The 41,089-nt window shown below is 47.7% G+C and carries 32 protein-coding genes and 1 pseudogene; 16 read left to right on the forward strand and 17 right to left on the reverse strand.

Going from position 1 to position 41,089, the window contains the following annotated elements:
• A partial coding sequence (locus tag NG833_RS24825; RefSeq protein ID WP_254567956.1) for a DUF4351 domain-containing protein occupies positions 1-299 on the forward strand: 299 nt, incomplete at its 5' end.
• Positions 300-391: 92 nt separating this feature from the next.
• Here the strand turns inward: NG833_RS24825 and NG833_RS24830 are convergent.
• The 3 genes from NG833_RS24830 to NG833_RS24840 form a co-directional block, all read right to left on the reverse strand.
• Positions 392-2,110, reverse strand: a complete 1,719-nt coding sequence (locus NG833_RS24830) for a serine/threonine-protein kinase (protein WP_254567957.1) — start codon at positions 2,108-2,110, stop codon at positions 392-394.
• Positions 2,111-2,463: 353 nt separating this feature from the next.
• Positions 2,464-3,063 carry a pseudouridine synthase gene (locus tag NG833_RS24835; RefSeq protein WP_254567958.1) on the reverse strand — a complete coding sequence of 200 codons (600 nt, stop codon included), beginning with the start codon at positions 3,061-3,063 and terminating at the stop codon, positions 2,464-2,466.
• Between the two features lie 124 nt (positions 3,064-3,187).
• A complete protein-coding gene (locus NG833_RS24840; RefSeq protein WP_254567959.1) occupies positions 3,188-4,093 on the reverse strand; it encodes an alpha/beta fold hydrolase in 906 nt (301 codons plus the stop codon).
• A 246-nt stretch (positions 4,094-4,339) separates the two neighbouring features.
• Here NG833_RS24840 and NG833_RS24845 point away from each other — a divergent pair, with 246 nt between their 5' ends.
• From NG833_RS24845 to NG833_RS24860, 4 genes are all read left to right on the forward strand, one after another.
• Positions 4,340-4,609, forward strand: a complete 270-nt coding sequence (locus tag NG833_RS24845) for a type II toxin-antitoxin system ParD family antitoxin (RefSeq protein ID WP_254567960.1) — start codon at positions 4,340-4,342, stop codon at positions 4,607-4,609.
• On the forward strand, positions 4,606-4,914 hold the full coding sequence (locus tag NG833_RS24850) for a type II toxin-antitoxin system RelE/ParE family toxin (RefSeq protein ID WP_254567961.1): 309 nt from the start codon (positions 4,606-4,608) through the stop codon (positions 4,912-4,914). Before NG833_RS24845 ends, NG833_RS24850 begins: the two co-directional genes overlap by 4 nt.
• A 62-nt stretch (positions 4,915-4,976) precedes the next feature.
• On the forward strand, positions 4,977-5,957 hold the full coding sequence (locus tag NG833_RS24855) for a putative 2-dehydropantoate 2-reductase (protein WP_254567962.1): 981 nt from the start codon (positions 4,977-4,979) through the stop codon (positions 5,955-5,957).
• 157 nt (positions 5,958-6,114) lie between these two features.
• The gene (locus NG833_RS24860; protein ID WP_254567963.1) at positions 6,115-6,888 is read left to right on the forward strand and encodes a class II aldolase/adducin family protein; all 774 of its coding nucleotides are present in this window, start codon (positions 6,115-6,117) and stop codon (positions 6,886-6,888) included.
• 26 nt (positions 6,889-6,914) lie between these two features.
• Here the strand turns inward: NG833_RS24860 and NG833_RS24865 are convergent, their stop codons facing one another.
• Entirely contained in the window at positions 6,915-8,390 is a 1,476-nt protein-coding gene (locus NG833_RS24865) for a Dyp-type peroxidase (protein ID WP_254567964.1), read from the reverse strand.
• Positions 8,391-8,754: 364 nt separating this feature from the next.
• Between NG833_RS24865 and NG833_RS24870 the strand changes: the two genes are divergently transcribed.
• The 6 genes and pseudogenes from NG833_RS24870 to NG833_RS24895 all read left to right on the forward strand — a co-directional run bounded on the left by NG833_RS24870 (position 8,755) and on the right by NG833_RS24895 (position 18,728).
• A complete protein-coding gene (locus tag NG833_RS24870; protein WP_254567965.1) occupies positions 8,755-9,078 on the forward strand; it encodes a hypothetical protein in 324 nt (107 codons plus the stop codon).
• 89 nt (positions 9,079-9,167) lie between these two features.
• Positions 9,168-9,500: a hypothetical protein gene (locus NG833_RS24875; protein WP_254567966.1), complete on the forward strand. Its 333-nt coding sequence runs from the start codon at positions 9,168-9,170 to the stop codon at positions 9,498-9,500.
• 205 nt (positions 9,501-9,705) lie between these two features.
• Positions 9,706-10,917 (forward strand): TOMM precursor leader peptide-binding protein, encoded by a 1,212-nt coding sequence (locus NG833_RS24880; RefSeq protein ID WP_254567967.1) that lies wholly within the window; start codon positions 9,706-9,708, stop codon positions 10,915-10,917.
• Positions 10,918-10,929: 12 nt separating this feature from the next.
• Positions 10,930-11,970 (forward strand): annotated as a pseudogene (locus tag NG833_RS24885) (YcaO-like family protein); the annotation flags it as partial.
• Between the two features lie 150 nt (positions 11,971-12,120).
• Positions 12,121-13,203 (forward strand): amidohydrolase family protein, encoded by a 1,083-nt coding sequence (locus NG833_RS24890; protein ID WP_254567968.1) that lies wholly within the window; start codon positions 12,121-12,123, stop codon positions 13,201-13,203.
• Between the two features lie 197 nt (positions 13,204-13,400).
• Positions 13,401-18,728 (forward strand): AAA family ATPase, encoded by a 5,328-nt coding sequence (locus NG833_RS24895; protein WP_254567969.1) that lies wholly within the window; start codon positions 13,401-13,403, stop codon positions 18,726-18,728.
• A gap of 314 nt (positions 18,729-19,042) precedes the next feature.
• Here the strand turns inward: NG833_RS24895 and NG833_RS24900 are convergent, their stop codons facing one another.
• On the reverse strand, positions 19,043-19,825 hold the full coding sequence (locus NG833_RS24900; protein ID WP_254567970.1) for an ABC transporter permease: 783 nt from the start codon (positions 19,823-19,825) through the stop codon (positions 19,043-19,045).
• 197 nt (positions 19,826-20,022) lie between these two features.
• On the opposite strand from NG833_RS24900, the gene NG833_RS24905 reads away from it, so the two are divergent.
• On the forward strand, positions 20,023-21,219 hold the full coding sequence (locus NG833_RS24905) for a sensor histidine kinase (RefSeq protein ID WP_254567971.1): 1,197 nt from the start codon (positions 20,023-20,025) through the stop codon (positions 21,217-21,219).
• Between the two features lie 466 nt (positions 21,220-21,685).
• The gene (locus NG833_RS24910; RefSeq protein WP_254567972.1) at positions 21,686-23,563 is read left to right on the forward strand and encodes a methyl-accepting chemotaxis protein; all 1,878 of its coding nucleotides are present in this window, start codon (positions 21,686-21,688) and stop codon (positions 23,561-23,563) included.
• 7 nt (positions 23,564-23,570) lie between these two features.
• Here NG833_RS24910 and NG833_RS24915 read toward each other — a convergent pair whose 3' ends face one another.
• The 6 genes from NG833_RS24915 to NG833_RS24940 form a co-directional block, all read right to left on the reverse strand.
• Positions 23,571-24,359 carry an ABC-2 family transporter protein gene (locus tag NG833_RS24915; RefSeq protein ID WP_254567973.1) on the reverse strand — a complete coding sequence of 263 codons (789 nt, stop codon included), beginning with the start codon at positions 24,357-24,359 and terminating at the stop codon, positions 23,571-23,573.
• Positions 24,360-24,491: 132 nt separating this feature from the next.
• Entirely contained in the window at positions 24,492-25,490 is a 999-nt protein-coding gene (locus tag NG833_RS24920) for an ATP-binding cassette domain-containing protein (RefSeq protein WP_254567974.1), read from the reverse strand.
• A 111-nt stretch (positions 25,491-25,601) separates the two neighbouring features.
• A complete protein-coding gene (locus NG833_RS24925) occupies positions 25,602-26,519 on the reverse strand; it encodes an alpha/beta hydrolase (protein ID WP_254567975.1) in 918 nt (305 codons plus the stop codon).
• Positions 26,520-26,737: 218 nt separating this feature from the next.
• Positions 26,738-27,892 (reverse strand): DNA replication/repair protein RecF, encoded by a 1,155-nt coding sequence (gene recF, locus NG833_RS24930; RefSeq protein ID WP_254567976.1) that lies wholly within the window; start codon positions 27,890-27,892, stop codon positions 26,738-26,740.
• Between the two features lie 233 nt (positions 27,893-28,125).
• On the reverse strand, positions 28,126-30,939 hold the full coding sequence (locus NG833_RS24935; protein ID WP_254567977.1) for a cation-translocating P-type ATPase: 2,814 nt from the start codon (positions 30,937-30,939) through the stop codon (positions 28,126-28,128).
• Between the two features lie 296 nt (positions 30,940-31,235).
• On the reverse strand, positions 31,236-31,409 hold the full coding sequence (locus tag NG833_RS24940; protein WP_254567978.1) for a hypothetical protein: 174 nt from the start codon (positions 31,407-31,409) through the stop codon (positions 31,236-31,238).
• Positions 31,410-31,840: 431 nt separating this feature from the next.
• Here NG833_RS24940 and NG833_RS24945 point away from each other — a divergent pair, with 431 nt between their 5' ends.
• Together NG833_RS24945 and NG833_RS24950 are read left to right on the forward strand one after the other, a co-directional pair.
• Positions 31,841-32,062, forward strand: a complete 222-nt coding sequence (locus NG833_RS24945; protein WP_254567979.1) for a hypothetical protein — start codon at positions 31,841-31,843, stop codon at positions 32,060-32,062.
• Between the two features lie 520 nt (positions 32,063-32,582).
• Positions 32,583-34,283 carry an ABC-ATPase domain-containing protein gene (locus NG833_RS24950; protein WP_254567980.1) on the forward strand — a complete coding sequence of 567 codons (1,701 nt, stop codon included), beginning with the start codon at positions 32,583-32,585 and terminating at the stop codon, positions 34,281-34,283.
• Between the two features lie 244 nt (positions 34,284-34,527).
• Here NG833_RS24950 and NG833_RS24955 read toward each other — a convergent pair whose 3' ends face one another.
• The gene (locus tag NG833_RS24955) at positions 34,528-35,271 is read right to left on the reverse strand and encodes a cyclopropane-fatty-acyl-phospholipid synthase family protein (protein WP_254567981.1); all 744 of its coding nucleotides are present in this window, start codon (positions 35,269-35,271) and stop codon (positions 34,528-34,530) included.
• 291 nt (positions 35,272-35,562) lie between these two features.
• On the opposite strand from NG833_RS24955, the gene cobA reads away from it, so the two are divergent.
• The gene (gene cobA / locus NG833_RS24960) at positions 35,563-36,363 is read left to right on the forward strand and encodes a uroporphyrinogen-III C-methyltransferase (RefSeq protein ID WP_254567982.1); all 801 of its coding nucleotides are present in this window, start codon (positions 35,563-35,565) and stop codon (positions 36,361-36,363) included.
• Positions 36,364-36,405: 42 nt separating this feature from the next.
• Here cobA and NG833_RS24965 read toward each other — a convergent pair whose 3' ends face one another.
• From NG833_RS24965 to NG833_RS24985, 5 genes are all read right to left on the reverse strand, one after another.
• Positions 36,406-37,434: a HAMP domain-containing sensor histidine kinase gene (locus tag NG833_RS24965; RefSeq protein ID WP_254567983.1), complete on the reverse strand. Its 1,029-nt coding sequence runs from the start codon at positions 37,432-37,434 to the stop codon at positions 36,406-36,408.
• A gap of 277 nt (positions 37,435-37,711) precedes the next feature.
• On the reverse strand, positions 37,712-38,056 hold the full coding sequence (locus NG833_RS24970; protein ID WP_254567988.1) for an STAS domain-containing protein: 345 nt from the start codon (positions 38,054-38,056) through the stop codon (positions 37,712-37,714).
• Positions 38,057-38,416: 360 nt separating this feature from the next.
• Positions 38,417-38,998, reverse strand: coding sequence for an ATP-binding protein (locus NG833_RS24975; RefSeq protein WP_254567984.1), 582 nt, complete (start codon positions 38,996-38,998; stop codon positions 38,417-38,419).
• 450 nt (positions 38,999-39,448) lie between these two features.
• On the reverse strand, positions 39,449-40,306 hold the full coding sequence (gene aroF / locus NG833_RS24980) for a 3-deoxy-7-phosphoheptulonate synthase (protein WP_254567985.1): 858 nt from the start codon (positions 40,304-40,306) through the stop codon (positions 39,449-39,451).
• 575 nt (positions 40,307-40,881) lie between these two features.
• Positions 40,882-41,089, reverse strand: a 208-nt coding sequence (locus NG833_RS24985; RefSeq protein ID WP_254567986.1) for a hypothetical protein, incomplete at its 5' end; no start/stop codon positions are given.

Genomic DNA, 41,089 nt, shown 5'->3' on the forward strand with positions numbered 1-41,089 from the left:
TTAACAAAGATACGATTACTAACTTTTTCCGGGAGGAAATTATGCAGGAATCCGTGATTTACCAAGATATTCTTCAAAAGGGACTAGCCAAGGGTCTTGAACAGGGACTCAATCAAGGGAAAAAGCAGGAGGCGATCGCCATGATTATGCGTCCGATTACCCGACGGTTCGGTTCCCTGGAACCCGAGATCCGAGACCGTATTGATGCACTGACAACGGCTCAATTGGAAGATTTGAGCGAGGCTTTATTCGATTTTACCGAAGTCACGGATTTAGTGACTTGGTTGCAGTCTCGTTAGCAGGTTTTCAAAAAAAATGCCAGTATGGACAAGGCAGTGCCTTGTCCTTTTTGCTATGATATTTGCCAATTTATAATGTTAATAAATCGGCTTTAAGGAGCGATTAAATGCTGCTCAGAACGGCGATATTGAGCTTTGAGACGCGATCGCTTAATCGGCAGCCAGACCATGACTCCTATCACGGGAACGCCGGTGATTGCTGCTGCTGCAATCAGTAACGGGGTCCAGAATCCTAATTGTACAGCAATGCCGCAACTGATGCCAGAGGCGGCAGTTAGCAGAGAAAGCGCAGTGGCGATTTGTAGTCCAAATTCTTTGGTAATCCCGGAGGCGGCTAAGATTAAGGCAACCCCGGTGACTGCGGTGGCGGCTAAGGTGCCAGCGGTGGCCCAGGACCCAATTAGACTGGCTCCGGCAGCCATTCCTAGGGTAAATCCAGCGATCGCCGCGATGAGGGTCGTTGCCACGGCAGTGAGCAGGAATTTCACCACAAATCCCTGCTTTCCCGCCAGTTTAGACAGTCCCGCCCAAGCTAGAAATCCACTGAGGGCGATCGCAATCGGTGTGGCGATCGAATGTAGGGCTAACATTCCTCCAGCACCAGCGGCTAAAAATAACAATCCTAATGAACTGTAGGGTAATTTTTGAGTCGAAATTGGAATGGGAGCCGTGGTAATTTCTAGGGGAATTCTAATCGGATTGGGTATGCCATTATGTTCTAATAAAAGTTCTCTTTGATAGGTTTGATTGGCGCGTAAATGGCTCGTATCAATAATAACTTGAGCATCCAACCGATTCTTTTTAAACTGTGCGGGAGAAAAGGAAATCCAAGCATGAGCATCGGGACGATGAGGCGGGTCCTGGGGATGGGGGGCAACCTGCCATTTTCCCCGGAGTCGGGTGTCGGGAACCGGGTTTTTAATCGAGAGAGTGTGGGTAATTTGTTCTCCTAGGGTTGAGGCGGTTGCCGTGATGTGAGTTTTGCTCAGATGAACTTCCGGTGTGCGAACGACATAAATCGGTTCTAAGGCGGCCAACGCGGTTGCTGCATCGGGGAAGCGACTGCCCGGATTGGGTTGGACCATTGTTTCCAACCATTCAATCCAGCGCCAACTGACTTTAGGGGTGAGATGTTTAAATTGGATGCGATAATCGTCATCAACCAACTGGGCGATCGCCACGGATCGAGTCCCCGTCAGTAAACAAATCAACGTAGCGCCTAATCCGTAAAGGTCAGACGCCGCAGACAGTTGGCGATTTAGCAGTTGTTCCGGGGGCATAAATCCCATCGTCCCTTTGACCATACTGCTCATTGCCACCTCTTCCGAACCGAGTTTAGCAAAGCCAAAATCGACGAGATATAACGTGAGGCGATCGCTCACCAGGATATTTTCCGGTTTAATATCCCGATGAATCACCAACGGGGTCCGAGTTTGTAGATAAACTAAGATGTTTAAAGCCGCGATCGCCAGTGCCTTGACCTCATCCGCCTCAAAACTGCGCGGCACCGCCAGGGATTGAGCATTTTTATACTCCTGGACCATACAAAACCCATCGGCAGTCTCAAACGAATCCAAATATTTAGGAATCCCGGGGTGATTTAACTGTTGCAACACCTCAATTTCCCGTTCCACCGCCCGATAAGCGGACCAGTCAGAACCACTGGTGGCAAACTGGAATTGTTTAATAGCAACCGATTCTTCTCGTTGCTGATTCAGCGCCAAATAAGTCACCCGACCCCCGGCACGATTATGGCCGAGTTCTCGGATAATTTTATAGCCGTTCGCGCTAAAGTCGGGAAAATCATTCATGGTGGAAAATCGCTAGGGGCTGTTTTTATTGTAGGTCATTGGTCATTTGTCATTTGTCCTTGGTCATTTGTCCTTGGTTATTGCTTGATGGGGGAGATTGTTTGTAGTAACGACTTCAGTCGTTATCCAAGTTAATTGGCATCCGCTATGACACGCGGAAAATGTTTGTAGTAACGACTTCAGTCGTTATCCGCGTTACTTGGCGGATGTCAAGTAACGCACCCATCTGCGGATCCTCCAGTTCCTTCCCAGGCGCGATCGCTGCTCATAATGCGTGTCATGGCATCCGCCATGACACGCGGATAACGACTGAAGTCGTTACTACGAACAGGAACCCTATCCTGCCTATCTCCCTACGATCGCAACTGTTTCAACAGAGATTTCACCTCCTCGGGAGTCAAATCTCGCCATTGTCCCGGTGGTAACCCCCCTAGGGAGAGGTTGCCGATGCGCGATCGCACTAGGCGCAGGGTGGGAAACCCAACCGCAGCAGTCATGCGTCGAACTTGGCGATTTTTCCCTTCCGTGAGGGTCATTTCTAACCAGGCGGTGGGGACGGTTTTGCGAAAGCGTACCGGGGGGTCTCGGGGAGGGAGTTCGGGTTCTGTGGGTAACAATTGTACCGTTGCGGGTCGGGTGCGATAATCTTGAATCTGGACCCCATTGCGGAGGGAATCGAGGGCCTGTTCGTCGGGGATGCGTTCCACCTGGACCCAATAGGTCCGGGGATGGGCATATTTAGGAGAGCAGAGGCGATGTTGGATGGCACCGTGATTGGTTAATAGCAACAGTCCCTCGCTATCTAAATCTAGACGACCGACGGCATAAATGTCCGGGATATCAATGTAATCTTTTAAGGTGGGGCGTTCAATCCCGGCATTCTTGCCGTCGCGATCGCTAAATTGGCAGAGCACGTTATAGGGTTTATGAAACAAAATATAATGATAAGACACAGGGCAATTCACGGATAAAACATAACATTCGGTTATAAGTGAGGATTTTACCTCAAAAAGACGGTCCGCCTTGGTCATCGGAGGAACAAGGCAACCGCTTGTTCCTCCGATGCATCATTCAAGGTTAGGCGTTGGAGTTCCCTGACCCACTGGTTTCTAACCAGTCTAAAATCAGGGGATTCACCACCTCTGGACGTTCATCATGGGGACAGTGCCCGGTATTGGGAATGGACTTAAAGGTCATGGACCGTTCCGGGTGAGACTGCTGGAAAATCCGACTACCGGCGATCGGTGTCCAAGGGTCATCTTCCCCCCACAACACCAATAACGGATGGGTAACATTCGGTAAAATCTCCGAGGGAGGTGTTCCCGGAGGTGCGGTCAAAATTGAGGCAAACACTTTTTGCGCCCCCACATCACAGGAGGGTTCATAGAGCAAATCGACCAACTCATCGGTAATCGCTTCATGGTTGCGATACACTTGGCGCAAGGTATTACGAATCCGGTGTTTTTGGCGAATGCGGTTAAACAGGAACGTGCCGACAGTGGGGGAACTCACTAATTTACTAAACGTACCCATCACGAATCGCAAGGGTGGATTGAGTTCTTCCGGGCGATGATTTAACCCCCCGGCACAATTGATTAAAACACCCCCTGCTGACTTTTCGGGATGATTGGCAACCAGCATCAGACTCAGTAATGCACCAATGGAATTGCCGATAAATACCGTCGGTTCCTGGATATGTTCCCTCCAGAAATCCGTAATCAGTTCTTCCCAGAGTTCCAGGGTGTAATTCAGGGGGGCTTTATCTGAACCGCCAAACCCCAGCAAATCCAAGGCAAACACGCGATATCCCCCTTCTGCAAGGGCGGGAATGTTCTTGCGCCAATGGCCGATGGAGGCCCCGAATCCATGAATCAGGAGGAGGGGACGACCGACCCCTTGGACGGCATACTGAACTTTATGGCCATTCCAAATCCAGGTTTCCTTGGCGATCGCAGTCGGGAGTCTAAGCTGTTGTGTGGTCACGGTCTTTATTATTAAGTTTAGTAAACTTTCTTTATCATAATCTAGGAGGTGGCTACTTGGGGGGACCCGAAACCCCCGAATCAGAAACCGGGTTTCTGACCCAGATGTTGTGATACCCTAGAAGGAAGGTCCTAACGGGAAAAAACAAGGGCGCTATCACCTGTAACCCGCTTGGTCAGTACAAATCTGCTGAAATTGAACGAAATCCTATCAAACTTGTCCAATGTTCTGACTGGAGTTGATTAGATGACCATATCATTAAAACCTGAACAAGAGCAGTTTCTACAAGAAAAATTAAAAAGCGGAAAATATACCACGGTTGATGAGATTTTAACCGAAGCATTTCGCTTATTGGAAGAACGAGATAGACAGTATGATGAGTGGGTGAAAACAACTCAGGCAAAGCTAGAAACGGGACTCGCTCAACTTGATAGAGGGGAAGGGATTGATGGAGAAGTAGTGATTGCTCAACTCCGAGAAAAATCCCGTAAACTCCGAGAAGAGGGTCATCAATGAGCCGTTATCTAATTTCTCCTGACGTCATCCGAGAGCTGAACGAAATTTTCGATTATTTTGCCAGCCGGTCTGTTTCTGCGGGAGAACGTTTTGTTGAGGCGTTTGAAAATAAATGCAGGTATCTGATTCAATTCCCCAACTTAGGGCGAAGTTATGCGGACTTCGATCCATCTCTGAGAGGAGTACCCTTGAATGGATATATTCTTTTTTATCGGGTCATCAATGATGGAATTGAAATAGTCCGGGTGGTGAGTGGGTATCGCGATTTAAGCTCACTGTTTTCTGATGCCGATGAAGGAAACTAATATGTTGTTGATGCCACTTCCCCGTAAAATGGATAGAGTAGTGAGTTCACAGTCATGGGAGAATGGGTACAGCATTGCAGTCTCAGAGGAATCGGAGTTATGCCATTATTGGCACTGGGGCGATCGGCGGATTTTATGGGGCGAAACTCCAGCAGGCGGGGTTTGAGGTGCATTTTTTGCTGCATAGCGATTATCAGTTCGTGCGGCAGCGCGGATTAAGGGTGGATTCGGTTTGGGGGGACTTTACTCTCAACTCCCTGAATGTTTATAACGATGTCCACCAAATGCCACCTTGTGATGTGGTCATTGTTGCTCTAAAAACCACCCGCAATTCTTTATTAACCAATTTACTGCCGCCGGTTTTGAAAGAATCTGGGGCGGTATTAATGTTACAAAATGGTCTGGGTAACGAAGAGGCAGTCGCCCCGATTGTTGGTCCTGCTCATATTCTGGGTGGACTATGCTTTATTTGTTCTAATAAAGTCGGCGAGGGACATATTCACCACTTGGATTATGGCACAATTACCCTGGGGGAATATGCACCGGATTATCAACCCTTGGGAATCACCGCTACTTTGCGAAACATTGCCGGAGATTTTGAAACCGCTGGAATTCCCATCCAATTTGCAGAAGATTTACTCCTCGCCCGTTGGAAAAAATTGATTTGGAATATTCCTTATAATGGCTTGTCCGTGGTTTTAAATGCCCGAACTGATGAAATTATGGAAAATGAATCCACGCGACTTTTATCCGAACAATTAATGAGGGAAGTCGTCGCAGTTGCCGCTGCTTATGGGAGGGAAATTCCCGAAAGCTTTATTCAAAAAATGCTGGACCATACCGCTAAGATGAAGCCCTATATTACCAGTATGAAATTGGATTACGACCAGCACCGACCCTTAGAAGTAGAATCGATTGTGGGTAATCCTCTACAAGCAGCGATCGCCAAACAAATCCCCGTCCTCAAAATAGCCATGCTTTACGCCCAATTAAACTTTATAAACACTCAAATCCAAGCCACCCCCCGTCTCCCCCGTTCGTAGTAACGACTTCAGTCGTTATCTTCTCCCCCGTTCGTAGTAACGACTTCAGTCGTTCTCTTTCCCCCGTTCGTAGTAACGACTTCAGTCGTTCTCTTTCCCCCGTTCGTAGTAACGACTTCAGTCGTTCTCTTTCCCCCCTAAACCACCCCGCACAATTATGGATAAACGCTTAATCAAACCCGGACTCCCCCAACCCCCCACATTCGATCGCCTCCGAGATGAAAGATTATATCGAAAACAACGGTTAGCAGCCGCATTTCGCCTATTCGCTCATTTTGGATTTGATGAAGGCGTGGCGGGTCATATTACAGTCCGAGACCCCGAATTTCCTAACCAATTCTGGGTCAATCCCTTTGGAATGTATTTCGGTCATATTCGCGTTTCGGACCTAATATTAGTCAACCATCAAGGGGAAATTTTAGAAGGCGATCGCCCGATTAATGCCGCTGGATTTGCCATTCATTCCCAAATCCATCAAGCGCGTCCCGATGTCATCGCGGCAGTACATACTCATTCCCTCTATGGCAAAACCTGGTCCACCCTAGGACGACTTCTTGACCCTCTCACTCAAGATGCCTGTGCCTTCTACGGGGATCATGCCTTATTTGATGACTATACCGGCGTGGTGTTAGAGATAAGTGAGGGCGAACGATTAGCGCAAACCTTGGGAAACTCTAAAGCGATCGTCCTTCGCAATCATGGATTACTCACCGTGGGTCATTCCGTGGATGAGGCAAGCTGGTGGTTTATAACAATGGATCGGTCCTGTCAAAGTCAACTGATGGCAGAGGCAGCAGGAAAACCCATCGCTATTGCGCCAGAAATTGCTCAATTGACTTATGCTCAGGTGGGAAGTCATTACATGGGGTGGTTTAGCTTTCAGTCACTTTATGACATGATCGTTCGTCAGCAGCCGGATTTATTGGAATGAATAGGGAGTGGTTCAATTCTTCTCCCTTATTCTCGGAAATTGGAGGCAATTGTTTTCAAAAAACTAATGCTAGGGGCGAAAAAGTATTCGCCTCCCTGCATGGTGACAAAGTGATAAAAATCAAACTCAGTAACCTCATTTTCTCCCCACTGATTGTGCCATTTTTGTCGCGATGTCTTGGGTTTTCCCTGTCCAACTAGGGCATCAAACCCCGTGGTGTATGTTACAAAATGATGATTATTTGACCAGTTTTTTTGCATGAACATAAACTGGTTGAATAAATCACTTTGAAAGCATAAAAATAGCAGTCCCACCTTTTCATCTTCCCCTGGATATCGTGTCAGGTTTTGTAAATGAGCCAATTGATTATTAAAGCGAACTTGCGGGGAGAGGGAGTGATGTCGGGCATTGGGAAGTTCGCCATAGCTGATTGCACGACGCACGATGCGATGTTGGCGTTGTTCCTCGATGGTTTGATGTCGGTCATTTTTGTCTCCCCGAGGATTCACTTTGCGGATGTGGGCATGAAATGGACATTTTACCCCGCGCAAATCCTCATCATAGTTGAAATTATTAGGGACTGGATCAACATTTTGTTCTGTAGGAAACTGGGTGATTGGCGTTCCATCTCGGAAACGACCGACTACTAATGCTCCCGCTCTTTCTTCCTCTTTTTTTGATAACTTCAAGGTTTGAAAAAGAGCTTTTTCGGCGGCCTTAAATCCGGATACATCTTGTTCAAGTTTGCGGTAAACACAATAGCTACCAAAACTATACTCTCCCTCTCCCAAGGGGTCTTTAACTAACACTAATTCTAAGGGGGCACTGGGGTCCCATTTGTCGATGCCTTGTTGTTTAGCCCGATCTAGGTCCTCTTTAAAAAATAAGGGCTGACTGACTCCATCTCTAAATCCAAAATGCTCGATCGCCTGCCCTTTACTATTTCTCAGAACTCGTCCAACTTCTGTGTTGACAATATCCGCAATCGGTTCTAATTCTTCAAAGAGGATTTTAGCCTGATTGTTCAACTGACTCCAATCGTCATCGGCAAGGAGAATGAAACCATGAATTTGAGTTTGAAATCCCGGTTGCCAGTCCTCAACTGGTGGGTCATCCAAAATGCTCCTAAAATTGGCAAGGCCAACCTTGAAAGCAGGGCTGGGAAATTCTCGATTTCCGCCGACTTGAAACTTAAATCCTAGGGCTTCATATCCTTTGTAGGAGAGGAGGAAATTGGCAAATAATCCGGGAGAAGCCCCGGTATTTTTCTGGGGGAATTGTCCGCCCGTTTCCCCTTGCCTTTGAGCCGAGGTAATCCGGGTTTTGGCAAAGTTGGCAATCCACTGTCGCACGGCATTTCGGTTGGGTTTAAATTGGATAAAAATATGAGCAGAATAGTCACAGTCGTGACTGGTGAGGATATTTCCTTGTAAATCTGCTAACAAGGGTTGATAGATCGGGTTGTTCGGATCGATATTGCTTTGAGTTAAGTCAACTACCATTAATAATTTCTCCAGGAGTTGGGAAGCAGGGAGTTGGGTTGGGTTGAATTTTGTTGATGAGGCGATCGCCTTTTAACCCAAATGTGACCCGGTTCAAGTCTATTGACTGATGGTTTAATTCCGGGTAAAGGAATGGAATTGACTAAACGCTACCAGTTAGAACAGCCTCTGTCAAGCTCCATCCCTCCAATCCTTGACCAAACCCTGACCAACTCGGATTTTTATTGGATTGTAAATTTTTGTAAAGATTACTTGACAGACAAAGAATAGCACAAGTAAAATATCAAAAAATAAGGTGCAGATAAATTGCCAATCTGTAATGAAAAAATTCACCCGAACCGTAGTGGAGAACCCTAGGTAAACGATGGATAAAACACCCTATCCCCCCGACCTAGCTCAGGCATGGTCGCGCCTGTTTGGATATGCTTGGCTTCCCGAGAACCGGGACTTTCTCCAAGGACTCCGGAAAGATCCCAAAGTCACCATCACCGATGTTGTTAATTCTGGTACCCCGGAAAAGATTCAAGGCCCCTGTGCGACGATTTTAGAATATGTTAATAGCGACAACTGCGAGTATGGTTACATCGCCATTCCGACCCTCCCAGATGGGCTAAAAGAATTAAGCGAAGAACAGCTTTATTTTTATGCCAATCAAAGTCAACTGTACGGAATTATGAGGCAAACTTGACCTCAATAAACCGGACTAGAACCTGCTCCCAGGAATTAGACAAAGAACGAAGATAATTTTATATCAGATAACAACAAGAGGTGATGGGGATGACCAATCAATCTGCTCCTCCAGAAGAATTGCAACAGTCTTGGGCGCGGGTTTTTGCCTATGCCTGGAGTCAGGAAGATCGAGTGTTTTTGCGCCGTCTGAATAAAGATCCGAGACAGACTATTTCTCAAGTTGTATCCACAAAGCAACCGGAACATCTAGTAAAATATTGTCAGACCATCCTAAACTATGTAGATGATCCGGATTCGGAAGAAGGGTTTTTAGCACTGCCTCCTTTGCCCCCTAGTTTCTGCCGAGAAATTTTAACGGAGGAACAGCTTTATACCTATGCCAATCAAGATGGATTGTATGGAATTCTGAGAGTTTGTTAAACCGGAAAAAGTTAGGAGGCATCAGATAAAAAGCATCGGGTTATCCGAGAGTTACCCATCTGACGTTCCCTAACTATAGTGAGTCTAAATCAGTTGAACAAACCGGGTAGGGTTGTCAAAGCTCCATCCGGTCAGGGCATTAAATGAACTGCCGCGTTTACAGGATTTAGACTCGCTATAGAAACAATTAACCGTTCAAGAAAAGATGCTAAAAAAGCCGAGGTTTAAGCCGCAGTTTCGGTGTGAGGCGATCGCCTCAGAAGGGGTGTTTTTATTGTCAGAAACAGATCGCTTCCTGCTGCGGGGGAGGCCCTATACTCTACTCGCACCATTCCTGAGCGGCCATTATACCCTAGAGGAAATTATCGATCGCCTCCAAGAGCAACTCTCCGGATTTGAAGTGTACGCCCTGATCGATCGCCTGTGGGAAAAAGGATACATTATAGAAGCAACCGACGCAATTCCCGAGGAACCGGCGGCATTTTGGCAGATGCTGGGCATTGACCCCGCCATCGCCACCCAACGGTTACAGGAAATCACCCTAACCGTTGTGAGCTATGGCAACATAGAACCTCATCCCCTAACCACCCTGCTGGATTCATTCGGAATCAATCGGGGGGAGGCGGGTAATTTAGCCGTTGTCCTCACCGATGACTATCTCCAAACTGGACTAGATTCCTTCAATCGCGACGCCTTAACTCGCGATCGCCCCTGGATGTTAGTCAAACCCATAGGGGTCGAACTGTGGATCGGCCCGATTTTTATCCCAGGCAAAACCGGATGCTGGGAATGTCTCGCCCACCGCCTGCGGGGACATCGCCCCATAGAATCCTATCTCCAGCAACGAAACCAGACCGAGGATTGCCTAAACACTGCCAAAGCAGCATTACCCTCCACCGTCCAAACCGCTTTGGGGATTGCGGCCACCGAAATTGCGAAATGGGCAGTCGCTCCGGAAAAACCCCGCCTCATCGGTCAAATCCTCACATTCAATATTCTCACCCTAGAACAACAGGTTCACCCACTGGTCCAGCGTCCTCAATGTCCAGTCTGTGGCACTCCCGAACCCATTAACCCGCCTCACTTGGACCTGAAGGCCCTGCAACCCCGCCCCAAAATATTTACTCAGGATGGGGGACATCGCAGCGTTTCCCCCGCACAAACTTATCAAACCTTGGCGCATCACATTAGTCCCCTGACTGGAATCATCGGAACTCTACAGCGAACCTCCACCTGGGAAAGTGCAGCGGAATTGACCCCTTCCTATCGCGCTCCCTATCAGTCTCGCCGGAACTTTGGGGATTTAGAAACCCTCCTGCAAGGGTTGCGAACCGAGGCGTATGGAAAAGGGAGACAAGATATTCAGGCCAAAGTCAGCGCCTTGTGCGAAGCGATCGAGCGCTATTCCGGCCAATAGCAAGGAGACGAACCGCGCATTCAAAGCTCATTTGAAACCCTAGAACAGGGGATTCATCCCAACGCCTGTATGCTATTTAGCGATCGCCAATTTGAGAACCGCGCCCAACTCAATGCTCACATCAAGGGCGATCTCCTCAGCTTTGATTGGATTCCTGAACCCTTCAATCAACAGACTGAAATCGACTGGACTCCCGCTTGGTCCTTAACCCATCACCAGGTTAAATATCTCCCCACCGCTTATTGTTACGTCGGTTATTCTGGAACATATCCCGTGAGATTTACCCAGGCCGATACCAATGGATGCGCTGCCGGAAATAACCTGGAAGAAGCTATCCTCCAAGGATTTTTTGAGCTAGTAGAACGAGATAGCATTGCCCTGTGGTGGTACAATCGCCTCAGCAAACCCACCATAGACCTGACCAGTTTTGACGAACCCTATTTCCAGCAGATTACAGCCTATTATCACAGCATCGATCGCGACCTGTGGGTACTGGATTTGACCGCAGATTTGACCATCCCCACCTTTGCGGCCATTTCCCGACGCAGGCAGAAACCGGAAAATATTATCCTGGGATTTGGCACTCACTTTGAACCCCGAATTGGAATTTTGCGAGCGTTAACCGAACTCAACCAGTCCTTACCGGCAGCCTTTTATGGCATCCAGGATGCCACCACCGCCTACCGCGATCGCGATCGCGAAGGCATCGACTGGTGGCATCATGCCGCGATCTCCAACCACCCTTATCTGATCCCAGACTGCCACCAACCGCCCAAGACTTGCGCCGACTATCCCGGCAGTTGGAGTAACGACCTGCTGACCGACATTTTTACCTGCGTAAAACTCGTTCAAGACAAAGGTATGGAAACCCTCGTCGTCAACCAAACCCGACCCGACCTCAACTTATCCGTCGTTAAAGTCGTCGTCCCGGGTTTGCGCCATTTCTGGCCGAGATTTGCCCCGGGTCGCCTGTATGACGTCCCGTGTCATCAGGGATGGTTAAAGGAACCCCTCACCGAGGCCGACTTAAACCCTCTGCCTGCTTTTTTCTAAGTCATAATTTATGAACTCTCAACTAGAAAGCGGGTTTCTAAATCAAAATTGCCGTGAGAAGTAGGGTGGGCAATGCCCACCGAACAGAAAGGTGGGCATTGCCCACCCTACTCCTCAGTCATAATTTACTCTTAAACAGAGGAAGCTCTAATGTTTGAATCCTATCGAATTATTGATGCAGATTGCCATATCTTCGAGCCCATTGAAATGTGGGAACAGTACCTAGAACCTGCATTTAAACACCTTGCGCCTTCCCCTCAAATGGAAATTAACCAGGAGAAAATTTACCTAAAAATCTCCCCAGAACTTCAGCGGGAAGGATTCAAAGCAACCCTGCGGGATTACAACAGCTATGGCATCGATCGCTACGACAGCGCCTCTCACGTTCAGGCAGTGAAAACCATGGGAGTTGACCGATGCTTTTTGTATCCAACCATGGGACTTTGGGTCTTTGCCATCGATACAATGGACCCGCTACTTGCCAGTGCCCTGACCCGGGCCTATAATAATTGGCTGCGAGACTTTTGTAGCTATGACCCCCACATTTTAAACGGGGTAGGAGCCATCAATCTGCACCATCCCGAGGACATGGTACCGGAATTGCATCGGATTGCTGAATTTGGCTGGAAAGCGGTTTTTTTGCGCCCCAACCCCGTCAAGGGACGATTGCTTTCCGATCCAGCCTATGAAACCTTTTGGACTGCCTGCGAAGAATTAGACATTGCTGTGGGTATTCATGAAGGGACTCATTCCCGGTTACCGACCACGGGGATGGACCGCTTTCACACCCGCTTTGCCCTCCATGCCTGTTCTCATCCGATGGAACAAATGATGGGGCTGTTGGCCCTGATTGAAGGGGGTGTATTGGAACGGCATCCCGCCCTGCGAATTGCTTTTCTGGAATCGGGTTGCGGTTGGTTGCCCTACTGGTTGTGGCGACTGGATGAGGAGTATGAACTGTTTCGCTGGGAAGTGAAGGAGACTGTCAAGATTAAGCCCTCGGAGTATTTTCGCCGCCAGTGCTTTATTTCCGTTGAACCCAGCGAGCCTTATTTAGATCGGATGATAGAGTACATCAGTACGGATAATTTGCTGTTTAGTTCTGATTTTCCCCATATTGACCATCGACCCGAGGCGATCGCGGATTGGATTGCCTTGGGCGATCGCCTTGGCGAAACCACCCTCCAAAAAATATTTTGGGATAACCCCAGTCGTTTTTACGGACTCCTCTGAAATTTTGACTCACCAAACCGTTTTTATTTATAGCCTTGGACGGAAAAAAGTCTCTACAGGTTTTGTCAGAATGATTCGGAATCACTCTATACTGATAATAAGGCAGGAGGTAATCTTACGCCGAGACTAACCCGGGAGACGGATTGAGTCGTTCCTCCCGGATTAAATAGCCGCGAACTGGATTAAAAAAAACAATTATGGTAACAATTTTAGACTACAAAATTACGGAACAACTGCATGAAAGTAGCAATTCCCTGACCTATCGGGCAGTTAGGTCAGGAGATCGGCAATCCGTTATTATCAAACTCCTCAAACAAGCCTATCCACCGCCGGAGAGAATAGCCCGGTTTAAACGGGAGTATGAACTCACGCGGGGGCTGAATTTGCCCGGAGTGATCGAGGTGTATCGGTTTATCACTTATGGAGATCGCGTGGCGATCGTTCTCGAAGATTTTGGGGCCGAGTCTCTCGCCCAGTTGCTACATAAGCAGCGTTTTTCTCTCGGAGAAATTTTTCCCGTAGCTATTCAAATTATTGAGATTTTGGGTGAAATTCATCACCGGCATATTATTCACAAAGATATTAATCCTTCCAACATCGTTTTTAATCCCCAAACTGGGCAAGTAAAACTGATTGACTTTGGCATTTCTACCCTACTTTCTAAAGAAAATCCCAGCCTCAGTCACCCCAATGTCCTAGAAGGAACCCTCGCCTATATTTCACCGGAACAAACCGGACGGATGAACCGGACCACCGACTATCGTACAGATTTTTATTCCCTCGGGGTCACCTTGTATCAAATCCTCACCGGACAGCTGCCCTTCAATAATACCGAACCGATTGATTTGGTGCATTCCCATCTCGCCAAACAACCCACCCCACCGCAAACCCTTAACCCTGAAATTCCCGAAACTCTCGGCAACATCGTCCTCAAATTGATGTCCAAAAATGCCGAGGACCGTTACCAATCGGCTTGGGGACTTAAAGCGGATTTAGAAACCTGCTATGCTCAATGGCAAACTAGCGGAACTATCCAGCCCTTCCCCCTAGGGAGCCAGGATATTTCCGATCGCTTGCAAATCCCGCAAAAACTCTACGGCAGAGCAGGAGAAGTCGCCAACCTCCTGGCTGCATTTGAGCGCATTATTACCCCCAACGAACAGCAAGCGCTTACCACCGAACTCACCTTAGTTTCCGGCTATTCGGGCATCGGAAAAACAGCTTTAGTCCAAGAAATTTATAAACCCATTACCCGGTCCCACGGCTATTTTATCGCCGGAAAATTTGACCAATTCCAACGCAATATTCCCTACGCTTCCCTAATTCAAGCCTTTCGGTCCTTAATCAAACAACTGCTGACCGAAAGTGAATCGGAGATTATCCAATGGCGGGAAAAATTGCAAACGGCTTTGGGTGCTAATGGACAAGTCATCAGTGAAGTTATCCCGGAAATTGAAACCATTATTGGTTCCCAAACCCCGGTCCCCGAACTGACCCCAACCGAAGCTCAAAACCGCTTTAATTTCGTTTTCCAAAATTTTATCACCGTCTTTACCCAACCCGAACATCCCCTGGCCATTTTCTTAGATGATTTGCAATGGGCGGATAGTGCATCCCTAAAATTGCTGCAACGGGTGATGACTGCGCCAGAAAGTCAATACTTATTTGTCATTGGGGCTTATCGGGATAACGAAGTGAGTGCGGCCCATCCCCTGATGCTAACCCTAGAAGAAATTAAAAAAGAAAGAGCTAATATTAGCGAAATTTCCCTCAAACCCCTAGCACTGGCTGACGTTACTCAGTTAATCGCAGATACCCTGCATCAGACACCGAACCAGGTGCAACCCTTGGGTGAATTAATCCAGGCTAAGACGGGGGGTAATCCCTTCTTTATTACCGAATTTCTCAAAGGTTTATATAGCGAAGGATTACTGATATTTGATGCTAAAAATGGGGAATGGCAATGGGATATTCAACGCATTCAAGCCCAACCGATTGCCGATAATGTTGTGGATTTGATGGCAGCAAAACTCAATAAACTGTCCCCCGAAACGCAAACGGCCTTACGATTAGCGGCTTGTATTGGCAATGAATTTGATTTAAGGACATTAGGGTTGGTGGCAGCCCGCTCAAACCGAGAAACGGCGCGGGCCTTAAATGCCGCAATGGACGAGGGATTTATTCTTCCCCTGAGTGAAAATTACAACTTAATTGAAACCGATGTAGCAGGGGTCCCAGAGCGCTTAAATATTGACTATAAATTTGCTCACGATCGCATCCAACAAGCCGCCTATTCCTTAATTCCAGACACCGAAAAACCCTCGGTTCATTGGCAAATTGGACAATTGCTGTTGCAAAATACTCCGGTGGAAGACCGGGAAGTCAAAATATTTGCCCTCGTCAATCAACTCAACCAAGGTCGCGATCGCATTACTGAACCCGCCCAAGCTGAAGAACTCGCCCACCTCAACCTCAAAGCCGGTAAAAAAGCCAAAGCCTCTGCTGCCTATCAAACCGCCTTCAACTACTTGGTTTTAGGCTTAAATCTGTTAACCGAAAATTGTTGGCAATCTCAATATGAATTAACCTTATCCCTCTATCAAGAAGCCACAGAATCCGCCTATCTCAGCGATGATTTCCAGCGCATGGAAGACTTCGCAAATCATGTCAAAAATCAGGCTCATAGCGTCCTGGATAAGGTCAAAGTCTATCGAGCATTGGTTCTCGGATATGCCAACCAGCAACTCCTTCCCGAAGCGATTAGAAATGGGTTGGAAAGTTTACAAGAATTAGGAATTTCCCTGGCGGAACAGCCCACTCCAGCCGATATCGGCCAAGAGTTAGGCGTAACCCAAACCGCCTGGGAAGGACAGCAAATTGAGGCGTTAATCGACCTCCCGGAGATGACCGATCCCGAAAAGCAAGCCGCTATGGATTTGCTATTTGATGTCATTCATCCGGCTTATGATAGCAACCCGGCTTTGTTCACCCTCTGCGCCTTAAAAATGGTGCAACTCTCCCTTCAATATGGGAATACGCCCCTCTCCGCCCAGGGATATGCTTCTTACGGAATCGTCTTGTGCGGGGTGGTTTTCGATATTGATTCCGGCTATCAATTTGCCAAACTTGCCTTAAAACTGCTGGAGCGGTTTGAAGTCAAAAAAATCAAATCAGCAGTGTTCTTTTTGGTTTTTTATTTTTCCATCCATTGGAAAGAACATCTCAAAGAAACATTAGCGCCTTTTTTGGAAGGCTATCAAAGTGGACTGGAAAACGGAGATTTGTTGTTTGCAGCCTTTGATGCTTACGGCTATTCCTCCTATTCCTACTGGATTGGAAAAGAACTTCCCTTCGTTGAACGGGAAATGGCGAAATATAGCGAGGCGATCGCCCGCATCAATCAAAACCTCATTCTCAGCTATCACAACCGTTATTGGCAAGTCGTCTTAAATTGGATGGGTCAGGCTGAAAATCCCTGTTTATTAGTCGGAGAAGCCTATAACGAAACGGCTTTGTTACCCATCATGCGGGAAACCTCAGACCGTTATGGAATCGGTGACTTACATCTGCATAAATTCATCCTTTCCTATTCCTTTGGTGAGTATGCTCAAGCCCTAGAAAATGCGGCGATCGCCGAACAATATTTAAATGCCATGATTGCCACCCCCTCCGTGGCCGAATTTTATTTCTACCATTCCCTCACCCATCTGGCCCTCTATCCCGAAACCCCCAAACCCGAACAACCGGGCATCCTGGAAAAAGTCGCCGCCAACCAGGAAAAAATGCACCGCTGGGTACAACAAGCCCCCATGAACTACCAACACAAATATGAACTGGTTGAAGCCGAACGCGCCCGAATTTCAGGTAATGTTTCCCATGCGCGAGACGCCTACGATCGCGCTATAACCCTAGCCAAAGAACATGAATACCTCAACGAAGAAGCCTTATCCTACGAACTCGCCGCCCGATTCTACCTCTCCATCCAGAATACTCACCTCGCCCGGTACTACCTCCAAGACGCCCACTATACTTATCAACGCTGGGGTGCCACAGCCAAAGTCCAACACCTGGAAAACCGCTATCCCCAACTCCTGAACCTCCAAACCCCCAAAACCCCGGGCAGTACGACAACTCAGGGGACATCCTCCTCCACCTCCACCACGGGCAGCAGTGCTGGCGAAAGTCTGGATCTCACTACGGTGCTCAAAGCCTCACAAGCCATAAGCAGCGAAATCAAACTCGATCAACTGCTGGCCCAACTCCTCAATCTTGCCATTGAAAATGCCGGTGCTCAAAAAGGCATCCTGATTTTATCTGACAATAACCAACTCAAAATCGCCGCCGCCAAACTCCCCGACAGCGCCGTTCAAATCCTAGAATCCCTCCCCCTAAACACCGGCAATTTAGTTCCCCCCGGTATCATCAACTACGTCACTCGAACCCAAGAAAACGTCATCCTCGCCGATGCCACCCGAGAAGGACTCTTCACCGGCGAACCTTACATTCTCCAACAGCAACCCCAGTCGGTTCTCTGTGTTCCTATTATCAACCAAGGCAAACTAATTGGCATTCTCTACCTAGAAAATAACCTCGCCACTGGCGCATTTACTCCAGAACGAATTGAACTGTTACAAATCATTTCCGCTCAAGCCGCTATCTCCCTAGAAAATGCTCAACTTTATCGCACCTTAGAAGATAAAGTCATCGAACGGACCGCCCAACTCGCGGCAGCAAATACCGAAATCATCGCCTTGAATGAGATACTGAAATCGGACAACCTCCGCATGAGTGCCGAACTCAATGTCACCCGGCAACTGCAACAAAAAATGCTACCTCGAACGGAAGAGTTGCAGCAGATTCCTCAGTTGGAAATCGCCGGGTTTATGGAACCGGCAGATGAAGTGGGGGGAGATTACTACGATGTCCTCAACTATGATGGACGAGTGAAAATTGGCATCGGCGATGTCACCGGACATGGCCTAGAATCTGGGATGGTTATGGTCATGGTCCAAACCGCAGTCCGGACTTTACTAGCCAATAATGAAACCGATTATGTTAAATTTTTGAGTACCATCAACCGCACCCTTTACGATAACGTCGAGCGGATGCAGTCGGATAAAAATCTGACCTTAGCCTTGGTGGATTATACCGATGGCATTCTGCGAATTAGTGGACAACATGAAGAAATTCTGATTGTTCGGGCTAATGGAGAGATTGAACGAATTGACACGGTTGATTTAGGATTTCCGATTGGATTAGTGATGGAGGTTAACGATTTTATTGCCCAAGCTCAAGTGCAGTTAAATCCAGGAGATGGAGCCGTTCTCTACACCGATGGGATTACGGAAGCGGCAAATCCAGCACATGAGCAATATGGGTTAGAACGCCTTTGTGAGGTGGTCTCGCAAAATTGGCATCGGTCTGTAGAAGAGATTCAGCAGATGACGATTGATAACGTCCGGGAGTTTATTGGTGAGCAAAAGGTGTTTGATGATATTACGCTTGTGGTTTTGAAGCAACGGTAATCTAGGAATGCGAGTTCGCTGAACAGACTCCTAGCGGGAGCATCTCAATTTGTTCAAGAGACCTAACCCCCCAGCCCCCGGACCACCTCTGCGGTGGCCCTCTCCTCTTAGGAGTATAATATCATGTTCCCTCGATCGCCCAGACTGACCTAACCCCCCAGCCCCCGTCCCTAGAAGGGAAGGGGGCTGGGGGTTAGGTCTCTTTTAAAGATTGTGCTTCCCTGCTGTCTCCCGTTATAAAAATTGAAGGTGTCAATCCGCAGGCGTAATCCGGGTAGAGGTGGGGAATTTTCCGTCTCTACCCCCTTTTGCGGCTAACTGGAGGCGCTAGTATAAAACCGGAGGGCAAACCGCCAAAATGCCATCGAAGCCAAGAAGAGGGCGATCGCCAACAAGGCCGCCCCCGCAATCCAACTGACTTCGACCCGTCCCAAAACGGACTCTGCCGGGACCGTAGTGAGAAAAGCGACGGGGACAATGAAGGTGAAGAAAAAGCGATAGGCAGTGGGATAGGCAACCATTGGAAATCGACCCGCTTCCAGTAATCCTCTGAGCACCTGAGTCACATTATAGATTTTTACAAACCAAATACTCAGCGCACCTAGCATAAACCACAGACTATAGAGGCTGATGGCCCCAAAGAGTAGGGGAATTAAACTGATAAGGTAGTTAATCGGGTCTAAATTCAGGGTACTACCTGCATAAAAAATCAGGAGTAAGCCTAAAATCATATCCGGTATTCCCCAAAGGGAAATCGTCCGTCCCGATAGCCAAAATTGAGAACTAATGGGTTTCAGCAGCACAAAATCCAGAGTGCCTTGCTGAACTTGTTTGACAATGCTATTCAGATTAGGGGCGAGGAAGGTGGCGGAAAAGCCTTGGAGAATGGTAAATACTCCTAAAACCACGAGGGATTCTTCCCATTGCCATCCTGCGAAATTGTAGTCCGTGCCGTAAAATAGGGAGAGGGCAAACCAACTCCCGGCGAGATTTCCGAGGCTGCTGAAGGCGGCGATCGCAAAATTGACCCGATATTCGAGTTCAGCGGCGATCGCAGTTTTCCAAAATAGGGCGAGGGTGGACAAATATCGGTTCATGTCAATTGGGGATTTGAGAGAAGCAATTGGGAACGAGCAAAATTAGTCACTGTTTTTATTAGGGTAGCGCAGCGATCGCCCATTGAGGAAATTCGGAAGAATTCAGGGACCTTGATTGGATAACCGCGAGCAATTGGGCTGGAGTTAAGGTAATCTAAATGAATAAGCTATAACCCATTGAGGGCATCCAAAAATCAATGAACGAGTTTACAAAATTATTACGTGATAAAAAAGCTAGGATTGTCGAACAATGGATTGCTGTAGTTCGGGAGGATGAGAGCATTAGTACAGCAGATAAACTCCCCTATGCTGAGATTCGCGATACTTTGCCTAACGTTATTGATGCGATCGCTTCTCTGCTCACCCCTCCCGAAGAAGGTGAGGAAGCGAATCTATTACAATCGGCTTTGGAACACGGGTATGTTAGGGCACAACAAGGCTACGAACCTCAAGAAATTGCGCGAGAATATGGGTTAGCTCGAAAGCTGATGATTTCCGCGATCGAGGAGGAACTAGAACGAGCTCAACCCCAGGAAATTATAGGGATCATCCGCCTGATTGATCGGGCAATGGATGAAGTCATAGGACGCTGTTTTCGCAGCTATACAGAAGGAAGATTGCGGGAGTTGGACAACTTGCAAACCCAGCTTGATCTCACCAATCAAGAACTCAGCCGATTAGTCCGGTCGAGTAAAGAAAATTTGGCTCACCTCGCCCACGAATTAAAAACACCATTGAATTCGATTATTGGCTACTCGGATTTATTTTTACGCCAACAGCGAAAGTATTTCCCTGAAATTAACGACTCTCCACCCAATATGGAACATATAGAAAGAGTCCTTCGCAGCGGAAGACAATTACTGCAATTAATTAATGATGTTTTAGAAATTTCCCGTTATGACTCAGGTAAAATGCCCTTAAATTTAATTGAAGTTTCTCCTAAAAATTTAATTCATCAAACGGTAGAAATGTTAGAGGGAATGGCCCGAGACAAACAGATTAACCTAGAGGTGGATTGTGACCAATCTCCCGATCTAATTGTGACGGACCCGTTACGGTTACAGCAGGTTGTGACTAATTTGCTCAGTAATGCAGTGCGCTATACCAACGAAGGAACGGTTAGAATTGAGTGCAAAATTAGTTCTGAACAGGAGTGGAAAATCGTCATTAGCGATACGGGAGTTGGGATTGATGAAAAAGACCAAGCGGAGATTTTTAATCCGTATTTTCGGGTGATGAGTGACAATCAAACCTTTCTTCCCAATAGTACAGGATTGGGACTGGCGATCGTGTCGCGGTTGGTTCAGTTGTTGCAAGGCAATATTCAAGTATTGTCAGAAGTGAATGTCGGTTCTACCTTTACGGTGACTTTGCCTCTCCAAATTCAGCGGTGAGCAACCCACACAGCAATTTTTTAGCAGGTCAAAACCTGTTTCCATTTCCACTTTGTCCGGGACTTCAAACGTTACGCTCTCGCCTGACCCTGGATTCCTTTGCTCAGAGGGCTTTTTTTTTGACAATTTAGTATTGTTATGATAAAATATACCCCTATTTTTCGGAGCTTGGACGCCCGGTTAAACCGATGATAGGCAGTGGCTAAACTTCCGCAAAATAGCGGATGTTGGTGGGGTGACTTTTAGTATAAAATAAGAACTAAATCAATAACTTAGGTAACTCAACCCAAACAGGTCAACTTTAGAGGTTCACTACCCTAGTCTCGAAGAATAAAAGTGGCACTAGCATAGAGAATCCTCTATTAATTCAGCTTGCCCCTGCTTGAATTATGTCATGAATTGGTGTTTGGAAATTGAAACCTCCTACAGAATAATTTAGTGCCTTACGGTAGAGGTGGAGACTCAGATGATTACTCAACTATTCAGTAAATTTCAAAATAAGCTCTTGATTCTACTTTTCTTGAGCACCTTAATTCCGGCGGCAGTCGTCGGGGGATATAGCAACCTATCCTACCGGAAGGTTTTAACCGACTTACTCTATAACCAAATGGCGCGGCAAGGGATAGATAGTGAATCAAAAATTACTTCTTTTCTAAACAATGTTAAAGCGGATGTTTTTTACCTCAGCCAAACCCCTCCGGTTCAAGGGATAGTCAGAGCCAGAGCCAATCAAGGAATCGACCCCCAAGACAAGTCTTCCTATCAAGAGTGGAAAAATCGATTAGAAATCATTTTTTATTCTTTTCTAGAATCTAAGCCCTATTATTATCAACTCCGCTATTTGGATGAGAATGGCAATGAGTTGGTCCGGATGGACTTAAAAGATGGAACGATTCGGACCATACCGGATTCCCAACTTCAAAACAAGGCAACTCATGAATATTTTATCGAAACGATGAAATTAAATTCCGGGGAAATTTTTGTTTCTGAAATTAATTTGAATCGAGAAGATGGACAAATAGAAGTTCCTTATACCCCCGTAATTCGCTACAGCACCCCGATTTATAGTGCAACGGGAGAAAAAAGGGGAATTGTTATTGCCAATGTCTTTGCCGATTCTTTTTTAGAAATGGTGGATGGACAAACGCAGGATGATTCCCATGAGGCGTTTATTATCAATCAAGATGGCTACTATATTTATCACGGAAATGAAAGCAAAGAATGGGGGTTTGATTTAAATAACCAAGAGACCATAGTTCAAGACTATCCGGAAAAGATTAGCCAAAAATTATTGTCTTTTGAGTCGGGATTTATTTCTGAACGAAGCGATTGGGTGATGAGCTATAATCCAATTTTTACGAATAGTCAAAGTCTGACAAATGGGCTTGTTCTGGTCTATGCCACACCGAAAGATGTAGTTTTTTCCCCGATTAATACCCTCAGCACTGTGACGATTCTGATTACTGGGGTTGCTTTGGTGATTGTCCTGCAACTCGGGAGTCTGATTTTAAAGAATTTGCTGGGGTCTATTCGAGAGATTACCGGGGTGGTTTCTTCCTTTTCCATCGAACTGTTGGCAACCATTGAACAGCAAGAACGAATGACGGTGCAGCAGTCGGCATCGGTACAAGAAACAACCGTAGCGATTGATCGGATTAATGCCGCTTCCGCAGAATCGGCTCGACAAGCACAAAATGCGGCTATTGGGGGAAAACACGCCTTAATTCGAGTAGAAGAAGGGAGCAAAGCGGTTTCCCAAACCTTTGAGGAAATGGAAACTTTGAAAGAAAAAGTAGAGGCGATCGCCTCCCGGAGTTTCAGCTTAAATGAGCAGACGAATAGAATTAGCACCATCTCCAATTTAGTCAGCACTTTAGCCACTGAAACCAATATGTTGGCGCTAAATGCAGCAGTGGAAGCGGTTCGTGCCGGAGAGCATGGCAAAGGGTTCGGCGTAGTTGCCTCGGAAATTAGAAAACTCGCCGATCGCAGTAAACAATCCACCCAGAATATTTCCACCTTAGTTCAAGATATTGAACGGGCGGTTAATTCAATGGCCCTGGCTGCTCACGAGGGCCAAACTAATGTAGAAACCGGGGTGAAAATCGCTCAAAATACCGCAGAAGTATTTACCGATATTGCCGGGGGTATGGAACAAATTGTGGAACATACTCAGCAAATTGCCCTCACCGCACAACAACAATCCCTGGCGATCGAACAGGTGATGGCTGCCATGAACGATCTCACCCATGAAGCAGCCGAAACCGCAACGAGTATGACTCACGTCAAAACCGGGATTCAAAAACTCAATGACACCGCGTTAAATCTCAAATCCATGATTTGAGTTCAAATCAAGCCCCCATCCCGGAATATTGGCGCAACCCGCGACGCCACAACCAGCGATTAATAATCCAAAAGATTGCCACCCAACCGCACATAATAGCAAGACTCGGGAGAACATTCACAGGTAATCCCACCAATAACGCTGCTGGAAAGTGAATCATATAGGGAAACGGTGTCCATAAAACCACTTGGCGCACTGATTCCGGGAACACCTCTAAGGGCGCAACCATGCCAGAAAAAAACAGATAAAATAGAAACCAAAATTGCTCGATCGCATTCGCCCGTTCTATCCAAAAACACAGGAGTGCAAAGGTATATTGAATCAAAAATCGCAGGATAAATCCCAGCATAACCACCCCAATCCACAACAAAAAACGTCCTAAATCGGGCAGCCAAAACGCATCGGGATATAAGGCAAAAAAGATTAAAATCAAGCCGCAAACAAAGGGGAGGCGAGCACCGCGTTCTGCTAAATGGGCGGCAACATGATGCCACACCGGGTCCAACGGTTGTAATAACCGCATGGAGAGTTTTCCTTCCACCACTTCTTTTTCAAACTCCCAAACCACCCACACCACATTGAATTGTCGGACAATAAACGCCGCTAAAAAATACCGAGCAAACTGCACGGGATTTAAGGCAAAATCGCCGGTTTGAGAGGCTTCTAACCAGATTCCCATTAAAATAAACGGCAAAGTACCCGACAGCGCCCATAGCACAACTTCGGCGCGGTATTCCAGCATATAAGCATAATGAACGGAGAATAAGGTGGGAGCAATTCTGAAAAAACGTCTCATGAATTTTAGGGGTTAACAGATTAGGGTATTGGTCCAGGGAAAGGGTTGAGAAACCGGGTTTCTTAACACAATTTTGATGATAGGCATAAACTTGGGTTAGAAACCCGGTTTCTGGTCTAGGGAAAGGGTTAGTTAGCCGATCGCCCCTGCGGTAAAGACTCGTCCAATCACTTCTTCAATCGGGGGTTCAGTCACGGTCAAATCTAATATTTCAAACTCTATTAAAATCTGACTCACCGTAGCAGTTAGGGTATCCCGACGCACCAGTAATCGCACCGACTGACCCGCAATTTCTTCGACTTCGCCATACTGGGAGATTTGTTGCCGCAATTTCTCCGGGTCAGTAACCGCATGAGTTAACTCTAACTGCACCTCGCGATAGGGAGCAAATCGTTCGATTAAGCCATCTAAACTGCCATCATAAATCAGTTGACCGGCATAAATTAAAATCACGCGATCGCAAAGGGCGGTAATATCCGCCATGTAATGACTGGTTAACAGAATCGTCGCCCCTGTACGCTGATTGTACTCCCGTAAAAACTCCCGGACTGATGCTTGTCCATTGACATCTAATCCCAGAGTCGGTTCATCCAAAAATAGTACATCAGGATTGTGCAACAATGCCGCCATCAATTCCGCTTTCATCCGTTCCCCGAGGGAGAGTTTTCGCACAGGTTGATTCAGTTTTCCTTGCAAAGAAAGCATTTCTGTTAATTCCCCAATGCGTTTTCGACATTCTTTCTCCGGAATCCCATACACCACCCCATTAATTCGCAAGGAATCTAAGGCGGGTAAATCCCAGAGTAATTGTTGCTTTTGTCCCATGACTAAGGTAATTTTTTGCAAAAATGCTTCTTTGCGTTGAAAAGGCATATAACCCGCCACCTCCACCCGCCCACTAGAGGGATGAATTAGCCCGGTTAACATTTTTAAAGTCGTAGTTTTTCCCGCCCCATTGGGTCCTAAAAATCCTACAACTTCCCCGGGTTGAATTTGAAACGAAACATCTTTTACCGCTTCGATATTCCGATAGGTCCGGTGAAAAAAGTGATTCAGAGTCCCTTTGAGTCCCGGTTCTTTGATGGCAACGGGATAAACTTTACTGAGATGTTCGGCAACAATGATTGACATAATAATTATTTTTACTAAAACCGCAACTCATCCGGTGAAATGTTCATTTGACCCCATCGAGGCAGACTGGGTGGAGTCGCCCCACGCTTTAGGGGATAAGTTTATTTTAGCTCAGGGGAGTAACTCTTTTAAATCCACAACCCGAACCACGGGATTGCGATGGGTAAAAATTAACCCATTATGGCGATAAACGAGAATCAATTGGACAACCAGACGCTCAATAATCTCGATGATTCGACCGAAACAATGGCGACTTTTAAAGGTTTCCAGGGGGGAGGGAGTCCGCTGAATCAACCATTCGGTGAGTCGGTATTTCCAGGACCGAGTTCCTCGTTTAGAGATTTGCAAAATTGTCCCCGGAATGAATTCCCCTTGATTGGCCCAAAATGCGTAACGTTCTCCGAGGGTAAAGTAATGAAATACCGAGGGATGAGGAGTAGATTGGGCTAACTTGCGGGAAACTCCTAAGGGATTAAAGGTGACAACGGAACGAATGCGATCGCGGTATTTAACCCCCAGTTGTTGGGCGATTTTGCCCCCGAGACTTTCGCCAATCACATCCGGGCGATCGCCCTGTTGACATTTTTCCGTAATCCACTCTACCGCCCCTTGGGTTTCCGCCGCTTTCGATTGCCAATTGAGGTGAGCAATAAACACATCTGGGGTATCTTGAAAGACTCCATCCAACGGATACCAAGTCCCATATCCCCGAATCACTAATACCGGGGGTGCATTGCCCGATAAAGGAACTCGACCCTCGGCATAAAATCCCGTAATTCTATCTTCAAAGACCTTTTCAACTTGATAATTTCCTTGGACAATTTGCCCCTCGGTATGACGGACATAAATCGAGGGTTCGTCTTTTTTAAAAATTAAGTTGAGTTGGGGTTTACTAAACTGTTCATAAACCACATCGAGGGGATGCCGAGGGGGTGGAGACGGAATAAAATCCGGGAAGTTAACTGAAACAGCGGGTTGTTGACCGAGTTGAGTGTGTTTTGATTTGGTTTTTTGGCGTTTAGATAGCACGAATTTATTCCCCTGGCATACGGAGTAAAAACCCGCAGGCTTAAGCCTGGGGCTACACGGACGAAGCCTGCCTACGCAGGCTGAAGAGTAAAATAGGTCGAGTACAACGGGATTTGGTATCATACCAAATCCGGGTATAAAAAATTGTTGTAATAGAGTAGCCCGCGCAGGCGGGCTTTGTCCGTGTAGCCCCAGGCTTCAGCCTGCGGGCCCCCGGTTTAGGGAAAAATTTCCCCCGCTTTCACCGTGAGAATTTGGGCAGAATTAATCCAATCATGTTCAAATCCGCCTAAATGAGTCGTCGCAATTACCGTTTGAAATCGGTCTTGAATCGCTTCCAAAAGTTGGTTTTGCCGCTTGGGGTCTAACTCAGCGAGAACATCATCTAGGAGTAAAACCGGCGGTTCTCCCACGATTTCTTCAATCAGTTTTAGTTCTGCCAATTTTAAGGCTAAAACTAGGGTGCGTTGTTGACCCTGGGAAGCGAATTGTTTCACCGGGAGTTCGTTGAGGGTGAACTCAATCTCATCGCGGTGGGGACCGACCAGCGTTGTGCCTTGAAATGATTCTGCCAATGCCCGGGATTGGAGTTTTTCTAAAAATGCCTGCATCGCCTGTTGGGGATGATCTCGCAACGCTTTATCTTGCATTCCTTCCACATTCGGAGCATAATGAATACATAAAGATTCCACTCGCCCACTAATCGCCGCGTGCCAGGTTTCGGCAATGGGAACCAATCGGTCTAACGCCCGCGATCGCCGCTGCATCACCCGGACTCCAATCGTCGCCAATTGAGCATCCCATAACCCCAATTGCGCCTGATGTTCCTGACCTAGATAAGATTTCTCTCCCCGGGCCTCCGCACTTCTAATCTCTTTTAATAACGCATTTCTTTGTTTTAAAACCTTATTATATTGCTGTAAAATATGAGCATAAATCGGCTCAAGCTGGACCAACAATCCATCTAACCAATTGCGCCTAGTTTCCGGACCGGACCGGACCAATTCCAAATCCAAACTCGAAAACTGAACCACATTTAACAGACCCAAAAAATCCACATTCCGCCGACAGGTTTCTTCATCTACGGAGATCGTTCGCCGTCCAGTCCGACGCAGGACAACTCCCAATTTAACTGACCGATATTCCCGAGATACCAGGCCGATAATTTGTCCCTGGGGTTCTCCCTCCCGAACTAAATCGCGATCGCGAGAAACCCGAGAACTCTTCAAGGTCGAAAGTAACCCCAATGCTTCCAAAACATTGGTTTTCCCCTGAGCATTATCCCCCACTAAAATGGTCTTCGGGGCATTCAACTCAATTTCCTGTTCCTGATAATTCCTAAACTGTCTCAAATGCAGTTGTTTTACAAACATAATTAAATCAAGTTTATTAAAATAAAACCAACCCCTACCCTCAATAAAAAATTGAATGTTCGTAGTAACGACTTCAGTCGTTATCCCCACACAACCGCCGGGGGTTCAAACCCCCGCGTCATAGCTAAAGTCGGATAAATCCGACTAAAAACATCAGGGGATAAGATGAGCAGTCGGTTTCAACCGACTTGAGCTTTTAGGCGGGGGTTTGAACCCCCGCCGGTATGGAATTTTTACTTTTTCCCGCGATAAAACAACCGAAAAAATACCTTTTCCATCTCCACCCAAATAAACAACAAGGAACTAAATCCTAAACAAATTCCCAATTCAGTCAGCGTCAACCAATGAGTTCCAAAAAATGCTCGTAACGGGGCGACATAAATTAGCATAAGCTGGAGAATTGTGGTGATAATCACCGCCCCGAAGACAAACGGATTCGAGAACGGATTTAATTGAATCGTTAGCTGAGTATTGGATCGAACCGCGATCGCATGACCCATTTGAGCAATACACAAGGTTGTGAACACCATCGTTTTCCAACGGTCCGGAGAGAGTCCTTCACCAACAACGGTGTGTGTGTAGGAATAGGCTACCATCATTAAGGCAATGGAAATAATTGCAAAAACAATCCCAATGCGCACCATATACAACCCCAACCCCCGAGCAAAAATATTCTCCCGAGGACTAAAAGGGGGACGATTCATCACATCCGGTTCTGGGGGTTCGACTGCCAATGCTAAAGCGGGAAACCCATCAGTAACCAGATTCATCCAGAGAATTTGTAACGGCGTGAGGGGAACGCCGGGTAATCCCAACAGGGGTGCAGCAGCGATCGTCAGCAGTTCTCCAATATTAGACCCGAGAATGTATTTAATAAACCGGCGAATATTGGTATAAACCACCCGCCCTTCTTCCGTCGCGGCGACAATGGTGGCAAAATTATCATCCAGCAGGACCATATCGCTGGCCTCTTTGCTCACATCGGTTCCCGTAATCCCCATTGCAATCCCGATATCCGCTTGTTTGAGGGCCGGTGCATCGTTTACCCCGTCCCCGGTCATAGCGACAAATTTACCCCGTTTTTGCAACGCTTGGACGATTCTGAGCTTATGTTCCGGAGAGACTCGGGCATATACACTGACGCGATCCACCTCTCGTTCTAACTCCTCCTGGGGCATTCCTTCCAACTCTTGACCGATGAGAACCCGATCGCCTTCTTGAGCAATTCCCAAATCCTGGGCAATGGCGATCGCCGTGAGTTGATGATCCCCCGTAATCATAATCGGACGAATCCCTGCCTTGCGACATTTCACCACCGCCTCACGCACTTCCGGTCTGGGTGCATCTAACATTCCCACCATTCCCAACCAGACTAAATCCTGTTCTGTCTGGTCTTCCGAACCCTCGGGCGGTTCTTCCCTTAACGGTTTATAAGCAAACCCCAGAACGCGCAACCCCCTAGCGGCTAAATCATTATTCTGGTCTAAAACCTGCTGTCTTTGGGCCTCAGAAATGGGTTGAATCTGGTTACCGATGAGAACTTGGCTACAACAGTTTAAGGTTAATTCTGGAGACCCCTTGGTAAACATCACAAATGGGGTTGAATCCTGAGTAATTACCTCAGATTCGGGATTGGAAACTTCACAGATGACACTCATCCGTTTGCGTTCCGAGGAGAAGGGAAACTCACTGATTCGAGGCAGTTGGGGAGAGAGGCGATCGCCGGTGAATTCCAACTTACCCGCTAGAACCAGTAAAGCCCCTTCCGTCGGGTCCCCCACAATTGCCCAGTCATTATTTTCATACTGCAACACTGCATCATTGCACTGCACACAACTCAACAGCAGGGTTTCCAGTTCGGGATACTCCCCCAACTCACCCACCCCAATTTTTGTCTCATCTGCCCCTAAAAAATCGCCCGTGGGTTCATATCCTTCTCCCGTCACTCTCAAGCTGTGACTGGGAGTTTCCACCCCTTGGACCACCATTTTATTTTGAGTTAACGTGCCGGTTTTATCTGAGCAAATTGTTGTGACACTCCCCAGGGTTTCCACCGCAGGCAGTTTGCGAATCAAGGCGTGACGCTTAACCATGCGTTGGGTCCCCAGGGCCAGAGTCACCGTAATCACTGCCGGTAACCCCTCCGGGACGATCGCCACCGCCATACTCAGGGAAATTTCTAACAGATGATTAAATGCGGACATTCCCTGGACCAGGGTCCCCCCAATCACCACGATCGCCACGAGAATTAAGGACCCGGTGACCAACACATTCCCGAGTTGGGTCATCCGTTGTTGCAGGGGAGTATCTTCACTTTCCACCCCCTGAATCATCGTGGCAATTTTGCCCAGTTCCGTCCGCATTCCGGTCCCAGTCACGATCGCCTTGGCCCGTCCCTTGACCACTTCCGTGCCACAAAAGACCAAATTCACGCGATCGCCCAGGGATGTATTCTCCGGCAGATCGATCGGCGCATCCTTTTCCACCGAATGCGCCTCCCCCGTCAAAGCGGACTCGCGCACTTGCAGGTTAGACTCTTCTAAGAGTCTGCCATCAGCGGCCACCTGCACCCCCGCTTCCAAAAACATAATATCTCCCGGGACCAGATCCGTTGAAGCGACTTCCAGCAGTTTGCCATCCCGCAGAACTCGGACCTGGGGAGAGGCCATACTTTTCAACGCAGCGAGAGCTTTTTCCGCCTTGGTTTCCTGAAGATAGCCCAATACCCCATTCAGAATCACGATCAGCATAATCGCCACCGCATCCTTGGGAAACTCCCCCTGCTGCAGGGACAAAAACCCTGAAATAAAGGCCACCGCAATCAGCATCAACAACATAATGTTTTTGAACTGATCGAATAAAATAATCCAGGGACTGCGACCCGCAGTTTCTTCCAGTTCATTGGGGCCATATTGCTGCAAGCGTTCCGATGCCTCCGCAGCAGTTAAACCCGTCGTGGGATCAACCTGGAGTTTTTCCAGGGTCGTATCAATGTCGAATGTATGCCAAGGGACCGGCGGATGTTGCCCAGAAGAATTTGCAGACATGAGTGTACACAGTAGGTAATCACAGAGGGAAAGTGGCAGCGCAGGACCTAGAGAGGTTGGCATCCTAGTTAATTTAACTGGCCAGTCTCCTGACTCCTAACCCCGCAAAGATTCTACTCGGAATTGGACTATTTTTGAGTGGGATGGGTCTGGGAGTCCATGAGGCGGTCTGATCCGTTGAGAGTCCCCGCCGTCACCAATCTTGCTTCCATCGGTTGGCGGTAGTCCCATCCCCGTTGCACGACCACCGGACGGGCAATCCCTTCCCCTATCCAATCTGCAACGGTGCGACTATTCTACAATCTCCCATTGGGAGGAGGGCCTTGGAGTGCTTCCCATAATTCGGTTTCCGGTTGGGGAGACAGCAAGGGTTTGACACCCGGATTCTCATGACGGCGATCGCCCAGTCCGGCGTTGCCTTCCTTATTATAACGACGCGCCATCTGCCGGATCCAACAGGCATAGAGCATCAGTATGAGGTAAAAACCCGCAGGCTGAAGCCTGGGGCTACACAGACGAAGCCTGCCTCCGCAGGCTGATCGATGAAAATCGACTTTTAACAACCGGATTTGGTATGATCCCAAATCCGGTTGTTAAAAGTCAGTTTTCGCTTTTAGCCCGCGCAGGCGGGCTTCGTCCGTATAGCCTCCGGGCTTCAGCCTGCGGGTTTTTACAGACTTTTAACAACCGGATTGGGTATCAGACGAGATGAGACAGTATCTGCTCAGATCCAGAACCCTGGCGAATTTCCTGGAGGGAAATTCTTGGAAGAAAAAACCCTTAAACTGGCATTCCTGGGTCTTCTGTCCGGGAGTCCGGGGGTCCGGTTGTTTGTTCGGTGACGGAATCTCTGGATAATGTCCTGTATGTTAAGACGGTTTATTAAAAAGGAAGGGCAATCATGAACCCAAATCGGGACTTGCAAACGGCAAAACCCCATCAGGTCAACTATCGGGATTGGACCATTTTGGTCTTTCCCGGAACTGATGGATACCGTCCCCTGTGCCTTGCCTCGGAAACCGAGGTCCTCAGCGATATGAAACCCTATCCCACTCCCGAGGTGGCGATCGCTGCGGGGAAGCGTTTCATCGACCGGGCGATCGGTCATCAAGAGGTGGCGTAATTCACCGGATTTTGTCATTTATACCCCCATCATGACCAGACTAAGATGGGAAGCGCTCAGTTTTTCTCAAGTTAGGATAGGGTCAACTCAATTAGCCGTTTTTAAGGATATTACAAATCATAAATTCTTGAATGAGTGGGGGCGCAAGTTATGCGCCCTTTCGATTTTCTTGGGAATTAGAACGTATTAATCGGGGTTAGGGAGATTGGAAATTGATGGATTGGTGGTGAGAATAAGTGGAGATAACGACTGAAGTTGTGACGTTGAACAATCCGGATAACGACTGAAGTCGGGACGTTGAACAAAGACAAGAGAACGACTGAAGTCGGGACGTTGAACAAAAGAGGATAACGACTGAAGTTGTGACGTTGAACAATCTGGATAAAGACTGAAGTTGTGACGTTGAACTGGATTTTGAATTAAGGGTTCGTAGTGTGGGATAATTGTCACCTGGTAGGGTAAATTTCGGAGTGGCCGAAATTCATTGCTCTAACTAGGGGTTATCTTTTTTTGGACAATCATGCAATATCAACGGTTACGTGAGCGGTTAAGTCAATTGGATGGTCGAAGTTATAAGGCGTATAAAGATATCCAGGGTCGCTACGAATTCCCGGATTTTACGCTGTCTATCGATTATGTTCAGGGAGATCCGTTTGCTTCACCGAGTAAACTTTCGGTGCGTGTGCCTCAATCGGTGGCGGGTTTTCCTGGAGAATTATATCAGTCTGCCAGTCGAAATATTGCCCTGGGGGATTATCTCACTCGGGAGTTTTCTCAGGCGGCAAGGCAGGTTTCTACTCGACGAGGGACGGGGAAAAGTGGTCAAATTGCGATCGCCCGAGTGACCCAAGAGGTCCTAGAACGCACTTGTGCTTTCATCAATTCAGATTGGGTAGAAATTCGCTTCACGGTCGGACTTCCTGCCCAAGGACGGCGGATTTTGGGGCATTTGGCCGCCGAAATGCTCTGCGATGATATTCCTCGAATTGTAGAAAAGGCGCTGTTTTATCGCAATCTGAATGCATCGAAAATTCGCGAACAGGTGGAAACCATAGAAGATGCCGACTGGTTGCGCGATCGCCTCCCAGACCAGAATTTAATCGCCTTTATTGCCAATGGTGCCATTTTACCCCGACGCAGTGGGGTAGACGATCGCCCGTTAAGTGCTACGGAAGCAATTCCCTTTGTCTCTCCTAAGTCATTACAGGTGGAATTTGATTGTCCCAATCGCGGTAAAATTATCGGCATGGGAATTCCCACGGGCATTACCCTAATTGTCGGAGGCGGTTATCATGGCAAATCTACCTTACTGCGGGCGATCGAATTAGGCGTTTATAATCACATTCCCGGCGATGGACGCGAATTTGTCGTCACCGATCCCGGGGCGATGAAAATTCGGGCAGAAGATGGTCGCAGCGTCGTCGGCGTCGATATTTCACCCTTTATCAATCATTTACCCCAAGGTCGTTCTACCCAACAGTTTTCTACGGCAAATGCCAGCGGCAGTACCTCCCAAGCGGCTAATATTATGGAAGCATTGGAAGCAGGAACCACGGTGTTATTAGTCGATGAAGATACAGCAGCGACTAATTTCATGATTCGCGATCGCCGGATGCAAGCGTTAATTGCCAAAGAAAAGGAACCGATTACGCCGTTTATTGATAAAATTAAATCCCTGACGACCCTGGGAGTCTCGACCATTTTAGTCATGGGAGGCAGTGGCGATTATTTTGATGTGGCCGATCGCGCTGTGGCAATGGATAATTTTGTCGCCTACGATGTCACCGATCGCGCCAAGGCAGTCGCTGCGGAATATGCCACGGGTCGGCAATCGGAAGGGGGACAAGAGTTCGGGGCGACTGCCAACCGTGTCCCCATCCCCAACAGTCTGGACCCGAGTTCCGGGAAACGGGATGTGCGTCTGAAGGTGCGCGATGTGGATGAAGTGCGTTTTGGTATGGAAGATATTGATTTAACTGCGGTTGAGCAAATTGTGGACCCGGGACAGTTACGGGCGATCGCGGCGGCAATGGTGTATGGGAAGGACCGCTACATGGATGGCAGGCGATCGTTGCGGGAAATTCTCGATCGGGTGATGGCGGATATTGATCAGCAAGGATTAGATGTGTTAACTCGGTTTCCGGAAGGGGATTTAGTGCGGTTTCGTCCTCTGGAACTCGCTGCGGCCCTGAATCGGTTGCGGACTTTGCAAGTGCGATGATTAGGGGGTAGTGGGCTCTTTTGGGGATAACGACTGAAGTCGTTACTACGAACATCAAGAGTACGACTGAAGTCGTTACTACGAACAATAGAAGAGAACGACTGAAGTCGTTACTACGAACTAAGCTATTCAACCTCTAAATTAATGTTTTGGAGTGCGAGCATCTTGCTCGTTATTTATTCTAGCGAGCAAGATGCTCGCACTCCTGAATAGCATCTGTACCTTATGAGTTTGGAAACCGCTATTATGGTTTTTTCATGAGATAAAAGACGTAACTAAAAAACTCGCCATACCGATCGCAGATGTCGATTTCTCGTTCAGTTTCGGCGAGGACTTGGGATAATGCCGGGGTGAGATTGCCCGAGGCGCGTAACTGCTGAACGCGATCGCTAACTGGCGTTAGATATTCATCCCACCAGGCCGATCTCGGTAAAATAAAGGTATCCAACACCTCATACCCGGCCTCCGTTGCTGTTTTAAGATTGTCTTCAATTGTCATCATTTCTGGATATTCTGCTTGCCAAAATTCCCTGACTTCCCGAGGCGGATTGTCCTGAATCCAAGTACATTCACTCACCCCCAGCAGTCCACCGTCCCGCAACAGGGGACGCCATAGGCGCAATCCATTCGCAAATCCCAGGAGATAGATGGCCCCTTCTGACCAAATCAGGTCAAAACTGCCTGGAGGGTCCTCTAAGGCCCCCATATCTGCTTGTCGAATCGTGATGCGATCGCCCAGTCCCGCTTGTCTCGCCGACTCTTCTAACTGCTGCAAAAACGGTTCATGCAAATCCACCGCAGTCACTGCCGCATTCAACTCCTGCGCCAACACCAAACTCTGCCGTCCGGGACCACACCCCAGGTCCAAAACCCGAGGCGATCGCGGCAATGGAGGCAACCGGCGAAGCGCCTCCCGCGTCGCCTCATCACTTCCCGGCCCTTCCCTAGGCAGATTACAGTGCACCGTAAAAAATGCCTCAAAATCCATCCATTCCCCTCCTCCAACTCCGTGAAAATCCGTGAAATCCGTGGTTCCCTTCCCAATCATGCAAAAATCGCATAATCTAAATGTAATCCTATCATTTAAAATTCATTCTGGTAATCAAAGATACGAATTGTCATCAAGATTACAAATAGCCTAAACTAGAAATCAGAAATGGGTCTGGAATTCCATAACCCAAATCTTTTTTAGATATTATTGATACATTTTAACGCAATAAACCTAGGTTAATCGGACCGAGTTACAGCAACTAAAGTCAAGGATTAAAGTTGAGTCAATATGGTAGTACAATCTGCAAACTCAAGCGGACCACAGGCAAGAACATTGGGGAAAGTTTATTTAGTTGGGGCAGGACCGGGAGACCCGGGTTTGCTGACGATTAAGGGCAAAACCCTTTTAGAATGTGCGGATGTGGTGATTTATGATGCGTTAGTCAGTCCGCAAATTCTCGCCCTGATTAATCCTCATGCGGAACAAATTAATGCCGGAAAACGCCGGGGACGGCATTCGTTGAAGCAAGATGAGACGACCCAAATTTTAATCGAACAGGCGCAGATTCATGCGGTTGTGGTGCGGTTAAAAGGCGGGGATCCGTTTGTATTTGGGCGCGGTGGGGAAGAGATGGAGGATTTAATTGCCGCTGGGGTGGCGGTGGAGGTGGTCCCGGGAGTGACCTCGGGAATTGCGGCCCCTGCTTATGCGGGAATTCCCCTGACTCATCGGGGATATAGTTCTTCGGTGACGTTTGTCACGGGACATGAGACGGTGGGGAAATATCGACCCCAGGTGAATTGGCAGGCGATCGCCCAAGGTTCGGAAACCATCGCCGTTTATATGGGGGTGCATAATTTACCCTATATTACCCAGGAACTGCTGAATGCAGGGCTGAGTCCAGAGACCCCGATCGCCTTAATTCGCTGGGGGACCCGCCCGGATCAAGAAGAACTGATTGGTACATTAGAAACCATTGTCCAACGGGTTGAAGAGAGTGGATTTGAGGCCCCGGCGATCGCAGTGATTGGTCAGGTGGTCAATTTACATTCCATCCTCTCCAGCAGTCGTCCCGCCGTTTTTGGGTAAAAAAAAGCATCGGGTTTCCCCTTTCCTTTGTGGTTTTTAGGGTTAATTTCCGATTCTTAAAGGTAAGGAGTTGCTATGATCTGACCATTCGGGAAGCTCTTGCAACTCCAACTCCATCCAAAAGAGACTCCCTTCCCCTAGGTGACTGATGACATGGAGTTCTCCTCCCATCATTTCCACTAATTTTTTACTAATCGCGAGTCCGAGTCCGGTGCCTTCTGCCATCCGGCTTTTATCTCCAACTTGATGGAAGGGGAGGAAAATTTCGTTGATCATTTCCTCGGGAATGCCGATGCCTGTATCTTGAATTTCAAAGCGAATTTTTTGGGGGGCCAGATGACTGCTGTTTTGCGATTCTGCCTGGAGTTCCTCAGTTGTCCCCTGGGTACTGGGGAGGGGGGGGCAACCGGGGAGGCGATCGCTATGACACCACTGACCATTCACCGCATAGCCCACTTTAAAGGCAACCCAACCGGAATCGGTAAACTTAACGGCATTACCCAATAAATTAATTAAAATTTGCCGCAATCGTTTCTGATCCGTATAAATGCCACGGGGTAAGGGGGTAACCCGCTCATAAGTAAACTCGATCCCCTTTTGTTTAGAGCGCATATCAAATAAATCGCAAATTCCCTTAAGGAAGAGGGGAAAGTTAAATTCTTGGGCATCGATTTCTAATCGGCAAGCTTCGATTTTGGCAATATCTAGGATATCGGCAATTAAAGTTAGAAGATGTTCACCACATTGATAAATTTTAGTCAGGTCGAGTCGTTGTTGTTCCGTGAGGTCTTCTTCTTCTTCCAACATCAGTTGGGCATAGCCTAAAATCCCATTTAAAGGGGTTCGCAGTTCATGGCTCATATTGGCTAAAAACTCGCTTTTAGCACGGCTGGCCACTTCTGCGACCTCTTTGGCTTTTAATAGCTCGGCTTCAATATTATCGCAGTGTTCCGTGGTATTCTCCAGTAGGATCTCCAGGTCATTTTTTTCCTGCTTGAGCATTTCCACATCCCGGCGCAGGGTCTGGACCTCCAAAAGGAGCTGTTCTCTTGTTACTGTCTCTTCCCACATAGACTTAAATCTCTTCCTTTGGCGATCGCGTGATATTTGCCGCTTTTATCCCGTTGTCCTCGCCTTGTTCAAGTCTTATAAAAGTTCTAGTGTTAAAGCTCCGGTTGAGGGCCGCTTAACAGTAGTTGTGAAGACTTGAAAGAGGGCCAGGGATTCAACTGAGGGCAATCAGCCGCTTTGACCCTTGAGCTACCCTTGCTAGAGCAGTCCCCTCTCGCAGACGGAATGGCGAAGGGTGTCATGCTCCTGACGACAACCCACTCCCCGGGATCCCTCCCTATTCCCATTCCAGTTTTAAAGACGGCATTAGTCGTTGTAAGTTCTTCAATGATTTCCCCTGCCACAGCAGGTTCTTAGAACCTTTGACAATCAGATTCACATTCCTTTTCTGCCGGACTTTGATCACAAACTTGGAGAGGACGTTGATCCCCGAGCTATTTAAAAATTCTAGGCCCTTGAGATTGAGAATCATCGTCTCCGGTTCTTGCTCGATCGCACTTTCGAGGAGTTGGATAATGGGATCATATTCATCCATACCATTCAACCGCAGGGAACCCTGGCAGTTTAGTGTCGAGGTTTCGTTTTCATACCACAGGCGATAATCGTCAGTCTTAATTTCCATCATCAGTAGTCAGTCGTTAATAAGGGATCTCGGCTTAAGGGTATAAAGAGTAGGAGGGTCAGCTTGCCGATCCTAACCGTAGTTTGCCCAGATTGGATTGCCTCCTCTCTCGCTTTTTTCCGGTTTTAGTCGATGCACTCACCGACTCTGACCGATGCGCGCAGAATTTCTCCCTAGTTCATGGTAAGGGACAATACCGGGATAGTGTTCAGTAGAATTACCCCTTCAGTTCATTGATAACAATGGCCCTGAGAGCAGTTAGCGCCTCTGGGTACTTGTGCCGCGCTCTCTAGAACAACTTTCCCACCCATCAAAGAATAAAATCGGATAGGGGGTCCGAGTATCGCGATATTAATGAGTCTATAATAAGATCTGTACCATTGTGGTTACGGCGATCGCTTTTTTCTCCCCGTTCATCTCCTGAAATTTCCAACCGATCTTAGCGCCATAGTCGATAATCATGGTCAGAAAACCCAGTCCCGATGCTGTGTTTATATCTTCTAGGGCATTTTTTTCCAGTCGGTCCATGTAGAGTTTTAGGGGGTCCTCGGTGCTTAACTGGATTAAAAATGCCTGAAAATCCCCCATTTTTTCCCGACAAATACTATTAGTAGTCACAAAAATAATTCTTTCAGAATTTAAGTGGAGTTGAATACTAATCGGGTATCCCTGTGTCTCCACACTAAACTTCATGGCATTTTCTAGGAGTTCATTGGCAATATAGCTGACTGCAGATTGGATTTCTGCTTTTTTATTCAGATGTGAAGCGGTTTCCTCACTACTGGGAAAAAATGTCGTTAAATAGTCGGCCAGAAAATCGGCGGATAATCCATTGTTTCGCCACCGCTGCTTGAGGGGAATCGAAGCGGGAGAAAATCCCAAAATTAAATATTCCGTTCCCTTGGGCAAATCCTCAATGAAGTCTCCAAATATCTCAGTCATAAGGGGGGGTTTTTAGTGGCTATATCAATGATTCACAATTAGCAATTAGGTGACAGTCAAACCCCAAAATAGCGCGGGGGGATTCTTCAACGGATCTCCTCGGGAAACGGATCGACGCATCAAGGGATTCAGACTCGTCTCCCTGGGAATCAGCCAGATTATCGATCTCATACGGGTGAACTCTTGCAGTTGGACGCTTCCTCAATCCCGGGATTGTTAGTTTGAGATTTTCCTCTAGTTGGAATACCTGCGCGATCGCTCACTCCTCCGGAGCATAAACCTTTAGGGTCAAGACACCCCGGCCTTGTAATTCACCCAGATGCTGTTATTGTATCCACAATTCATCCGGCGCGGCAAGTTAGCCCTCTAACGGGCGTTTTCCTGTAGAAGCGGGAGACTCGGATTTCCCCACCCTCAACCCCTCCGAGTCTCCCACTCCGATTAATCCGATTAAGCGGCTGATAATTCCCGCAGAGGTTCCCCCTCACGCACTCGACGCCCTACTGCTGCTGCCACGGGACCCAAACTTTGCACCAACTCGACCATTTCGGGAAGAGACAGCGCCTGTCTGGCATCGGAAACCGACTGTTCCGGTTCTGGATGACACTCAATAATCAACCCATCGGCCCCTGCTGCCACTGCTGCCCTTGCCAATCCTGCCACCAATTCTCGCTTCCCTGCCGCATGAGACGGGTCCACCATCACCGGCAAATGGGTAATCTGTTTCAGGGCCACCACTGCCCCCAAATCCAAAATATTCCTTGTGAACGAATCGAAACTGCGGATCCCCCGTTCACAGAGAATCACATCGGGATTCCCATGAGACATGATATATTCTGCGGCGAACACAAATTCTTCCAGAGTCGCTGCCAGTCCCCGCTTCAACAACACAGGTTTACCCGCTTCCCCTAATGCTTTGAGCAAGTCGAAATTTTGCATATTCCGACTGCCTACTTGTAACAGATCCGCGTGGGCGACAATGCTTTCAATTTGATTAATTGACATCACCTCCGTCACCACGGGAATCCCATAGCGCTGACGCACTGCGGATAAAATAGTTAACCCCGCCTCTCCCATGCCTTGAAACGAGTAAGGGGAGGTGCGGGGTTTGAAGACGCCACCACGTAACAGTTGGACGGGTGCATGGGCGAGGTGACGGGCAACGGTTTCCATTTGTTCGAGACTCTCCACAGCACAGGGACCGCCGATAATTAATAAGTCTTGGCCCCCGATAGTGGTGCGATCGCCAATGGAGATGGCGGTTTGTTGCGTGGGATGAGATTTGCTGACGAGTTTGGCGTTTTTCATGGAATTACTCCTTTTGTACAAATAATCTACAAATAATCAAGATGGACGATAAAAAAGCCCGGAACCTGTTCAAAGTTCCGGGCGGAGGCGATTTGGCATCATGACAAAACCTACCCAGAACTCTTTCTGAGCCAAAAGTAGAAGCCAAAAAACCAGTTAGGGAGATGGGATGTCATGGCGATCGCCTTTTTCCTTTACGAGAGAGTGTTTCAAACCAACAAAAAACCGCAGCGTTGCTTCTGCGGTTCACCAGCGGTTTCCATGTCAAAATGGATTCACTGCCGGTGAACCAAGATAAACCAAAAATAAAAGAAGGGGCTGCGGTTTAACATGATGATTAGAATTGATGAGTCAATTGAATTTATGCCTAGATAGACTAAACCTAACAAAGCTCAAACCCGATGTCAACCCCCCAGTTGCTATAACTTTTAACCCGGATTTCTACCTAGAGGGAGAGGAGTGCGTTGGTGGAGCCAGCACTTCTATCCTCGTGACGTGGCTGAAGCCGCGTCACGCTCTTTTGGAGGCTCTGCCTCCAGTCCCCAAGCAAGGGTTTAAGCTGCCTATTGTACCTGTCACGGCTTCAAATCCTCATCAAAGGTACAGGCGGCAGAGCCGCCAATTGTGCGTGACGCGGCTTCAGCCACGTCACGAGAAAGCCACGTCACGAGAAATGCACTAAGGGAACTCCAAAAAATAAAATCTCCAAAACGTTCGTTCGTATGACGGATCAACGGAGTAGCCCCCTCAATGTAGGGGCGCAATGCGCAGGCCCTCCGGAGG

The sequence above is a fragment of the Oscillatoria sp. HE19RPO genome, from assembly GCF_024220515.1.
Taxonomy (GTDB): Bacteria; Cyanobacteriota; Cyanobacteriia; order Cyanobacteriales; family Laspinemataceae; genus Laspinema.

Coding starts and splice junctions, on each gene's coding strand:
- NG833_RS24935 (WP_254567977.1), bottom strand. CDS start 30,939: ATGTCTGCAAATTCTTCTGGGCAACATCCGCCGGTCCCTTGGCATACA.
- NG833_RS24910 (WP_254567972.1), top strand. CDS start 21,686: ATGATTACTCAACTATTCAGTAAATTTCAAAATAAGCTCTTGATTCTA.
- NG833_RS24920 (WP_254567974.1), bottom strand. CDS start 25,490: ATGTCAATCATTGTTGCCGAACATCTCAGTAAAGTTTATCCCGTTGCC.
- NG833_RS24950 (WP_254567980.1), top strand. CDS start 32,583: ATGCAATATCAACGGTTACGTGAGCGGTTAAGTCAATTGGATGGTCGA.
- NG833_RS24975 (WP_254567984.1), bottom strand. CDS start 38,998: ATGACTGAGATATTTGGAGACTTCATTGAGGATTTGCCCAAGGGAACG.
- NG833_RS24940 (WP_254567978.1), bottom strand. CDS start 31,409: ATGCTCTATGCCTGTTGGATCCGGCAGATGGCGCGTCGTTATAATAAG.
- NG833_RS24870 (WP_254567965.1), top strand. CDS start 8,755: ATGGATAAAACACCCTATCCCCCCGACCTAGCTCAGGCATGGTCGCGC.
- NG833_RS24915 (WP_254567973.1), bottom strand. CDS start 24,359: ATGAGACGTTTTTTCAGAATTGCTCCCACCTTATTCTCCGTTCATTAT.
- NG833_RS24850 (WP_254567961.1), top strand. CDS start 4,606: ATGAGCCGTTATCTAATTTCTCCTGACGTCATCCGAGAGCTGAACGAA.
- NG833_RS24890 (WP_254567968.1), top strand. CDS start 12,121: ATGTTTGAATCCTATCGAATTATTGATGCAGATTGCCATATCTTCGAG.
- NG833_RS24830 (WP_254567957.1), bottom strand. CDS start 2,110: ATGAATGATTTTCCCGACTTTAGCGCGAACGGCTATAAAATTATCCGA.
- NG833_RS24875 (WP_254567966.1), top strand. CDS start 9,168: ATGACCAATCAATCTGCTCCTCCAGAAGAATTGCAACAGTCTTGGGCG.
- NG833_RS24900 (WP_254567970.1), bottom strand. CDS start 19,825: ATGAACCGATATTTGTCCACCCTCGCCCTATTTTGGAAAACTGCGATC.
- aroF (WP_254567985.1), bottom strand. CDS start 40,306: ATGAAAAACGCCAAACTCGTCAGCAAATCTCATCCCACGCAACAAACC.
- NG833_RS24945 (WP_254567979.1), top strand. CDS start 31,841: ATGAACCCAAATCGGGACTTGCAAACGGCAAAACCCCATCAGGTCAAC.
- NG833_RS24895 (WP_254567969.1), top strand. CDS start 13,401: ATGGTAACAATTTTAGACTACAAAATTACGGAACAACTGCATGAAAGT.
- NG833_RS24880 (WP_254567967.1), top strand. CDS start 9,706: ATGCTAAAAAAGCCGAGGTTTAAGCCGCAGTTTCGGTGTGAGGCGATC.
- recF (WP_254567976.1), bottom strand. CDS start 27,892: ATGTTTGTAAAACAACTGCATTTGAGACAGTTTAGGAATTATCAGGAA.
- cobA (WP_254567982.1), top strand. CDS start 35,563: ATGGTAGTACAATCTGCAAACTCAAGCGGACCACAGGCAAGAACATTG.
- NG833_RS24970 (WP_254567988.1), bottom strand. CDS start 38,056: ATGGAAATTAAGACTGACGATTATCGCCTGTGGTATGAAAACGAAACC.
- NG833_RS24845 (WP_254567960.1), top strand. CDS start 4,340: ATGACCATATCATTAAAACCTGAACAAGAGCAGTTTCTACAAGAAAAA.
- NG833_RS24860 (WP_254567963.1), top strand. CDS start 6,115: ATGGATAAACGCTTAATCAAACCCGGACTCCCCCAACCCCCCACATTC.
- NG833_RS24955 (WP_254567981.1), bottom strand. CDS start 35,271: ATGGATTTTGAGGCATTTTTTACGGTGCACTGTAATCTGCCTAGGGAA.
- NG833_RS24865 (WP_254567964.1), bottom strand. CDS start 8,390: ATGGTAGTTGACTTAACTCAAAGCAATATCGATCCGAACAACCCGATC.
- NG833_RS24965 (WP_254567983.1), bottom strand. CDS start 37,434: ATGTGGGAAGAGACAGTAACAAGAGAACAGCTCCTTTTGGAGGTCCAG.
- NG833_RS24855 (WP_254567962.1), top strand. CDS start 4,977: ATGGGTACAGCATTGCAGTCTCAGAGGAATCGGAGTTATGCCATTATT.
- NG833_RS24905 (WP_254567971.1), top strand. CDS start 20,023: ATGAACGAGTTTACAAAATTATTACGTGATAAAAAAGCTAGGATTGTC.